54 protein-coding genes and 1 riboswitch (1 of these 55 cut by a window edge) are annotated in these 56,905 nt (G+C 74.9%); of the genes, 11 read left to right on the forward strand and 43 right to left on the reverse strand.

The window, feature by feature from the left end:
* Nucleotides 1-134: 134 nt before the first annotated feature.
* Nucleotides 135-734, forward strand: a complete 600-nt coding sequence (locus tag ACFVN3_RS09680) for a GNAT family N-acetyltransferase (protein WP_378232593.1) — start codon at nt 135-137, stop codon at nt 732-734.
* Between the two features lie 106 nt (nt 735-840).
* On the opposite strand, the gene ACFVN3_RS09685 is transcribed toward ACFVN3_RS09680, so the two are convergent.
* The 25 genes from ACFVN3_RS09685 to ACFVN3_RS09805 form a co-directional block, all read right to left on the reverse strand.
* Nucleotides 841-2,127 (reverse strand): type II toxin-antitoxin system HipA family toxin, encoded by a 1,287-nt coding sequence (locus ACFVN3_RS09685; protein WP_378232594.1) that lies wholly within the window; start codon nt 2,125-2,127, stop codon nt 841-843.
* Nucleotides 2,124-2,351, reverse strand: a complete 228-nt coding sequence (locus ACFVN3_RS09690) for a helix-turn-helix domain-containing protein (protein WP_237842640.1) — start codon at nt 2,349-2,351, stop codon at nt 2,124-2,126. The genes ACFVN3_RS09685 and ACFVN3_RS09690 overlap by 4 nt, the downstream gene beginning before the upstream one ends.
* 130 nt (nt 2,352-2,481) lie before the next feature.
* Nucleotides 2,482-4,167 carry an RsmB/NOP family class I SAM-dependent RNA methyltransferase gene (locus ACFVN3_RS09695; RefSeq protein WP_378232596.1) on the reverse strand — a complete coding sequence of 562 codons (1,686 nt, stop codon included), beginning with the start codon at nt 4,165-4,167 and terminating at the stop codon, nt 2,482-2,484.
* Nucleotides 4,164-5,117, reverse strand: a complete 954-nt coding sequence (gene fmt / locus ACFVN3_RS09700; protein WP_378232598.1) for a methionyl-tRNA formyltransferase — start codon at nt 5,115-5,117, stop codon at nt 4,164-4,166. The genes ACFVN3_RS09695 and fmt overlap by 4 nt, the downstream gene beginning before the upstream one ends.
* A gap of 64 nt (nt 5,118-5,181) precedes the next feature.
* Nucleotides 5,182-5,583, reverse strand: a complete 402-nt coding sequence (locus ACFVN3_RS09705; RefSeq protein ID WP_378232599.1) for a hypothetical protein — start codon at nt 5,581-5,583, stop codon at nt 5,182-5,184.
* Between the two features lie 86 nt (nt 5,584-5,669).
* A complete protein-coding gene (locus tag ACFVN3_RS09710; RefSeq protein ID WP_378232600.1) occupies nt 5,670-6,329 on the reverse strand; it encodes an HAD family hydrolase in 660 nt (219 codons plus the stop codon).
* Entirely contained in the window at nt 6,326-8,668 is a 2,343-nt protein-coding gene (locus ACFVN3_RS09715; RefSeq protein ID WP_378232601.1) for a primosomal protein N', read from the reverse strand. The genes ACFVN3_RS09710 and ACFVN3_RS09715 overlap by 4 nt, the downstream gene beginning before the upstream one ends.
* 112 nt (nt 8,669-8,780) lie before the next feature.
* Entirely contained in the window at nt 8,781-9,977 is a 1,197-nt protein-coding gene (gene metK, locus ACFVN3_RS09720) for a methionine adenosyltransferase (protein ID WP_378232602.1), read from the reverse strand.
* A gap of 63 nt (nt 9,978-10,040) precedes the next feature.
* Nucleotides 10,041-11,327 carry a bifunctional phosphopantothenoylcysteine decarboxylase/phosphopantothenate--cysteine ligase CoaBC gene (gene coaBC / locus ACFVN3_RS09725; RefSeq protein ID WP_378232603.1) on the reverse strand — a complete coding sequence of 429 codons (1,287 nt, stop codon included), beginning with the start codon at nt 11,325-11,327 and terminating at the stop codon, nt 10,041-10,043.
* A gap of 103 nt (nt 11,328-11,430) precedes the next feature.
* Nucleotides 11,431-11,709, reverse strand: a complete 279-nt coding sequence (rpoZ, locus tag ACFVN3_RS09730) for a DNA-directed RNA polymerase subunit omega (protein ID WP_047234226.1) — start codon at nt 11,707-11,709, stop codon at nt 11,431-11,433.
* A gap of 176 nt (nt 11,710-11,885) precedes the next feature.
* On the reverse strand, nt 11,886-12,560 hold the full coding sequence (gene gmk, locus ACFVN3_RS09735) for a guanylate kinase (protein WP_378232605.1): 675 nt from the start codon (nt 12,558-12,560) through the stop codon (nt 11,886-11,888).
* A 61-nt stretch (nt 12,561-12,621) separates the two neighbouring features.
* Entirely contained in the window at nt 12,622-12,933 is a 312-nt protein-coding gene (gene mihF, locus ACFVN3_RS09740; protein ID WP_021482878.1) for an integration host factor, actinobacterial type, read from the reverse strand.
* A gap of 222 nt (nt 12,934-13,155) precedes the next feature.
* On the reverse strand, nt 13,156-14,052 hold the full coding sequence (locus ACFVN3_RS09745; protein ID WP_378232607.1) for a tyrosine-protein phosphatase: 897 nt from the start codon (nt 14,050-14,052) through the stop codon (nt 13,156-13,158).
* A gap of 120 nt (nt 14,053-14,172) precedes the next feature.
* Entirely contained in the window at nt 14,173-15,042 is an 870-nt protein-coding gene (pyrF, locus tag ACFVN3_RS09750; protein ID WP_378232608.1) for an orotidine-5'-phosphate decarboxylase, read from the reverse strand.
* Complete coding sequence (carB, locus tag ACFVN3_RS09755; RefSeq protein WP_378232610.1) at nt 15,039-18,401, reverse strand: carbamoyl-phosphate synthase large subunit; 3,363 nt, start codon at nt 18,399-18,401, stop codon at nt 15,039-15,041. The genes pyrF and carB overlap by 4 nt, the downstream gene beginning before the upstream one ends.
* A gap of 2 nt (nt 18,402-18,403) precedes the next feature.
* Nucleotides 18,404-19,666, reverse strand: coding sequence for a glutamine-hydrolyzing carbamoyl-phosphate synthase small subunit (gene carA, locus ACFVN3_RS09760; protein ID WP_378232611.1), 1,263 nt, complete (start codon nt 19,664-19,666; stop codon nt 18,404-18,406).
* Complete coding sequence (locus tag ACFVN3_RS09765) at nt 19,663-20,364, reverse strand: hypothetical protein (RefSeq protein ID WP_378232612.1); 702 nt, start codon at nt 20,362-20,364, stop codon at nt 19,663-19,665. The genes carA and ACFVN3_RS09765 overlap by 4 nt, the downstream gene beginning before the upstream one ends.
* Complete coding sequence (locus tag ACFVN3_RS09770) at nt 20,361-21,725, reverse strand: dihydroorotase (protein ID WP_378232613.1); 1,365 nt, start codon at nt 21,723-21,725, stop codon at nt 20,361-20,363. Before ACFVN3_RS09770 ends, ACFVN3_RS09765 begins: the two co-directional genes overlap by 4 nt.
* Nucleotides 21,722-22,816 (reverse strand): aspartate carbamoyltransferase catalytic subunit, encoded by a 1,095-nt coding sequence (locus tag ACFVN3_RS09775; protein ID WP_378232614.1) that lies wholly within the window; start codon nt 22,814-22,816, stop codon nt 21,722-21,724. The genes ACFVN3_RS09770 and ACFVN3_RS09775 overlap by 4 nt, the downstream gene beginning before the upstream one ends.
* Entirely contained in the window at nt 22,813-23,475 is a 663-nt protein-coding gene (pyrR, locus tag ACFVN3_RS09780) for a bifunctional pyr operon transcriptional regulator/uracil phosphoribosyltransferase PyrR (RefSeq protein WP_378232616.1), read from the reverse strand. Before pyrR ends, ACFVN3_RS09775 begins: the two co-directional genes overlap by 4 nt.
* A 185-nt stretch (nt 23,476-23,660) precedes the next feature.
* The gene (gene nusB, locus ACFVN3_RS09785; protein WP_087472016.1) at nt 23,661-24,080 is read right to left on the reverse strand and encodes a transcription antitermination factor NusB; all 420 of its coding nucleotides are present in this window, start codon (nt 24,078-24,080) and stop codon (nt 23,661-23,663) included.
* A gap of 48 nt (nt 24,081-24,128) precedes the next feature.
* On the reverse strand, nt 24,129-24,692 hold the full coding sequence (gene efp / locus ACFVN3_RS09790; protein ID WP_047234234.1) for an elongation factor P: 564 nt from the start codon (nt 24,690-24,692) through the stop codon (nt 24,129-24,131).
* A gap of 112 nt (nt 24,693-24,804) precedes the next feature.
* Nucleotides 24,805-25,296, reverse strand: coding sequence for a hypothetical protein (locus ACFVN3_RS09795; RefSeq protein WP_378232618.1), 492 nt, complete (start codon nt 25,294-25,296; stop codon nt 24,805-24,807).
* The gene (locus ACFVN3_RS09800; RefSeq protein ID WP_378232619.1) at nt 25,293-25,943 is read right to left on the reverse strand and encodes a hypothetical protein; all 651 of its coding nucleotides are present in this window, start codon (nt 25,941-25,943) and stop codon (nt 25,293-25,295) included. Before ACFVN3_RS09800 ends, ACFVN3_RS09795 begins: the two co-directional genes overlap by 4 nt.
* Before the next feature lie 95 nt (nt 25,944-26,038).
* Entirely contained in the window at nt 26,039-26,485 is a 447-nt protein-coding gene (locus ACFVN3_RS09805; RefSeq protein ID WP_154798741.1) for a type II 3-dehydroquinate dehydratase, read from the reverse strand.
* A gap of 120 nt (nt 26,486-26,605) precedes the next feature.
* On the opposite strand from ACFVN3_RS09805, the gene ACFVN3_RS09810 reads away from it, so the two are divergent.
* Complete coding sequence (locus ACFVN3_RS09810; protein WP_378232620.1) at nt 26,606-26,752, forward strand: hypothetical protein; 147 nt, start codon at nt 26,606-26,608, stop codon at nt 26,750-26,752.
* On the forward strand, nt 26,749-27,534 hold the full coding sequence (locus tag ACFVN3_RS09815) for a glycerophosphodiester phosphodiesterase family protein (RefSeq protein ID WP_378232622.1): 786 nt from the start codon (nt 26,749-26,751) through the stop codon (nt 27,532-27,534). The genes ACFVN3_RS09810 and ACFVN3_RS09815 overlap by 4 nt, the downstream gene beginning before the upstream one ends.
* A 40-nt stretch (nt 27,535-27,574) precedes the next feature.
* Here the strand turns inward: ACFVN3_RS09815 and aroB are convergent, their stop codons facing one another.
* The 3 genes from aroB to aroC all read right to left on the reverse strand — a co-directional run bounded on the left by aroB (nt 27,575) and on the right by aroC (nt 30,584).
* The gene (gene aroB / locus ACFVN3_RS09820; RefSeq protein WP_378232787.1) at nt 27,575-28,693 is read right to left on the reverse strand and encodes a 3-dehydroquinate synthase; all 1,119 of its coding nucleotides are present in this window, start codon (nt 28,691-28,693) and stop codon (nt 27,575-27,577) included.
* A gap of 71 nt (nt 28,694-28,764) precedes the next feature.
* Nucleotides 28,765-29,367, reverse strand: a complete 603-nt coding sequence (locus ACFVN3_RS09825; RefSeq protein WP_378232623.1) for a shikimate kinase — start codon at nt 29,365-29,367, stop codon at nt 28,765-28,767.
* Nucleotides 29,367-30,584: a chorismate synthase gene (aroC, locus tag ACFVN3_RS09830; RefSeq protein WP_087472947.1), complete on the reverse strand. Its 1,218-nt coding sequence runs from the start codon at nt 30,582-30,584 to the stop codon at nt 29,367-29,369. The genes ACFVN3_RS09825 and aroC overlap by 1 nt, the downstream gene beginning before the upstream one ends.
* Nucleotides 30,585-30,696: 112 nt before the next feature.
* Here aroC and ACFVN3_RS09835 point away from each other — a divergent pair, with 112 nt between their 5' ends.
* The gene (locus tag ACFVN3_RS09835; protein WP_378232624.1) at nt 30,697-31,392 is read left to right on the forward strand and encodes a prepilin peptidase; all 696 of its coding nucleotides are present in this window, start codon (nt 30,697-30,699) and stop codon (nt 31,390-31,392) included.
* 47 nt (nt 31,393-31,439) lie between these two features.
* Here ACFVN3_RS09835 and ACFVN3_RS09840 read toward each other — a convergent pair whose 3' ends face one another.
* The 8 genes from ACFVN3_RS09840 to ACFVN3_RS09875 form a co-directional block, all read right to left on the reverse strand.
* Nucleotides 31,440-32,318 carry a shikimate dehydrogenase gene (locus ACFVN3_RS09840; protein WP_378232625.1) on the reverse strand — a complete coding sequence of 293 codons (879 nt, stop codon included), beginning with the start codon at nt 32,316-32,318 and terminating at the stop codon, nt 31,440-31,442.
* Entirely contained in the window at nt 32,315-33,469 is a 1,155-nt protein-coding gene (mltG, locus tag ACFVN3_RS09845; protein ID WP_378232626.1) for an endolytic transglycosylase MltG, read from the reverse strand. Before mltG ends, ACFVN3_RS09840 begins: the two co-directional genes overlap by 4 nt.
* A complete protein-coding gene (gene ruvX, locus ACFVN3_RS09850) occupies nt 33,466-34,002 on the reverse strand; it encodes a Holliday junction resolvase RuvX (RefSeq protein ID WP_378232627.1) in 537 nt (178 codons plus the stop codon). The genes mltG and ruvX overlap by 4 nt, the downstream gene beginning before the upstream one ends.
* Nucleotides 33,999-36,686 (reverse strand): alanine--tRNA ligase, encoded by a 2,688-nt coding sequence (gene alaS / locus ACFVN3_RS09855; RefSeq protein ID WP_378232628.1) that lies wholly within the window; start codon nt 36,684-36,686, stop codon nt 33,999-34,001. Before alaS ends, ruvX begins: the two co-directional genes overlap by 4 nt.
* 69 nt (nt 36,687-36,755) lie before the next feature.
* Nucleotides 36,756-37,115, reverse strand: coding sequence for a hypothetical protein (locus ACFVN3_RS09860; protein ID WP_253049333.1), 360 nt, complete (start codon nt 37,113-37,115; stop codon nt 36,756-36,758).
* Nucleotides 37,115-37,510, reverse strand: coding sequence for a DUF948 domain-containing protein (locus ACFVN3_RS09865; protein ID WP_378232630.1), 396 nt, complete (start codon nt 37,508-37,510; stop codon nt 37,115-37,117). Before ACFVN3_RS09865 ends, ACFVN3_RS09860 begins: the two co-directional genes overlap by 1 nt.
* Before the next feature lie 249 nt (nt 37,511-37,759).
* Nucleotides 37,760-38,386 (reverse strand): 30S ribosomal protein S4, encoded by a 627-nt coding sequence (gene rpsD / locus ACFVN3_RS09870; RefSeq protein ID WP_047234514.1) that lies wholly within the window; start codon nt 38,384-38,386, stop codon nt 37,760-37,762.
* 198 nt (nt 38,387-38,584) lie between these two features.
* Nucleotides 38,585-40,057: a replication-associated recombination protein A gene (locus tag ACFVN3_RS09875; protein ID WP_378232631.1), complete on the reverse strand. Its 1,473-nt coding sequence runs from the start codon at nt 40,055-40,057 to the stop codon at nt 38,585-38,587.
* Nucleotides 40,058-40,171: 114 nt separating this feature from the next.
* Between ACFVN3_RS09875 and ACFVN3_RS09880 the strand changes: the two genes are divergently transcribed.
* Together ACFVN3_RS09880 and ACFVN3_RS09885 are read left to right on the forward strand one after the other, a co-directional pair.
* Nucleotides 40,172-42,430 (forward strand): MMPL family transporter, encoded by a 2,259-nt coding sequence (locus ACFVN3_RS09880; RefSeq protein ID WP_378232788.1) that lies wholly within the window; start codon nt 40,172-40,174, stop codon nt 42,428-42,430.
* 78 nt (nt 42,431-42,508) lie between these two features.
* Nucleotides 42,509-43,264: a response regulator transcription factor gene (locus ACFVN3_RS09885; RefSeq protein ID WP_378232632.1), complete on the forward strand. Its 756-nt coding sequence runs from the start codon at nt 42,509-42,511 to the stop codon at nt 43,262-43,264.
* On the opposite strand, the gene ACFVN3_RS09890 is transcribed toward ACFVN3_RS09885, so the two are convergent.
* From ACFVN3_RS09890 to aspS, 5 genes are all read right to left on the reverse strand, one after another.
* On the reverse strand, nt 43,240-43,626 hold the full coding sequence (locus ACFVN3_RS09890; protein WP_378232634.1) for a hypothetical protein: 387 nt from the start codon (nt 43,624-43,626) through the stop codon (nt 43,240-43,242). The genes ACFVN3_RS09885 and ACFVN3_RS09890 overlap by 25 nt on opposite strands.
* Nucleotides 43,623-45,083 (reverse strand): glycosyltransferase family 2 protein, encoded by a 1,461-nt coding sequence (locus ACFVN3_RS09895; protein ID WP_378232635.1) that lies wholly within the window; start codon nt 45,081-45,083, stop codon nt 43,623-43,625. Before ACFVN3_RS09895 ends, ACFVN3_RS09890 begins: the two co-directional genes overlap by 4 nt.
* Nucleotides 45,084-45,184: 101 nt before the next feature.
* Complete coding sequence (locus ACFVN3_RS09900) at nt 45,185-46,342, reverse strand: hypothetical protein (protein ID WP_378232637.1); 1,158 nt, start codon at nt 46,340-46,342, stop codon at nt 45,185-45,187.
* Entirely contained in the window at nt 46,339-47,997 is a 1,659-nt protein-coding gene (locus ACFVN3_RS09905; protein ID WP_378232638.1) for a sensor histidine kinase, read from the reverse strand. Before ACFVN3_RS09905 ends, ACFVN3_RS09900 begins: the two co-directional genes overlap by 4 nt.
* Before the next feature lie 122 nt (nt 47,998-48,119).
* Nucleotides 48,120-49,910, reverse strand: a complete 1,791-nt coding sequence (aspS, locus tag ACFVN3_RS09910; RefSeq protein WP_378232639.1) for an aspartate--tRNA ligase — start codon at nt 49,908-49,910, stop codon at nt 48,120-48,122.
* Nucleotides 49,911-50,132: 222 nt separating this feature from the next.
* On the opposite strand from aspS, the gene ACFVN3_RS09915 reads away from it, so the two are divergent.
* The gene (locus ACFVN3_RS09915) at nt 50,133-50,600 is read left to right on the forward strand and encodes a PPOX class F420-dependent oxidoreductase (RefSeq protein WP_378232640.1); all 468 of its coding nucleotides are present in this window, start codon (nt 50,133-50,135) and stop codon (nt 50,598-50,600) included.
* A 35-nt stretch (nt 50,601-50,635) separates the two neighbouring features.
* On the forward strand, nt 50,636-50,950 hold the full coding sequence (locus tag ACFVN3_RS09920; protein ID WP_378232641.1) for a hypothetical protein: 315 nt from the start codon (nt 50,636-50,638) through the stop codon (nt 50,948-50,950).
* A 92-nt stretch (nt 50,951-51,042) separates the two neighbouring features.
* Here the strand turns inward: ACFVN3_RS09920 and ACFVN3_RS09925 are convergent, their stop codons facing one another.
* Together ACFVN3_RS09925 and ACFVN3_RS09930 are read right to left on the reverse strand one after the other, a co-directional pair.
* Nucleotides 51,043-52,776 (reverse strand): Rv2578c family radical SAM protein, encoded by a 1,734-nt coding sequence (locus ACFVN3_RS09925; RefSeq protein ID WP_378232642.1) that lies wholly within the window; start codon nt 52,774-52,776, stop codon nt 51,043-51,045.
* A 59-nt stretch (nt 52,777-52,835) separates the two neighbouring features.
* Nucleotides 52,836-53,276 carry a hypothetical protein gene (locus ACFVN3_RS09930; RefSeq protein ID WP_378232643.1) on the reverse strand — a complete coding sequence of 147 codons (441 nt, stop codon included), beginning with the start codon at nt 53,274-53,276 and terminating at the stop codon, nt 52,836-52,838.
* A gap of 88 nt (nt 53,277-53,364) precedes the next feature.
* Nucleotides 53,365-53,484: riboswitch (TPP riboswitch) on the forward strand.
* A 109-nt stretch (nt 53,485-53,593) separates the two neighbouring features.
* Here ACFVN3_RS09930 and ACFVN3_RS09935 point away from each other — a divergent pair.
* The 3 genes from ACFVN3_RS09935 to ACFVN3_RS09945 all read left to right on the forward strand — a co-directional run.
* Nucleotides 53,594-54,301 carry an ECF transporter S component gene (locus ACFVN3_RS09935; RefSeq protein WP_378232644.1) on the forward strand — a complete coding sequence of 236 codons (708 nt, stop codon included), beginning with the start codon at nt 53,594-53,596 and terminating at the stop codon, nt 54,299-54,301.
* 73 nt (nt 54,302-54,374) lie between these two features.
* Complete coding sequence (locus ACFVN3_RS09940) at nt 54,375-56,153, forward strand: ABC transporter ATP-binding protein (RefSeq protein ID WP_378232646.1); 1,779 nt, start codon at nt 54,375-54,377, stop codon at nt 56,151-56,153.
* Nucleotides 56,150-56,905 carry the 5' portion of an energy-coupling factor transporter transmembrane component T family protein gene (locus ACFVN3_RS09945; protein ID WP_378232648.1) on the forward strand. Its footprint extends 33 nt past the window's final position, so the window shows 756 of its 789 coding nt (coding positions 1-756); it begins with the start codon at nt 56,150-56,152; the stop codon falls past the right edge of the window. Before ACFVN3_RS09940 ends, ACFVN3_RS09945 begins: the two co-directional genes overlap by 4 nt.

Below are 56,905 nucleotides of genomic sequence, written 5' to 3' on the forward strand. Positions count from 1 at the left end.
GACCTCCGTTGGTGCGAGCCGGGTTCCTAGACAGCTCCCACTCGACCCGGAGGTCTCTCGCTACGTCAACAACCTGCTGGGTCAGTACACCTAGGGCGCGTCCCACCGGTCGCCCGCGCTCGTAGGCTCGTCCCGTGAGCCCCCTCCCCTCCCCCGGCCCGACCACCCCGCCGGATGCACCCGCCGCGTCGACCCGGGAGCACCAGGCCGTGACGGTGCGACCCGCCACCGCGGGCGACCTCGGGCGTGTCGCCGAGATCGCCGCCCCGTTCGTCCGCGACACGTGCGTGACGTTCGAGGAGGAGGTCTGGGACGTCCCGGCGTGGCAGCGCAAGCTCGACGACGTCACCGCGCGCGGCCTGCCGTTCCTCGTCGCGGAGGTCGACGTCCCGACGGAACCCGGAACCGCGGGAGGCCCGCTGGTCGCGGGCTACGCCTACGCGTCCGCGTGGCGGCCGAAGCCCGCCTACCGGCACACCGCCGAGGACACGATCTACCTCGACCCGGCCCACGCCGGTCGCGGGATCGGCTCCACCCTGCTGAGCGCGCTCCTGGACGCGTGCGCCGTCGCCGGGGTCCGCCAGGTCGTCTCGGTCGTCGCCGACGTGCCCGAGGCGGCAGGCTCGCTCCCCCTGCACCGCCGGTTCGGCTTCGTCGAGACGGGCCGCCTCACCGCCGTCGGCTTCAAGCACGGCCGCTGGGTCGACACGATCCTCCTCCAGCGCTCCCTCTGAGCCGGGCGGGGCGAGAACGAGCCTGGCACCGCGGGCGGCCACCTGGGGTGCGCGACGACCAGGGCGAGGCGGAGCACTGACCAGGGTTCTGTCCCTGCGGCGAGGCTCAGGCGACGAGGCCGCGGCGGAGGTCGGTCGTACGCTGCTCGACCGTGCGCCAGGCGTGGCGGCTGACGCCGGGGTGGGCGTCGCGGTCGACGTCCGCGAGCGCCGCGAGGAGTCCGTCGAGGGTCTGGGCGACGGCGCGCTGGGCGCGGCGTCGGGGCAGGCCCCAGGTGGTGCCTTCGGTGACGAGGTGCTCGGCGGTGAGGCGGTCCATGTCGCGTTCTCCGGAGACGTCCATGGCGAAGACGCGGGAGGCGTGGTCGTGGTGCAGGTGCATGGAGACGTCGTAGGCGGGGGCGAGCCGTACGGTGCCGTCGGCGTGGCGCAGGACGGAGATGTTCTTGGCGTGGGCGTCGGTGTTGCCGATGGCGAGGTTGAAGGTGGTGAGGGCGAGGAGGGGGTCGGGGCGGGTGCCGTCGTCGCGGAGGGTGCGGGCGATGGCGGCGAGGGAGGGGAAGCGGCGTCCGTGCTGGAACTTGCGTTCGGGGTCGCGGGTGTTGATGCCGAGGGCCTGTGCGGTGTCCTCCTGGTGGAGGCGTGCGGTGCCGCTTGGCTCGGTGGGGTCGGGGACGCGGTCGTAGCGGGTGACGACGATGGCGCGTTCGCCGTCGAATTCGGTGACGTGGGCGTCGATCGTGGTGAGGCCGGTGCGGCGGGCGAGGTCGAGGGCGGCGGCCTCGGTGTTGACGAGGTCGGCGGTGGGTGAGTCGGAGGGGCGGGCGACCTTGAGGATGTGGGTGGTGGGTGCGGTGCCGTGGGGGCGGGCCCAGCCGTGCTCGTCGTGCAGGAGGGTGATCTTGGGTTCCATGCCCGGCAGGGAGCTGGTGAGGTGGTCGGTGCGTCCTTCGCCCCCGCTGCGTGCGACGGCGGCGCGCAGGAGGAGCGCGACGGCGGCGTCGTCGAGTCGTTCGGGTGTGCCGGGGGTGCGCAGGGGGTGCCCTTCGGGCGTGAGGAGGACGGCGCCTGCGGTGTCGTGGCCGTAGTGGACGAGGAAGGCGAGGGCGTCGTCGGGGTCGATGCCGGCGTCGATGGCCATGGCGTCGCGGGTGCGGCCTTCGGGGAGGAGTCCGTCGAGCCAGGCGGCGACGCGCGCGGGGTGGGGCGAGGACTCGTCGGGCGGGGTGATGGGGAGCAGGTGGGACAGGACACGGGCGTCGTGTCCCCAGCGGTCGAGGGCGTCGGTGGTCCAGGTGAGGGTGACGCGGGGGGTGCCGTCGGTGGTGCGCGTGCTGGCGGGTGCGAGGGTCGCGACGGGGGTGCCGTAGAGCCAGGCGGTGACGGTGGTCATGGGCGTTCCTGGAGTCGCAGGTCGACGTCGAGGGTGTCGAGGAGCTCGAAGAGTCGTTGGACCCAGAGGTTCTCGACGCCGTTCTCGAGCTCGGAGAGGTACTGGCGGGTGATGCCGAGCTCGTCGGCGACCTGGGCCTGCGTGAGCCCGCGGGTCCGGCGGACGCGGCTGAGGTAGGCGCCGAGGTCGCGGGGGCTTCGGGGGGTGGTCCAGGTGTCGGCCATGCTCGCTCTCCTGCCGTCGGTGCGCGGGCTCGTGCTGCGGCGTCAGGATTATCCGACACGCGTCGACGTCAGGTTACTCCGACACGCTCGGGATGTCGAGATATGCCGACGCCCCACGAGGGCCGCCCCCTCACACCGTCCGGCACAGGAGCGTCAGGTGCATCGCGTCGGTGCCGTGGACGTGCGGCCAGAGCTGGACGTCCTGGCGGTCGCCGAGCTCGATCGTGTCGCGCGCCTCGGAGCGCACGACGTCGCGCACGACCGCCGGGGCGTCGAGGAGCTCGACGTCGTCGCGGCGGCGCAGCACGTCGGCGACGACGACCTGGGTCTCGGCGAGGTGGGGCGAGCACGTGACGTAGCCGACCACTCCCCCGGGCCGGACGGCGTCGAGCGCGGAGTCGAGGAGCTCGCGCTGGAGCCCGGTGAGGGTCGCGAGGTCGGCGGGCGTGCGCCGCCAGCGGGACTCGGGACGGCGGCGCAGCGCACCCAGGCCCGTGCAGGGGGCGTCGAGGAGCACGCGGTCGTAGGCGCCCGGCTCGTCCTGCCCGACGGCGCGCCCGTCGCCCGTGCGCACGGCCTCCACCGCGTCGGCCGGGACGGCGGCGAGGGCCTTCTCCACGAGCCGCGCGCGGTGCGGCTGGACCTCGTTGGCGACGAGACGCGCACCCCGCCCGGCCGCGAGCGCCGCGAGGAGCGCGGCCTTGCCCCCGGGTCCGGCGCACAGGTCGAGCCAGCGCGTGTCGGGGCCGGTCAGCGGTGCTGCGGCGAGGGCGAGGGCGACGAGCTGGCTGCCCTCGTCCTGGACACCGGCGCGACCGTCGCGGACGGCGCCGAACGCGGCGGGGTCGCCGCCCTCGAGGCGCAGCGCGGTGGGTGCCCACCGGGAGGGGGTCACGCGGTCGTCGCCGTCGGAGAGCTCGTCCGGGTCGGCGAGGCCGGGGCGGGCGACGAGCGTGACGCGCGGGGCGTCGTTGTCGGCGGCGAGGAGCGCGTCGAGCTCGGCGACGGGGCGGCCGTTGCCCGCGAGGGCGTCGCGCAGGGCGCGGGCGATCCACACGGGGTGGCTCTGGGTGGCCGCGAGCGCCGCGAGGTCGTCGGGGGCGTCGTCGGCGATCGTGGTGAGCCAGTCGTCGAGGGGGGTGCGGGCGACGCGGCGCAGGACGGCGTTGACGAGCTGAGCGCTGCCGGCGCCGGTGCGCTCGCGCGCGAGCCCGACCGTCTCGGACACGGCAGCGTGCTGGGGCACGCGCATGCCGAGGAGCTGGTGGGCGCCGAGGCGCAGGACGTCGAGCACGGGCGGGTCGAGGCGGTCGAGGGGCCGGTCGAGGCACAGCGCGAGGACGGCGTCGTAGCGGCCGCGCAGGCGCAGGGTGCCGTAGGCGAGCTCGGTGGCGAACCCGGCGTCGCGGCCGCGGATGCCGCGCTCGCGCAGGAGGGGCGGCAGGACGAGGTTGGCGTAGGCGTCGGAGCCGTCGACCTGGCGCAGGACGTCGTAGGCGACGGCGCGGGCCGGGTCGGTGCCCTTGCGACGCTGGGAGGGCGCGTGCGCGCTGCGGGACGTCTCGCCGCGGGAGCGAGCGGCGCCGCGCTGGCGGCCGCGTGCGTCGCGGCGCTCCTGCCCGCCGTCCGAGCCGTTCGAACGGACGTTCGAGCCGGTGTTACCCCCCGTTCTGCGCGCACTCGAACGCGCGTTCGAGTCGCGCCCGCTCCGCTCGGATCCGCCCGACCGATCGTTCGAACGTGCGTTCGATCCGCTGGTCGGGGCCCGGCGGCCCGTGTCGTCGCGGTCCCGGTCCGCGGGCGTGCCGCCGCTCATCGGACGACCTCCGCGCCGAGCACGAGATCCTCGGGAAGGCGGGCGCCTCGCGCCCAGTCGGCGGCAGGCATCTGCTTCTTGCCCACGGGCGAGACGTCCCCGAGCTGGACGGCGTGCGTCGCGGTGCCGACGAGGACCTCCTTCTTCGCGGCCCGCACCTGCCCGGGGGCGAGGTCGGTGACGTCGGGGCGCGGCGTCACCGGGCCGAGCCCGAGGCGAGCGGGCGCGCCGTCGGGACCGGGGACGGTGGTCCAGGAGCCCGGCGCCGGGGTGCAGCCGCGCACGAGGCGGTCGACCGCGAGCGCCGGGTGGTCCCACCGGACCTCCGCGTCGGCGGGCGTGAGCTTCGCGGCGTGGGAGACGCCGTCGGCGGGCTGGGGCTGCGGGCGCAAGGTCCCGTCCTCGAGCGCGTCGAGCGTCGCGACGAGCAGGCCCGCGCCGGAGACGGCGAGGCGGCCCAGGAGGTCCCCGGCGGTGTCCCGGGGACGGATGGTCTCGGTCGTCGTGCCGAGCGTGGGGCCGGAGTCCAGGCCCTGCTCGATGAGGAACGTCGTGGCGCCGGTGACCTCGTCCCCGGCGATGATCGCGCGCTGCACGGGGGCGGCGCCGCGCCAGGCCGGCAGGACGGAGAAGTGCAGGTTCACCCACCCGTGGCGCGGCACGGCGAGCACGTCGGGGCGCAGGATCTCCCCGTACGCGACGACGGGGGCGGCGTCGACGTCGAGCTCGGCCAGGCGCGCGAGGAAGTCCTCGCCGCGGGGGCGGTCGGTGATCACGGGGATCCCGGCCTCCTCGGCGCGCACGCGCACGGGGCTCGGGGTCAGGCGCCGTCCCCGGCCCGACGGCGCGTCGGCGCGCGTGAGGACGGCGACGACGTCGTGGCGGGAGTCGAGGAGGGCGTCGAGGGACGGGACCGCGGTATCCGGGGTCCCGGCGAACAGCAGGCGCATGGGCCCGATTCTAGGTGCCACCCCGCTCTCGCCCCACAGACCGTCGCGGGAGACGGTCGCCGCGCTACCCGAGGTCGGGGGTCTGCTCGAGCCCCGGTCCGTCCACCCTTCGCGCACCCAGCGGCGCGTCCAGAGAGACCTCCACGCGGCGCGAGATCGCTGCCTCGGGGCACACCGACCCCTCCTGCGGCTCCTGCACGACCACCCGCACCGTGATCTCGACCGTGTCGTCGCTCTCGACGACGTCGACACCCGCGTGCTCCTCGCAGGAGGCGCCGTGCTCGACCACGATCGGCAGCACGTCCTCCGTGCGGTCCGCGTCCGGAACGACGCGCCACCGGGTGGTCACGGTCGACGCGCGGTCGGAGCAGGCCGCGAGCGCCGCGACCAGGACCAGTGCCGGGACCGTGAGGGCCGGCCGCCCTCCCCGGACCGTGGCGCCCCTCTCACCAGACCTCGGGGACACGCCGAAGGGTCCGTTCCCGTCGGCCCTGGACCCCGATCGAGACCGAACCGTTCGGTGCGCGACGTGCCACCGGACCGCGGTCACCGTCACCCGGAGAGAGGAACCCCGAGGGCGCGCAGCGCGGCACGCAGGCCGGGCGTGCCGTCGAAGAGATGGGTGCGCAGACCGAGCCGGGCCGCCGCGTCGATGTTCGCGGCGCTGTCGTCGGTGAAGAGCGTGCGCGCCGGGTCGAGACCGAACCGCTCGACCGCGAGCGCGAAGATCGCGGGGTCCGGCTTGGCCAGGCCCTCACGGCCCGAGACGAGCACGTCGTCCATGAGCGTCGTCGCGGGAGCGGCCGGTCCCGCGTGCGGGTACAGCTCGGCGGACCAGTTCGTCAGCCCGTACAGGCGCAGGCCGAGGTCGCGCAGCTCGCGCACGAGCTCCTCGGAGCCCTCCACGGGGCCGGTGAGCGTCGCGGGGAACTCCGCGACGTACCGGTCCAGGAGCGCGACGTGATGCGGGTGGGAGGCCTCGACGGCGGCGCGCGCGTCGGCCCACGTGGCCCCGGCGTCGCGCTCGTGGTTGAGGACGCGGAAGTCGACGTCGGCGAAGAACGCGTCGACGACCTCGCGGTCCAGCCCGGCGTAGGCGCCGTACGGGTCCCAGCCGACCAGGACGTTGCCGAAGTCGTACAGGACGGCGTCGATCGCGCGCGCGGGGGCACCTCCAGGGGTGCCGTCGGCCGTCGCGGGGTGGTGCGTCACAAGATCTCCTTCGGGTCGAGCTCCACCCGCACGCTACCCGGCTCGCGCCGCGCCGAGCGCACCGCGAGCGACGCGGCGAGCTCGCGCGCGAGCCGCCGGCCGTCGCGCACGGGCACGCGCACGACGGCGCGCACCGGTGGGGCGTCCAGCAGCCCCGGCCCTGCGCCGTCGCCGGCCCCAGCGACCTTCGCCGTGCCCGGCGACGACCCGGGCCCCGTGCCGGGCGCACGCCCGCGCGGCGGAGGTGCGGGCACCTCCACGGGTCCGAGGACGGCGTCGGGCCGCGCCAGCTCGACCCGCCCCAGCAGCGCCGCGACCGCCGGGCGGTCCCCCGTCACCGCCGCCACCCGCACGGCGGGCGGCAACGACAGCTCGGCCCGCTCGTCGAGCTCGCGGTCCGCGAGGAGCGCCGGGTCCCAGCGCACGAGCGCGTTCGTCGGGGCCGGGGCGGCGTCGCCGACGAGCAGCACCTGCCCTCCGGCCGTCGCCGGACGCACGAGCGCCGCCGCGGTGAGCCAGCGCGCGAGCGCGTCCTGCGCGACGTCCAGCCCGACGTGCGCGGTGCTCACCGCGGCGTCGAGCAGCAGCGCGGCCGCGTACCCGCCCTCGGCGACTGGCTCCGCGCCCGGCGTCGCGACGACAAGCGCCGGGCGCGACGAGACCGCCCCGAGCACCCCGCCGGCCGCGGCCGCGCCCGAGACCTGGACGGGCACGCCCGCGAACGCGCGTCCGAGCTCCTCCGCCGTGCGCTGCGACCCCACGCGGACCGACCGCAGCCCCGTCCAGCGGCACTCCGCGCACGACCAGCCGCCCGCGAGCGCCCCGCACCACGCGCACTGCGGCGTGGCGCCCGCGCCTGACAGCGCGAGCGGGCCGTGGCACACGGTGCAGCGCGCGGGCGTGCGGCAGCGCCCGCACGCGACGACGGGCACGTACCCGGAGCGGGGCACCTGCACCAGCACGGGCCCGTGCTCGAGCGCGGAGCGTGCCGCGCGCCACGCCGCGGTCGGGATGCGCGCCGCGGCGCCCGGCCCCTCGGCCGCGAGCTCCACCGACGTCAGGGCCCGCACGCGCGGTGCGCGCGCCCGCACGACGTCGCGCGGCGCGGCCAGGTCGTGCGCCCAGCCCCGCGCCACGAGCGCGTGCGCCGCGACCGTGCGGCCGTGCGACCCGAGGAGGAACGCGGCCCCCTCCTGGTCGCTGCGCAGCGCCAGCACCTCGCGCGCGTGCGGGTACGGGGCACGCGGCTCGGCGAGCGTGTCCTCGCCGTCGTTCCAGCACACCACCAGTCCGAGGTCCGCGACCGGGGCGAACGCCGCCGCCCGGGTCCCCACGACGACGCGCGCCCGCCCGTGCAGCACCGCGAGGAACCCGCGGTAGCGGGGCGCCGGCCCCTCGTCCGCGGTGAGACGCACCACCTCGCCTCCCGTGGCCGCGTCCCAGGCGGGCAGTCCCGCGGCGTCCAGGGCGGCGCAGACCTGGTCGACGTCCCGCGCGTCCGGCACGACGACGAGCGCCCCTCTGCCGCCCGAGCGCGCGGCGCGCACCGCCTCCGCGACCGCGGCGGCCCAGTGCGTCACGGGCAGCGGGTCCGCGCCCCGGCGGGCCCGCCCGGCGCCCCGCCCGTGCTCGACGGATGCGGGGGCGGGCTCCGAGCCCGACGCCGGGGCCGCCGGGGCGAGCCCGGGTAGCGCGGTCCACACGGCCCGCGGGGCGCCCCCGGCCGCGACGTGCGCGAGGAACGCCGCGCCGGCGCGGTAGGGGGCCCACACGGAGCCGACGGACGCTGCCCCGGACCCTCCGGCCTGGGGCGCGAGGTGCGCCTCGCCGGTCCCGACCCCGCCCACCGGCGCCGTGGCCCCCGTGGCGTCGCCCTCGGCGGCCGCGAGCGCCTGCTCGGCGCGCGCGTGCCGCGGCGGGACGGCGAGGCGGAGCACGTCCGACAGGGTGCCGGCGTAGTGGTCGGCGACGGAGCGCGCGAGCCGCGCCACGGCGGGCGAGAGCACCGGCTCGGGCGAGACGACGCGGCGCAGCGGCAGCAGTCGGCCGTCGTGGTCGGACCGCTCGGCGCGCTCCAGGACGTACCCGTCCACGTCGCGGCCGGCGAACCGCACCTTGACCCGCACACCGGGCCGCGCGTCGTCGGACATGGTGGCGGGCACGAGGTAGTCGAACGCGCGGTCCAGGTGCGGGGGCGCCAGGTCGAGCGCGAGGCGCGCGACGGGCAGGTGCGGGGCGACCTCCTGGGACGCCGCCGCGGGGCGCCGCGGCGCGGGGGCCGCGGAGACACCAGGCAGCGTGTCCTGCACCGCCTGCGACGTGTCCTCGGGCTCGCTCACGACGTCATCGAACCACGCGCCGCCGTCACGACCGGGCGGGCGGGCGGCACCTCGACGAGCACGCGGACCAGCAGGCGGACCAGCACAGCCGCGCGAGGCCCCACCGGGCTCGTCACACCTGGGACTGCAGGTCCGCGACGCGGTCCGTGCGCTCCCACGTGAACTGCTCGAGCTCGCGCCCGAAGTGCCCGTACGCGGCCGTCGCGGCGTAGATGGGGCGCAGCAGGTCCAGGTCACGGATGATCGCCGCGGGACGCAGGTCGAACACCTCGCGGATCGCGGCCGTGATGCGCTCGACCGGCACCTTCTCCGTGCCGAACGTCTCGACGTACAGGCCCACGGGGTGCGCCTTGCCGATCGCGTACGCGACCTGCACCTCGCAGCGACGCGCGAGGCCCGCCGCCACCACGTTCTTCGCGACCCAGCGCGTCGCGTAGGCGGCGGAACGGTCCACCTTCGACGGGTCCTTGCCGGAGAAGGCGCCGCCGCCGTGCCGGGCCATGCCGCCGTAGGTGTCGACGATGATCTTGCGGCCCGTCAGGCCGGCGTCGCCCTGCGGCCCGCCGACGACGAACGTCCCGGTGGGGTTGACGAACAGGCGGGTCTCGCGCGTGTCCAGGTCCACGCCCGCGGCCTCCAGGACCGGCGCGACGACGTCGTCCGCGACGAGCCGGTGCAGCGCGTCCTGGCGCACGTCCGGGTCGTGCTGCGTGGACAGGACCACCGTGTCGAGCGTGACCGCGCGGTCGCCGTCGTACCCGATGGTGACCTGCGTCTTGCCGTCCGGGCGCAGCCCCGGCACCGTCCCGTCGCGGCGCACGAGCGCGAGGCGCTCCGCGAGACGGTGCGCGAGCCAGACCGGCAGCGGCATGAGGCTCGGGGTGTCGTCGCTCGCGTACCCGAACATCAGGCCCTGGTCGCCCGCGCCCTGCGCGTCGAGCGGATCGTGGTCGCGCTGGTCGTCGCGCTCCTCGAGGCTCTTGTCGACGCCCTGCGCGATGTCGGGCGACTGCTGCCCGATCGACACCGAGATGCCGCACGAGTCCGCGTCGAACCCGATCGCGGACGACGTGTACCCGATGCGGCGCACGACGTCGCGCACGATCTGCGGGATCTCGACGTACGCGTCGGTCGTCACCTCGCCCGCGACGTGCACGAGGCCCGTGGTGACCATGCTCTCGACCGCCACGCGGGACGTCGGGTCCTGCGTCAGCAGCGCGTCGAGGATGGAGTCGGAGATCTGGTCGCAGACCTTGTCCGGGTGTCCCTCGGTGACGGACTCGGACGTGAACAGACGCAGCTCAGCCATGGCGCACAGCCTACTGTCCCGAGGCGTGGGCGTCGGCATCCGCCACGCGAGACGAGACGCGGGTCACTCGGACGGGACGGCTCCCGCGTCCGCGCGGTCCGCCGCGGCGCGCCCGGCGACGTCCCACACCGCGTCCGCCACCTCTCGCTTCGTGCCGCTCGCCGTCGCGACCACCTCGCCGGACCCGTCGACGACGGTCACGTCGTTCGCGTCGACGCCGAACCCACGCCCCTCACCCACGGCGTTGACGACGAGCAGGTCGGCGCCCTTGCGGCGCGCCTTGGCGCGGCCGTGGTCGAGCACCGAGCCGTCCGCGTCCCCCGTCTCGGCCGCGAAACCCACCACGACCTGGCCGACGCGCAGCCGGTCGTGCGCGAGCTCGGCGAGCACGTCCGGGTTCTCGACGAGAGCGATCGGCTCGGGACCGCGGCCCGGCACCTTCTTGATCTTCGCCCCGGGCGCGTGCGCCGGTCGGAAGTCCGCGACCGCCGCGGCCATCACGACGACGTCCGCCGACGCCGCCGCGGCGCGCACCGCGTCACGCAGCTGGGCCGTCGTCTCGACCGCGACGACGTCGTCGAGGCCGGCGCCCTGCACCAGTGCAGCGACGTCCGGCGCGAGGTTCGCCGCGACGAGCGTCACGTGGGCGCCCCGCGCCCTAGCCGCCCGCGCGAGCTCGACCCCTTGCCGCCCGCTGGAACGGTTGCCGATGAAGCGGACCGGGTCGATCGGCTCCCGCGTGCCGCCGGCCGACACCACGACCCGGCGGCCGACGAGGTCGCGGGCCTGCCCCGCCACGGCGGTCGGGGACGCCGCCCCGTCGGAGCCGCGCACGACGGCCAGCGCGACACGCGCGATCTCGTCGGGCTCGGGCAGGCGGCCCGGACCCGTGTCGGCGCCCGTCAGGCGGCCCGATGCCGGCTCGATCACGTGCACGCCGCGCTCGCGCAGCGTCGCCACGTTCGCCTGCGTGGCCGCGTGCTCCCACATCTCGGTGTGCATCGCGGGCGCCATCACGACCGGGCAGCGCGCGGTCAGCAGCGTGGAGGTCAGCAGGTCGTCCGCCCGGCCCGACGCCGCCCGCGCGAGCAGGTCCGCGGTCGCGGGCGCCACGACGACGAGGTCCGCGCCCTGGCCCAGCGCGACGTGCGGCACGTGCTCGACGTCCTCGAACACCTGGTCCGTCGCCGGCTCGCCCGACAACGCCTCCCACGTGGGCGCGCCCACGAACCGCAGGGCCGACGCCGTGGGCACCACGCGCACCCGATGACCCTGCTCGCGCAGCAGCCGCAGCAGCAGCACGGCCTTGTACGCCGCGACCCCGCCGCTCACCCCGAGCACGATCCGCATGTCGCTCCTCCCGCCGGTCCCGCTCTTCTCCGCGCCCACCGGGGTGGACGGCCGTGGACGCACGAACGCCGCGCCCTCCTGCGGAGGTGCGCGGCGTACGGGCTCAGGCCTCGTCGGCCTCGTCGGGCTCGGCCTCGATCGTCAGCAGGCCCGCGTTGATCTCCCGCATCGCGATCGACAGCGGCTTCTCCTGGTTGCGCGTCTCGAGCAGCGGCCCGACGTTCTCCAGCAGACCCTCGCTGAGCTGCGAGTAGTACGCGTTGATCTGGCGCGCACGCTTGGCCGAGTAGATGACGAGCGCGTACTTCGAGTCGACGTGCTCCAGCAGGTCGTCGATCGGCGGGTCGGTGATGCCCTCGGGGGCGGCGACGGTTCCGGACACAGTTCGCTCCGTGGGTTCAAGGGTCTGTGGCCGGGGCCACAGCTGGTCGATGGCGGCGGCGCGCCGACCGCTCCGTCCGGGGCCGGGCGGGCGCGGCCCCGAGCAGTCGCCGGGTCCGCGGACCGGGTCTGCGGCCCTCCGGGGAGCGGGCCCGCGCGCGGGCACCGCAGGACAGTCTACTCGCTGTGCTGCTCGGTGTGCTGCTCCGTGTGCTGCTCCGTGTGCCCGGACGGCGCGGGATCCGCCGCTCGCGCGGGGTCGCCGGTCGCGCCCTCGACGGGCCGGGGCTCGAGCCCCATGACGCGCACGAGCTCGTCCGTCGCGCGGTGCACCTCGTCGTTGACGATCACGTGGTCGAACTCCGACTCCGCCGCGAGCTCGACCCGCGCCGTCGTGAGCCGACGCTCGCGCTCCTCCGCGTCCTCCGTGCCGCGGCCCACGAGCCGGCGCACCAGCTCGTCCCAGCTCGGCGGGGCGAGGAACACGAACCGCGCCTCGGGCATCGACGCGCGGACCTGGCGCGCCCCCTGGAGGTCGATCTCGAGGAGGGCCGGCACGCCCGCGGCGAGCTTCTCCTCGACCGCGCGCCGGGGCGTGCCGTAGCTGTTGCGACCGTGCACCACTGCCCACTCGAGCAGCTCGCGCTCCGCGACCATGCGGGCGAACTCGTCCGTCCCGACGAACAGGTAGTGCACCCCGTCCACCTCGCCCGGCCGCGGGTCGCGCGTCGTCGCCGACACGGACAGCCACACCTCGGGGTACCGGGCGCGGATGTCGGCCGACACCGTCCCCTTCCCGACGGCGGTCGGTCCGGCCAGGACGGTCAGACGGGCGGGGCTGGGTGAGACCACCGGCGCCGTCGCCCCCGCGGCGGGGACGGACGGCGTCGGCTCGGACGGGTGCGCGGAAATGTCAGCCAAACCTCTCGATGAGGGCCGCGGACTGGTGAGGACCGAGGCCGCGGACACGACGTGTCTCGGCGATCCCGATCTCCTCCATGATCGCCCGAGCCTTCACCTTACCCACGCCGGGCAGGGACTCCAGCAACGAGACCACCTTGAGCTTGCCGATCATGTCGTCCGTCTGCCCGCGCTCGATGACCTCCTTCAGGGAGCCCTGGGAGTACTTGAGCCTGTTCTTCACCTCGGCGCGCACGCGTCGGGCCTCTGCGGCCTTCTCGAGCGCCGCCGCGCGCTGTTCTGGGGTCAGGGGTGGAAGTGCCACGCAAGTCACCTACTCGTCGTCAGGCGGATGGGCCCACACAGTCGTCCCGGCGTGCCCCGACGAGGAGCCCTAATCGGGTGAATCACCCGGGCGACCTGCGCCGACGCACGGAGCCGACCCCTCGAAAGTAGCGAGCCTCGACCGATCGGGCAACGACTGGGCAGGGCGCGTCGCGCGCCGTCGGCGCGGCGAGGGGCGCCCTGAGGTGACCGAAGTGGACCCTCAGGACGCCACGAGGCGCGCGACGAGCCCGTCGCGCACGGCCGTCGTCACCCCGCACGCGACGAGGTAGCCGTCCACGCTCCCGTGCTCGCGGGCGGCGAGCTCCCACGCGCCCTCGAGGTACTCCGGCTCCACCGTGAGGACCGGTGCCAGGGCGTCCGGGGACAGACCCGGGATGGGCGGCACGAGCGCGGCGAGGCCCCCCACGGCCGAGCGGCTCGCGAGGTACTCCGCCAGGCGGTCCTCCTCCCCGACGCCCGCGACGTACTGGGCCAGGGCGACCACCCATCCCGTGCGGTCCTTGCCCGCCGAGCAGTGCACGACCGCGGCGCCCTCCGACGACGCGACCTCGCCGAGCACGCGCCCGACCGTCGCGCGGATGCCCGGGTCCTGGACGAACGTCGCGTACACGCCGTGCATCATCCGGCGCGCGACCGCCGTCGGGTCGTCCGCCGCCAGCAGGCCCGCGATCAGCGCCGCGGGGTCGGCCGACGCTCCCCCGCCGTCGCCGCCCCCGGCCTGCAGGCCCCGCGCGGGATCCATGCCGCGGCGCAGCACCCGGACGCCGCCCGGCACCGCGTCCGCGCCGTCGCGCTCGAGCTCGTCGTCACCGCGCAGGTCCAGCACGGTCGTCACCCCCAGCTCGGAGAGCGCCGCCTGGCCCGCCGGGGTCAGGCGCGACAGGCTCGCCGTCCGCAGCAGCACGCCGGTGCGCAGGGGCTCGTCGTGACCGGCCGGGACCGCCCGGCCTCCGACGTCGCGCGCGTTCCACGTGCCCGGGACGTCCAGCCCGCCCGGCACCGCACCGCCGTCAAGTGCGGGGGCGGCGGCCGCCGCCTCCGTGGGCGTGCCGGAGGCGTTCGGGTCCGCGTCGCGGGAGGTGTCGTGGGAGGTCATGGGCGCAGTCTCGCACGGCACGACGGCGCCCAGCGCGCCCGGACCCTGGCCGATCACGCACCCCGAACGACGACGGGGCCGGCACCCGCAGGTGCCGGCCCCGTCGCCCGGGCGGGTGCCTCAGCCGCGCAGGGCCTGCGCGGCCTCGTCCGTGGCCGCGCGCGCCGCGGCGCGCAGGGCGTCGACGTCCGGCCCCGTGCGCAGGACGCCGCGCGAGGAGGACGCGAGCACCTGGCGGCGCGCGTCCCCGAACACGGCGGCGAGCTCGGCCGCTCCCGCGCCCTGCGCCCCCACGCCGGGGGCCAGGAGCGGGCCCTGCACCGCCGCGAGGTCCGTGCCGGTGCGGGCCGCGGCATCGGCGATGGTCGCGCCGACGACGAGGCCGACCGGGCCCAGCGCGTCGCCCGACTCCACGACGGGCGCGTTGACGCGCGCGGCCTCGCGCGCCACGTGCGCCGCCACCGACTCCACGTCGGCCCCGGCGCCGCGGCGCGCGTGCTGCACCTCGGCCCCCTCGGGGTTCGAGGTGAGGCAGAGCACGAACAGCCCGCGCCCGGTCTCCAGCGCGGCGTCCACCGCGGGCTGGAGCGAGCCGAAGCCGAGGTACGGCGAGACGGTCAGAGCATCCGCGGCGAGCGGGGAGCCGTCGCGCAGGTACGCGTCGGCGTACGCCGCCATCGTCGAGCCGATGTCGCCGCGCTTCGCGTCCATGACCGCGAGCGTGCCCGCCGCGCGGGCCGCCGCGAGGACCTCCTCGAGGGCCGCGACGCCGCGCGACCCGTGCCGCTCGAAGAACGCCGACTGCGGCTTCACCGCCGCCACGCGCCCCCCGACCGCCTCGACGACCCGCAGCCCGAACTCGCGCAGCCCGGAGGCGTCGTCGGCCAGGCCCCAGTCCGCGAGCAGTCCGGGGTGCGGGTCGATGCCCACGCACAGGGGACCGTGGTCGTCCAGGGCGGCCGCGAGACGCGCGCCGAATCCCGCGCTCACGCGCCGACCCGCTCGGCCGGGAGGACGACCCCCGCCGTCAGGCCCTCGCCCGCCATGTGCTCCTGGAGGCTCGCGACCGCGAACGGTCCCGCCAGGACCGCCTCGATGCCCTGCACCGCCGCGGCGAGCTGGTCGACCGTCGTCGCGATCGGCTTGTCGGCCGCCGTCGTCGCCGCGCGGATCTCGTAGCCGTCAGCCCGCGCGCCCTGCCCGGACGGGGTGTTGATGACCATGTCCACCTCGCCGGCGGTGATGAGGTCGACGATCGTGGGCTCGCCGTCGGCGCCGCGGCCCGCGGAGAACTTGCGCACGACCCGCGACGCGATGCCGTTGCGGCGCAGCACGCTCGACGTGCCGTCCGTCGCGAGGATCTCGAACCCGAGCTCCGCGAGGCGCTTGACCGGGAAGACGATCGAGCGCTTGTCACGGTCCGCGACGGAGACGAACACGCGGCCCGACGTCGGCAGCCCGCCGAACGCGGCGGCCTGCGACTTGGCGAACGCGTGCGGGAAGTCGCGGTCGAAGCCCATGACCTCGCCCGTGGAGCGCATCTCCGGGCCGAGCACCGTGTCCACGACCACCCCGTCCGCGGTGCGGAAGCGCTTGAACGGCAGGACCGCCTCCTTGACCGCGATCGGCGCGTCGAGCGGGAGGGTCCCGCCGTCGCCCTCGGCGGGCAGGACGCCCGCCGCACGCAGCTCGGCGATCGACTCGCCCGCCATGACGCGCGCCGCCGCCTTCGCGAGCGACGTTCCCGTCGCCTTGGAGACGAACGGCACCGTGCGCGACGCGCGCGGGTTGGCCTCCAGGACGTAGAGCACGTCGGAGACGAGCGCGTACTGCACGTTGAGCAGGCCGCGCACCCCGACGCCCTTCGCGATGGCCTCGGTCGAGCGGCGGATGCGCTCGATCTCCTGCTCCGAGAGCGACACGGGCGGCAGGACGCACGCCGAGTCGCCGGAGTGGATGCCGGCCTCCTCGATGTGCTCCATCACGCCGCCGAGGAACAGCTCGGTGCCGTCGTAGAGCGCGTCGACGTCGATCTCCATCGCGTCGTCGAGGAACCGGTCGATGAGCAGCGGCGCGGGCAGCGTGCCGACCGTGCGGTCCTCGGCGGCGGCCGCCGCGAGCGCGCGCTCGACGTAGCCCGTGAGCTGCTCGGCCGAGTACACGATCTCCATCCCGCGACCACCGAGCACGTAGGACGGGCGGACGAGCACCGGGTAGCCGATGCCGGCCGCGACGTCCGTGGCCTCCTCGAGCGAGCGCGCGGTGCCGAACGCCGGGGCGGGCAGGCCCGCCTCGACGAGCACGCGGCCGAACTCGCCGCGGTCCTCCGCGGCGTCGATGGCCTCGGGGCTCGTGCCGAGGATCGGCAGGCCCGCGTCCGCGAGGCGCTGCGCGAGCGCGAGCGGCGTCTGGCCGCCGAGCTGGACGATGATGCCCTTCACCGGTCCCGCGGCGAGCTCGGCCTGGTAGACCTCGAGCACGTCCTCGAACGTCAGCGGCTCGAAGTACAGCCGGTCGGACGTGTCGTAGTCGGTCGAGACCGTCTCCGGGTTGCAGTTGACCATGATCGTCTCGTAGCGCTCGCGCAGCGTGAGCGCCGCGTGCACGCACGAGTAGTCGAACTCGATGCCCTGGCCGATGCGGTTGGGGCCCGAGCCGAGGATGATCACGGCCTCGCGCTCGCGCGGGGCGACCTCGGTCTCGAGGTCGTAGGACGAGTAGTGGTACGGCGTGCGGGCCGCGAACTCGGCCGCGCACGTGTCGACCGTCTTGTAGACGGGGCGCACGCCGAGCGCGTAGCGGACCTCGCGCACGGTCGCCTCGCCCGCCGGGCCCATGCCGCGCAGGCGTGCGACCTGCGCGTCGGACAGGCCGTGCTTCTTCGCCTCGCGCAGCACGTCCTCGGTGAGCGCGGGCGCGTCGGCGACGGCCGCCGCGACCTCGTTGACCAGCTGGATCTGGTCGAGGTACCACGGGTCGATCTTCGTGGCCTCGAAGACCTGCTCGACGCTCGCGCCGGCGCGCAGCGCCTGCTGGACGCCGATGATGCGGTTCTCCGTGGGGCGCGCGATGCGCACGAGCAGCTCGTCGAGGTCCGCGCCGGAGACCGGCTCGCCGTCCCAGTGGAACACCGAGCCGCCCTTGTCGATCGAGCGCAGCGCCTTGCCGAGCGCCTCGGTGAAGTTGCGCCCGAGCGCCATCGCCTCGCCGACCGACTTCATGGTCGTCGTGAGCGTCGGGTCCGCGGCCGGGAACTTCTCGAACGCGAAGCGCGGCACCTTGACGACGACGTAGTCGAGCGTGGGCTCGAACGAGGCCGGGGTGACCTGCGTGATGTCGTTGGGGATCTCGTCGAGCGTGTAGCCGACGGCGAGCTTCGCGGCGATCTTGGCGATGGGGAACCCGGTCGCCTTGGACGCGAGCGCGGACGAGCGCGAGACGCGGGGGTTCATCTCGATGACGATGACGCGGCCCGTGTCCGGGTCGACGGCGAACTGGATGTTGCAGCCGCCCGTGTCGACGCCGACCTCGCGGATCACGGCGATGCCGATGTCGCGCAGCTTCTGGTACTCGCGGTCCGTGAGCGTCAGCGACGGCGCGACCGTGATCGAGTCGCCCGTGTGCACGCCGACGGGGTCGACGTTCTCGATCGAGCACACGACCACGACGTTGTCGTGCTTGTCGCGCATGAGCTCGAGCTCGTACTCCTTCCAGCCGAGGATCGACTCCTCGAGGAGCACCTCCGTCACCGGGGAATAGTGCAGGCCCTGCCCGACGATGCGGCGCAGCTCCTCCTCGTCGTACGCGAAGCCCGAGCCGAGGCCGCCCATCGTGAACGACGGGCGCACGACCATCGGGTAGCCGAGGTCGCCCGCGGCCGCGATCGCCTCGTCGACCGTGTGCACGATGACCGAGCGCGCCGACTCGCCGCCGCACTTCTCGACGACGTCCTTGAACTGCTGGCGGTCCTCGCCCTTCTGGATCGCCTCGATGTTCGCGCCGATGAGCTCGACCCCGTACTCGGCGAGGACGCCCGCCTCGTCGAGCGCGATCGCCGCGTTGAGCGCGGTCTGCCCGCCCAGGGTGGGCAGGAGCGCGTCGGGGCGCTCCTTGGCGATGATCGAGGTGAGCACCTCGGTCGTGATGGGCTCGACGTAGGTCGCGTCGGCGAACTCGGGGTCGGTCATGATCGTGGCCGGGTTCGAGTTCACGAGGACGACCCGCAGGCCCTCCTCCTTGAGCACGCGGCACGCCTGGGTGCCGGAGTAGTCGAACTCGCACGCCTGGCCGATGACGATCGGGCCGGACCCGATGACCAGGACGCTGGAGATGTCGGTTCTGCGAGGCACGGTCAGCTCTCCTTGGTGTTCTGGTCGGCGGCCTCGGAGCCCTGGGCGGCGCGACGGGACGCCATGAGCTCGACGAAGCGGTCGAAGAGGTACGCGGCGTCGTGGGGGCCGGCCGCGGCCTCGGGGTGGTACTGGACGGAGAAGGCGGGCAGGTCGAGGCACTCGAGCCCCTCGACCACCTGGTCGTTGAGCCCGACGTGGGACACGACGACGCGCCCGTAGCGGCCGCCGTCGTGCGGGGCGACGGACTCGCCGTCGAGCGGCGCGTCCACGGCGAACCCGTGGTTGTGCGCGGTGACCTCGACCTTGCCGGTGCGGCGGTCCATGACGGGCTGGTTGATGCCGCGGTGGCCGTACGCGAGCTTGTACGTGCCGTACCCGAGGGCGCGCCCGAGGATCTGGTTGCCGAAGCAGATCCCGAAGAACGGGGTGCCGCGGTCCAGGACGGCGCGCAGCAGCTCGACCTCGTGCGTCGCGGCGCCCGGGTCGCCGGGGCCGTTGGAGAAGAACACGCCGTCGGGCGCGTACGCCTCGAGGTCCTCGATTGTCGAGGCGGCGGGAACCACGTGCACGCGCACGCCGCGCTGGGCGAGGCGCTGCGGCGTCATGGACTTGATGCCGAGGTCGACGGCGACGACCGTCGCGACGGGCGCGCCGTCCGGCGTCGTGCCCTCGAAGGGCTCGACGACGTACGCCTCGTCGGTGCTCACCTCGCGCGCGAGGTCGGCGCCGGCCATCGCGGGCGCGGCCTGCACCTCGGCGACGAGGTCCTCGACGGTGCGCGGGTAGCCGTCGCGCACGAGCGCGTCGCCCGAGAAGATGCCGGCGCGCATCACGCCGAGCTCGCGCAGGTGGCGCGTCAGGGCGCGCGTGTCGACGTCGCTGATGCCGACGATCCCCTGCGCGGCGAGCTCCTCGTCCAGGGTGCGCTGCGCGCGCCAGCTCGAGGCCCGGCGAGCGGCGTCGCGCACGACGTACCCGGCGACCCAGATCTTGCCGGACTCCGGGTCCTCGTCGTTGACGCCCGTGTTCCCGATGTGGGGGGCCGTCATGACGACGATCTGGCGGTGGTAGGAGGGGTCGGTGAGCGTCTCCTGGTAGCCGGTCATGCCGGTGTTGAAGACGATCTCGCCGACCGTCGTGCCACGCGCGCCGTAGGCACGCCCGGTCTGCACGGTGCCGTCCTCGAGGACGATCAGGGCCCGGTCGGCGGGCGGTGCGGTGGCGGAGACCTGGGTGGTCGCTGTGTTCACTGAGGCGGTCACGGTGCTTCCTCGTCGTTCTCGTCGGTGCCGGGTGTCGCGCTCTCGCGCGTCGGCGCCGGGTCTGCGGGGTCTGCGGGGGCGGCGCTCGGCGCCCCGGGTCGTCGCTCGTGCATGTCGTCGGCGGCGTCTCGGTCGCGGTCGTCGTCGGCTCGACCCGCGAGACCCTGGACGGCCTCCAGGAGCCGTGCGACGTCGTGGTCGTGACGGGGCAGGAGGCCGGTGTCGAGCCGGACCTCAGGGTTCGTCGGAGCCTCGGGCGCGTCGGCAGGGACGGGCTCCGCAGGCACGGTCCACGTCACGACGACGATGGCCTCCTTGCCGACGAACTTGCCGGCCATGCCGGGCGTGAGGGCGGCGCCCCCGACCGCCGCGGCGGGCACCCAGACGTCCGGGGCGCCGTTGCGCGCGACGTGCAGGCCGCCGTCGTGCACGGTGACCTGGGCCTGGGACCGGTCGCCGAGCCCGTGGGCACCGACGCGGGCGAGCCAGTCGCCCGCGAGCGTGCTGGACACGTAGAGCGCGTCGAGCGGCCCGAGCACCACGGCTCCCCGCGCTGCCTCGGCGGGCGGCGCCGGCGGCGTCGGGACGACGCCGGCCGAACGCCGCACGAGGCGGCGGCGGCCGACGAGGACGAGCGTCAGGAGGACGACGCCGAGGACGACCCAGATGCCGACCGCGACGGGCTGGGGCAGGTTCACGCCCGCACCCCCTGCGTGCCGGCGCCCACCGGGACGGGCGTGCCGTCGAGCACCGTGGCGCGCCCGCGCAGGAACGTCGCGACGACCGCGCCGGGCAGCTCGCGGCCCTGGAACGGCGTGTTGGTGCTCGCCGTGAACTGGCCCGCGCCGTCGACGACGCGCCGCGCGGCCGGGTCGACGAGCGTGACGTTCGCGGGCTCGCCGACCTCGAGCGGGCGCCCCTGGGCGCGCTCGCCGGTGTTGATGCGGCCGATGCGCGCGGGCGCGCTCGACAGCACGCGCGCGACGTCGACCCACGTCAGGCGACCCGTGTCGACCATGGTCTGCTGCACGACGCTCAGCGCCGTCTCCAGGCCGGTCATGCCGAACGCGGCCGCGGCCCACTCGCAGTCCTTGTCCTCGCGGGCATGGGGCGCGTGGTCGGTCGCGACGATGTCGATCGTGCCGTCCGCGAGGCCCTCGCGCACCGCCTCGACGTCCGCGGCGGTGCGCAGCGGCGGGTTGACCTTGAAGGTCGGGTCGTAGCCGCGCGCGAGGTCGTCGGTGAGGACGAGGTGGTGGGGCGTGACCTCGGCGGTCACGTCGATGCCGCGGCCCTTGGCCCAGCGCACGATCTCGACCGAGCCCGCGGTCGAGAGGTGGCACACGTGCAGGCGCGACCCGACGTGCTCGGCCAGGAGCACGTCGCGCGCGATGATCGCCTCCTCGGCGACCGCGGGCCAGCCCGCGAGGCCGAGCTCGGCCGAGACGACGCCCTCGTTCATCTGGGCGCCCTCGGTGAGGCGCGGCTCCTGCGCGTGCTGGGCGACGACGCCGTCGAACGCCTTGACGTACTCGAGGGCCCGGCGCATGAGGATCGGGTCGTCGACGCACTTGCCGTCGTCGGAGAACACGCGCACGCGCGCCGCCGAGTCGGCCATGGCCCCGAGCTCGGCGAGCTGCTGGCCCGCGAGACCGACGGAGACCGCCCCGACCGGGTGCACGTCGACCCAGCCGGCGTCGCGCCCGAGGCGCCACACCTGCTCGACGACACCGGCCGTGTCCGCGACGGGCGTCGTGTTGGCCATGGCGTGGACGGCCGTGAAACCGCCCGCCGCGGCGGCGCGCGTGCCGGACTCGATCGTCTCGGCGTCCTCGCGGCCGGGCTCGCGCAGGTGGGTGTGCAGGTCGACCAGGCCGGGGAGCGCCACGAGGCCGGTCGCGTCGACGACGACGGTCTCGCCGTCCCCGGACCCGGTACGCGCGGCGCCGACCGGCGCGATCTCGGCGATGACGCCGCCGGAGAGGACGAGGTCGACGGGTTCGCCGCCCAGCGGGCGCGCGCCGCGCAGGACGTACGTGGTGGTTGCGGCGCTGCTCACGAGGCGGGGACCCTTTCGACGGCGGGGACGGGCTGGGCGGGCGACAGCGGCGCGGCAGCCGCCGGGGCGGCGTCGGTCTCGTCGCTGCCCGCGAGGAGGAGGTAGAGCACGGCCATGCGCACGGCGACGCCGTTCGCGACCTGCTCGACGATGACGGCGCGCGGCGAGTCCGCCGCCTGCGCGGAGATCTCGAGCCCGCGGTTCATCGGGCCGGGGTGCATGACGATCGCGTGCTCGGCGAGGAGGCCGAGCCGCCGCGCGTCGAGCCCGTACTTGCGGCTGTACTCGAGCGGGTTGGGGAAGAACGCTCCCCCGCCCGCACCCGAGCCGCTCATGCGCTCGCGCTGCACGCGCAGCATCATCACGGCGTCGGGGCCGCCGTGCGCGGTGTCGCCCGCGAGGGCCGCGTCGAGGTCGTAGGAGACCTCGCACGGCCACGTCTGGACGCCGACCGGCAGGAGCGTGGGCGGCGCGACGAGCGTCACGCGCGCGCCGAGCGTGTGCAGCAGGTGCACGTTCGAGCGCGCGACGCGCGAGTGCAGCACGTCGCCGACGATCGCCACGTGCCGCCCGTCGAGGCCTGCGCCGCGCGCGGCCGCGTCGTCCGGCCCGCTCGCGCCGGGGGCGGTGAGCCCCGTCCCGGAGAGGTGGCGGCGCAGCGTGTACGCGTCGAGCAGCGCCTGGGTGGGGTGCTGGTGGGTGCCGTCGCCGGCGTTGAGGACCGCGGCGTCGAGCCAGCCCGCGTGGGCGAGCAGGTGCGGGGCCCCGGACGCCTGGTGCCGCACGACGACCGCGTCCGCGCCCATGGCCTGGAGCGTGAGGGCGGTGTCCTTGAGCGACTCGCCCTTGGACACGCTCGAGCCCTTGGCGGAGAAGTTGATGACGTCCGCCGACAAGCGCTTGGCGGCCGTCTCGAAGGAGATGCGGGTACGCGTCGAGTCCTCGTAGAAGAGGTTGACGACCGTGCGGCCGCGCAGCGTGGGGAGCTTCTTGATCTCGCGTGCCTGCGTCGCGGCCATCTGCGCGGCCGTGTCGAGGATGCGCACGGCGTCGGTGCGCGCAAGATCCTGGGTGGACAGCAGGTGCCTCATGCGCGGGCCTCCGTCCCGCCGGCGGCGGAGCGGATGACGACCGCGTCCGCCGGGGCGTCCGCGTCCGCGGGCACGCCGTCGACCTCGGCGAGGCGCACGCTGACGCGCTCGGACGTCGAGGTCGGCAGGTTCTTGCCCACGAAGTCGGGGCGGATCGGCAGCTCGCGGTGGCCGCGGTCGACGAGCGCGGCGAGCTGCACGGCGCGCGGGCGGCCGAGGTCGCTGATCGCGTCGAGCGCGGCGCGGATGGTGCGCCCGGAGTACAGGACGTCGTCGACGAGGACTACGACCTTGCCGTCGATGCCCGACGCGGGCAGGCGCGTCGCACCGATGGTGCGCGTCGGGTGCCGGTGGAGGTCGTCGCGGTACATCGTCACGTCGAGCTCGCCGACGATCGCGTGGGGGTCAGGTGCGCCGTCGGCGGGCGACCCCTCGATCGCAGCGAGGCGCTCGGCGAGCCGCGTCGCGAGCGGGACGCCGCGCGTCGGGATCCCGAGGAGGACGAGGTCGTGGGCCCCCTTGTTGCGCTCCACGATCTCGTGGGCGATGCGCGTCAGCGCGCGGGAGATGTCGGCGGCCGTCAGGACGACGGTCCCGGCCTCGGGCGTCGTCTCAGGGGTCGATGGGGATGGTGTGGGCACAGCAGCGCCAGAGCTCATGTCCGGCGACCTCCTTCCCCGCCTCACGGGACGGGCCTTAAAGGATGTCTGACGGTCACCCACCCTACCGCCGCGCATCACGGCGGCGGGTACGCGTCCCGCCGGATAAGACGCGGCGTCGGTCACACCCGTGACCGACGCCGCGTCGAGGGGTCGTGCCGGCCCGCTGCGGGGCCGTGGAGCGCTCAGGCCGTGATCGTCGGCTTCATCTCGACGATGCGTGCGAGCAGCCCGTTGACGAACGACGGCGAGTCGTCGGTCGACAGGGAGCGCGCGAGGTCGACGGCCTCGTCGATCGCGACGACGTCCGGGACGTCGTCGTTGAAGAGGATCTCCCACCCGCCGATGCGCAGCAGGGCCCGGTCGACCGCCGGCATCCGCTCGAGCGTCCACCCGTGGGAGTACGTCTCGATCAGCTCGTCGATGCGGTCGCGGTGCGCGAGCACGCCCTCGACGATGTCGACCGCGTACTGCGGCAGGGCGGTCTGCGCGGTGCCGGGGTCGGCGACGCGCTCCGCGAGGAGGGTCGTCGGGTCCACCTGACGCTGCTCCGCCTCGAAGAGGACGTCGAGCGCGCGCTTGCGCGCCTTGGTGCGTGCGGCCATGGTGATCGGCTGTCTCTCGTTGCTCTCGGCGGCTCTGCGGGTACCTGGTCAGTCGTTCACGCGGCCGAGGTACGAGCCGTCGCGCGTGTCGACCTTGACCTTGGTGCCCTGCTCGAGGAAGAGCGGGACCTGGATCTGCGCGCCCGTCTCGAGCGTCGCCGGCTTGGTGCCGCCCGTGGAGCGGTCACCCTGGAGGCCCGGCTCGGTGTACGTGATCTCGAGGACGACCGAGGCCGGGAGCTCGATGTAGAGCGGCTGACCGTCGTTGGACGCGATGAGCACGTTCTGGTTCTCGAGCATGTAGTCCTTGGCGTCGCCCACGATCTCGGGCGAGACCGTGATCTGGTCGTACGTCGAGGTGTCCATGAACACGTAGTCCGCGCCGTCCTGGTACAGGTACTGGAAGTCGCGGCGGTCGACGTTGGCCGTCTCGATCTTGAGGCCGGCGTTGAACGTCTTGTCGATCGTCTTGCCCGTCATGACGTTCTTGATCTTGGTGCGGACGAACGCGCCACCCTTGCCGGGCTTGACGTGCTGGAACTCGATCACGGTCCACAGCTGGCCGTCGAGTCGCAGCACGGTGCCGTTCTTGATGTCGTTGGTGGTCGCCACGTTCGTCTTCCTGTCGGAGGGTCTACGGGCTCCGCGGCACCGGGCGACGCGAGTCGACCGGGCGCACGAGGGCGGAGCGGGAAATGGGCCTTGACGATCTTACCGGAGCGTCCTACCCCAGCGCGACGAGGACGGCGTTCGCCGCGACGCCGACCGTAGCCGCCCAGCACATCGAGGCGAGGGTCCCGATGACGAAGCGCTCGGACGCGACGGGGTGCTCGCGCAGCTCCGGGTAGCGTCCCAGGCCCTTGATCGCGACGACGAAGGCGATCCCGCCGGGCTCGCCGGCGAGCAGGCAGCCGGTGATCGCGAACCGCTCGAGGATCCCGATCCACGTGCCGCCGCGCAGCGCCTTCACGGCCTCGGTGCCGATGGGCCCGGTCGCGGGGGGCGGTGGCGGGGGGACGGGGACCGCGGCCGGGTCCGTCGCAGCAGCCCGAGCCCTCGTGCGCCCCGCACGACCGGAGCCCGCACGGGCCGGGTCGCCAGAACGAGCCGCGGCACGCAGCACCCACTGCGTCACGGGCCCTCCGCCGAGCACGCTCGCGGCGAGCGCGACGACCCACACCAGCACGACCAGCACGACCGACACCGGGTCCGTCATCTTCCGCCCTCCCGCAGATCCTCCGCCGGCTCACGCCGACGGCTCGCCCCGAGCTCGTCCAGCAGCCTCGCCACCACGGGCCGCACCGCCGCCTCCTCGGGCCACAGCGCGACGCGCAGCCGCTGGCTGACCGCCTGCTCGGACACCCCGAGCGCTCGGGCCACATCCTTCTGGGTACCGCCCACACGCGCGAGCGTGTCGACCGCCTCCCACCCCGGCGCGGTCCGCCGGTCCACGACCGCGGCGAGCAGGCGCAGGAGCGCCTCGACCTCGGCGGCGCGCGACGGCGGCTCGCCGCGGACGGCGACGGGCGCCGTGGCCGCGCGCGACTTGGCCTGCTCGACCGCCTCGCGCGCCCGCACGAACGCCTCCCCCGACGCCTCGCGCGAGACCGCGGGCAGCGGCTCGTCGACGGCTCCCGCGCCGACCCCGACGCTCCAGCCGCCGTCGCGCAGCAGGTCCAGCACGACCTCGACCACGGTGCCGGCGTCGTCGAGCACGCCCTGCACCTCGTCGCCCACCGTCCGGTCGAACGGGACCACGAGCCCGGGCCGGTCGGCCAGGAGCACCTCGAGGCGCGCGAGCACCTCGGGCACGCGGTCGCGGTGACCGGTGCTCCCCCGCTGGTCGACGGTGAGGACGAACATGCGATCCAGGCTAATCCCTTGAGAGGGGCATATCAAGCATGAGGACTTGATGAAAGGCGATCAAGGGTGCGGCGGCGGCGTGCGCAGACGACCGGTCAGCCGCGCAGTCGAGCCGCGAGCGCCTCGAGCGCGAGCCGGTACGAGTCGAACCCGAACCCCGCGATCGTGCCGGTCGCGACCGCCCCGACCACGGAGTGGCTGCGGAACGCCTCGCGCGCCGCGGGGTTGCTCAGGTGCACCTCGACGAGGAGGAGGCCGGAGGTCGTGACCTGCGCCGCGGCGTCGCGCACCGCGTAGGAGTAGTGGGTGAACGCGGCCGGGTTGAGCACCACGTGGGCGCGGGCGTCGACGGCCTCGTGGAGCCAGCCCACGAGCTCGGACTCGTCGTCGGTCTGCCGCACGTCGACCGTGAGGTCGAGCGCGCCGCCCCACGCGAGGGCGGACTCCTGGAGGTCGGCCATCGAGGCGGAGCCGTAGATCTCCGGCTCGCGCACACCGAGCCGGCCGAGGTTGGGTCCGTTGAGGACCAGCACGCGTTCCATGGCGCCCGAGCCTAGCGGCGCCGCCTCCGTCCGTGCCGCGCGGGCTCTCCCCGTGACCGGAACCACGGGGTGGGTACGGCTCGACGCGCGTCGGGCGTCGCCGTCGTGCACGCTGGCCGGGTGAGCCTCTCCGCCGTCCTCCGCGCCCGCCGGGTCTGGCATGTGCCCACCGAGGGGCGGCAGCCGCTCGGGCTCCCGGTGCGGCGCCCGGGCGGCATCGCCGGCGTCAGCGGGCTCGTCGACCGCGCCGCCCGGGGGCCGGCGTGAGCGCCCCGACGAGCCACGCCGGCAGCGGCTACCTGGAGGCGCCGTTCGTCGCGCTCGCGCACCGCGGGTTCTCGCGCGAGGGCCTGGAGAACTCGATGGCGGCGTTCGCCGCCGCTCGCGACCTCGGGCTGCGGTACGTCGAGACGGACGCCCACGCGACGTCGGACGGCGTGGCCGTCGCGCTCCACGACGCGTCGCTGGACCGCACGACGGACGCGCACGGGCTCGTGGCCGACCTCCCGTGGCGCACCGTGCGCGCGGCGCGGATCGGCGGGACGGAGCGGGTGCCGTCGCTCGAGGACGTGCTGGGCACGTGGCCGGACCTGCGGGTGAACGTCGACGTGAAGTCGGCGGCGGCCGCCGAACCGGTCGCGCGGGCGATCGAGCGCACGCGCGCGCACGACCGCGTGTGCGTCGCGTCGTTCGCGGCGTCGCGCCGGGAGGCGACGGTGGCACGGCTGTCGCGCCCTGTGACGGTCTCGGGCGCGCGCGGGGCGGTGGTCGGCATGCTCCTCGCCGGCCGTGCGCGGGCCGACGCGCTGGCCCGCCGCGCGGCCCGGTCGGTGGACTGCCTGCAGGTCCCCGTGCGCGGGGGCTGGGTGCGCGTCGTCGACTCGGGGTTCGTCCGGGCCGCGCACCGGGCGGGTGTCGCGGTGCACGCGTGGACGGTGAACGACCGCGCGACGATGCACGGGCTGCTCGACCTCGGGGTCGACGGGATCGTCACCGACCGCGCCGACCTGCTGCGCGACGTGCTCCGCGCGCGGGGGCTGTGGACGTGACCGGACCGGCCCGCGCCGACCGGGGCGCGGACGCAGCGCGTCAGAGCGCGACGGGGCCGCGTCCCACCGGGGCGTCGGCCGCGATCTCGGCGTAGGCCGCCGCGAGGAGCGTCGGGTCCGGGCCCTCGAGGCGGGTGGGCCGCGCGACGTCGTCGAGCACGACGAACCGCAGGAGGTCGCCGCGCGACTTCTTGTCGCGCCGCATGGCGGACAGGAGCTGCTCCCAGCGGTCGCCGCGGTACGTGAGCGGCAGGCCGAGCGAGCCGAGGATCGCGCGGTGCCGCTCGACGACGGCGTCGTCGAGCTTCCCGGCGAGGCGCGACAGCTCGGCCGCGAACACCATGCCGACGGACACGGCCGCGCCGTGGCGCCACTGGTAGCGCTCCGTGAGCTCGACCGCGTGGCCCAGCGTGTGCCCGTAGTTGAGGATCTCGCGCAGGCCCGCCTCTTTGAGGTCCTCCCCCACGACGCGTGCCTTGACCGCGATCGAGCGCTCCACGAGCTCGGCGACGACGGCCCAGGTCTCGTCCGTCGTCGGGCGGGTGCCCCACGCGGCGAGCGCGTCCGCGTGCTCCTCGACGAGCTCGAGGATGCGCTCGTCGGCGATGAAGCCCGTCTTCACGACCTCCGCCATGCCGGCGACGAAGTCCCAGCGCCCGAGAGACTCGAGCGCTGCGAGGTCGCACAGCACGCCCGCGGGCGGGTGGAAGGACCCGACGAGGTTCTTGCCCTCGGCGGTGTTGATGCCCGTCTTGCCGCCGACAGCCGCGTCGACCATCGCGAGCAGCGTCGTCGGCACGTGAACCACGCGGATGCCGCGCAGCCAGGTGGCCGCGACGAACCCGCCCAGGTCGGTCGTCGCGCCGCCGCCGACCGTGACGACCGCGTCCGTGCGCGTGAAGTCCAGCTGGCCGAGCACGCCCCACAGGAACGCCGCGACCTGCGCGGTCTTGGCCTCCTCGGCGTCGGGGACCTCCGCGACGTACGCCTCGTAGCCCGACGCCTTGAGGTCCTCGTGGACGACCTCGGCCGTCGCGGCGAGGGCCGCGGGGTGGACCACGAGCACGCGGCGCACCCGGTCGCCGAGCATGGTGGGGAGCTCGCCGAGCAGGTGCCGGCCCACGACGACGTCGTAGGGCTGGTCCCCGGCGACCCGCACGCGCGTCGGCGCGGGGCGCTCGTCGGTCGGCCCGGCGACGGGCTCGGTGTCCGGGGCGGGGGTCGTGTCGCTCACGCGTTCTCCTGTTCGGCCGGGGTGTCGGCGGGGGCGGGCGCCGCGGCACGGTCCGCCGCGCTGTCCGCGAGGTGTGCCCGGATCTCCTGGGCGACCTGTGCGGGCGTGCGCGCGTCGGTGACGACGTGCAGCGTCGCGACCCGCTCGTAGACGGGACGCCGCGCCTCCATGAGCGCGGCCCACCGTGCCCGCGGGTTGCCCAGCAGGAGCGGGCGCGACTGGTTGAGCCCGACCCGCGGCGCCGCGTGCGCGAGGCTCACGTCGAGGAACACGACGGCGCCGCCCGCCGCGACGTAGGCCGCGAGGGCGGTCTGGGTGTGCTCGTCGAGGACGGCGCCGCCGCCTAGGGCGAGCACGCCGTCGTGGGTGGCGAGCGCCGTCGTCACGGCCTCGCGCTCGAGCTCGCGGAAGTGCGGCTCGCCGTGGTCGACGAAGATGTCGGCGACCGGCTTGCCCGCCGCGGTCTCGACGTCGGAGTCGGTGTCGCGCTGCGCGAGACCCAGCAGGTCGGCGAGGTGCCGCGAGACCGTCGACTTGCCGCTGCCGGGCGGGCCGACGAGGACGACGACCGGGCGCGTGCCCGGGGGGACGGGCGTCATCAGCGCTGGAGCTCCGGGATCGCGGCGAGGTAGGCCTCGGCGTTGCGGCGGACCTCCGCGACGGAGTCGCCGCCGAACTTCTCGAGTGCCTGCTCCGCGAGCACGAGCGCGACCATCGCCTCGGCGACGACCGCCGCCGGCGGGACGGCGCACACGTCGGAGCGCTGGTGCTGGGCCTTGGCGACCTCGCCCGTCACGACGTCGACCGTCGCGAGCGCGCGCGGCACCGTCGAGATCGGCTTCATCGCGGCGCGCACACGCACGACCTCGCCGTTCGACATCCCGCCCTCGACGCCGCCGGCCCGGTTGCTCAGGCGGTGGATGCGCCCGTCGGTCCCGCGCTCGATCTCGTCGTGCGCGGCGGACCCGCGGCGGCGCGCGGTACGGAAGCCATCGCCGACCTCGACACCCTTGATGGCCTGGATGCCCATGAGCACGGCGGCGAGCCGCGCGTCCAGGCGCCGGTCGCTCTGCGCGTAGGTGCCGAGGCCCGAGGGGACGCCGTAGGCGAGCACCTCGACCACGCCGCCGAGCGTGTCGCCCGCCTTCTGGCACTCGTCGATCTCGGCGACCATCGCCGCGGACGTCGCGGCGTCGAAGCAGCGCACCGGGTCGGCGTCGAGCGCGGCGACGTCGTCGGGCCCGGGCACCGCGGCGTCCTCGGGCACCTCGACGGGGCCGATGCCCACGACGTGCGACACGAGCCGGACGCCGAGCGCCTGCTCGAGGAACTTCGCCGCAGCGGCGCCGAGGGCGACGCGTGTCGCCGTCTCGCGCGCCGACGCCCGCTCCAGCACGGGCCGGGCGTCGTCGAACCCGTACTTGCGCATGCCCACGAGGTCGGCGTGGCCGGGGCGCGGGCGCGTGAGGGGCCGGTTGCGCGCGATCTCGCGCACGTCGCCCGTGCCGGCGTCGACCTGGAGAGCCTCGGGCGGCACCGGGTCCGCGGACATGACGTCGACCCACTTGGGCCACTCGGAGTTCGCGATCTCGAGCGCGAGCGGACCGCCCTGGGTCACGCCGTGGCGTAGCCCGCCCAGGACGCGCAGCACGTCCTGCTCGAACTTCTGGCGCGAGCCGCGCCCGTACCCGAGGCGACGGCGCGCGAGCGCGGCCTTCACGTCGTCCGTCGTGAGCTCGACGCCCGCGGGCAGCCCGTCGAGGATCCCGACCAGCGCCTCACCGTGCGACTCACCCGATGTCAACCAACGCAGCATGATCGCCATCCTCCCATGTCGGCGAACACGTCCCGGCGGGCGCCCGCAGTGCGGACCGGCGGGTTGTGGACGACGGCGGCGCGCGCGGGGCGGGAGCGCTACGGTGCCGCACATGGTCCAGCAGGGGGACGGGACGAGGACGAAAGGCACGCCGGCTCGGGGCGCCACACCGGTGGCGGTCGAGCGGGGAGAAGCCGACGACGAGCGCCGCTGGGGGCGACGCCGGGGCGACGACCTGGTCCGCGAGCTCCGGCTCTCCGGGACGCTCGGAGCCGCCCTCGCGGTGGTCGCCGCGGCCGGCACGGCCTGGTGGTCGGGTGCGTCGTGGGCCACGCCGGCCCTCGTGCTCGTGGCCGCGGCGGGAGCGCTCGTCGCCGTGGTCGACTCGCGCACGCACCGGCTGCCCGACGTGATCGTCCTGCCGACGTGGTTTGGAGCCGTGCTCCTGCTCGGCGTCGCCGCGGTCGGCACCGGTGACGGCGCCGCCCTCGGCCGCGCCCTCGCCGGCGGCTTCCTGGGCTTCGGTGCGTACGCCGCGCTGCGGATCGCGTACCCGCCAGGCCTCGGCTTCGGCGACGTGAAGCTCGCCGGGATGCTCGGCACGCCGCTCGCCTGGCTCGGGTGGGGCGAGCTCGTCGCCGGTCTCGTCCTGCCGTTCGTGCTCGGCGGCGTGTGGGCGCTCGCGCTCGTCGTCACGCGGCGCGCGCGCCGTGACACCGCGGTCCCCTTCGGCCCGTTCATGGTCGCCGCGGCGGGGATCGCCGCCGTGCTCGGCGACGCGGCGCTCCGGGCGTACGCGATCGCCTGACAGCGGCGTCCGGCCCGCGGTCCTGACCGACGGTCTCCGACCGGCCGTCAGGCCGCGACGCCGAGGGCAGCCTCGAGCGCCTGGTCCATCGCGGCGAGCGGGGCGACCTTGCCCGTCATGAGGCGCACCTGCTCGGCCGCCTGGTGCAGGAGCATGCGCTCGCCGCCCACGACGGTGCCGCCCGCGGTGGCCCACGCCGCAGAGAGCGCCGTGGGCCGGGGGTCGTAGACGACGTCGAGCAGCACGCCCGTCGCGCGCGCGGCCGCCTGCGCCAGCGCGTCGCCCACCGGATCGGCCGCGCGCGACGGAAGGGTCGCGACGACCGCGTCGGCCTGGCCGAGGCGGGCCACGAGCGCGGGCGTCGACGGGTCGAGGATCTCGAAACGCGGCTCGACGCCCATGCGGTGCGCCGCACGCTGGAGCGTGCCGGTGCGCCCGAGCGAGCGCACCAGGACCGTCGGCGCGGTGCAGCCGAGCTCGGCGAGGGCGGCCAGCGTGGACGCGGCGGTCGCCCCCGCTCCGAGCACGACGGCCGTCCGCGCGTCCCGCTCCCCCAGGCCTTCCCGGAGCGCGGCGACGAGCCCGTGCACGTCGGTGTTCGTCCCGACGAACGTCGGCCGCCGGCCGCCCGTGGGCTGCACGACGAGCGTGTTCACGGCGCCGACGACGTTCGCGAGCGGGTCGACGTGGTCGAGCAGCGGGATCACCGCGTGCTTGAGCGGCATGGTCAGGCTGAGGCCCGCCCACGACGCGTCGAGACCGTTGACCAGCGCCGGGAGCTGCTCCTCGGTCGTGTCGATCGCCTCGTACGTCCAGCCGTCGAGACCGAGCGCCTCGTACGCGGCGCGGTGGAGCACCGGGGACAGCGAGTGGGCGACGGGGTGACCGAGGACGGCCGCCCGTCGCGGCGCACGCCTCGCGCTCACCCGCCGTTCTCCGCGATCCACTGCCGGTACTCCTGCTTGAACTGCTCGAACTCCGCGTACTTGTCCGTGAACTTCGTCTCGCCGGTCTCCAGGTTGACCGTGACGTACCAGAGCCACGGGCCGGCGGGGGCGTTCATGACCGCCTCCACGCTCTCGCGGCTGGGGCTCCCGATCGGGGTCGGGGGCAGGCCCTGGTGGACGCGCGACGCGTAGGGCAGGTCGGGGTTCTGGAACTCTTCGGTCGTGATCTCGTTCGCCGGCTTGCCGAGCCCGTAGACGTCGATCGCGTCCATGCCGAGCGGCATGCCGTCCGCGACACGGTTGTAGATCACGCGCGCGACCATCCCACGCTGCTCCGCGTTCTTGCCCTCCCACTCGACGATCGACGCCATCGTGAGCACCTCCTGGAAGCGCTCCGGAGGGACACCGAGGTCGGCGAGCTCGCTCGTGGTCTGGCTGACCATGCCCTGGATGATGCCCGTGGCGTTGACGTCTCCCGGCTCGAGGACGTACGTCGTGGGGTACAGCCAGCCCTCGTAGTTGCCGTTCGCCTCCGCGGGCAGGCCAGTGGCCGCGGTGTCGGCCATCGCGGCCTCGAAGTCGGCGACGGGGATGTCCGTCACTGAGGACGCCTTCTCGAGGATCTGCTTGACCGTGTAGCCCTCGGGGATCGTGATCTTCGTCTCGACGCGCGAGTCGTTCGCCACGAGGCGCGCGACGGCGTCCTTGGCCGGCATGCCGAGGAGCAGGGTGTGGGTGCCCGGCTGGATCTTCCCCGCGTTCGGGTTCTCCTCGAACGCCTTGGCGAACGCCGCCGAGCTGGCGACGACGCCCGCCTCGGTGAGCACCGCGCCCATGTCGCGGCCGGTCGAGCCCGGCTCGATCGTGACGTCGACGGGGTCGGTTCCCGGGCCCTCGTAGTCCTTGGCCTCGAGCGGGTTGTCGAACCCGAAGAGGTCGGAGGCGTTGTTGAGCAGCAGGTACCCCGCGCCACCCACCACGAGGAGAGAGACGAGCAGCACCACGAGGGCGCGACGACGCCGGCGCTGGCGTCGCTTCTTCGCCGCCCGGCGGGCGCGCTGCTCCGAGCGCGACGAGCGCGCGGGCTGCTGCTCGCCCTGGACGGCGGGCCGTTCGAACAGGTCGGTCACGGTCGGTGGTCTCCTGTCGGGTCTACAGGTTCTCCGGCGCGCACCCCCGCGCCCCGCTCGGCGTCGAGAGCGGATTGCAGAATGATAACGGCGGCGGCCTGGTCGACGACGCTGCGGTGCTTCTTGCCGGCGCGCCCCGACGCGTGCAGCGCCTGGTGGGCGCTGACGGTCGACATCCGCTCGTCGACGAGGTGCACCGGCACCGGTGCGACGACGCGTGCCACCAGCCCAGCGTACGCCCGCGCACCCTGGGCGGCGGCACCCTCGCTCCCGGAGAGGTGACGAGGGAGACCCACGTAGACCACGCGGGCCCCGCGCTCCTCGGCCTCGGCCGCGATCCGCGCGATGTCCGAAGGGACGGCAGCGCCGGTGCGCGTGTCGCGCGCGAGCGTCTCGACCGGGGTCGCCACGAGCCCGTCGGGGTCGCTCGCCGCGAGCCCGACACGCACGCTGCCGACGTCGACGGCGAGGCGCGCCCCCCGAGCGAGGGGGGCACGCTCGTCGTCACCGGGCAGCGGAGGGACGCCCGTCACGCGGCGACCGCGGCGCCGTCACGCACGCCCTGGAGGGCGGCCGGCAGCGCGGACGCGTCCGTGCCGCCGCCCTGGGCCATGTCGTCCTTGCCGCCGCCACCGCCGCCCAGCGTCTGGGCGGCGGCCTTGGCGAGCACGCCGGCACGCAGGCCCGCGGCACGGGCCGACGCGTTGGTCACGACGACCACCTGCGGGCGGCCCTTCGCGACGCCGCCGACGGCGACGACAGCGGGCTCGGACTCGCCGAGGCGGCCGCGCACGTCGAGCGCGAGAGCGCGGAGGTCGTCCGCGGAGGCGACCTCGCCGGCATCGTGCACGACGACGCGCGTGCCGCCCGCGAGCTCCGCGCCCGCGGCGAGCGTGCCGGCCACCGCGAGGAGCTGCGACTGCCGGAGCTGCGCGAGCTCCTTCTCCGCGTCGCGCAGGCGCGACACGAGCGCGCCCACGCGGTCCGGCAGCTCCTCGGTCCGCACGTTGAGCAGGCCGGTGAGCTGGCCCACGAGCGCGTGCTCCTTGGCCTGGAACCCGTACGCGCCGTCGCCGACGAGCGCGTCGACGCGGCGCACGCCCGAGCCGATCGACGACTCGCCGAGCAGCGTCACGAGGCCGAGCTGGCCCGTCTGCTGCACGTGCGTCCCGGCGCACAGCTCGCGCGACCAGTCGCCACCGATCGACACCACGCGCACGACGTCGCCGTACTTCTCGCCGAACAGCGCCATGGCGCCGAGCGCCCGCGCCTCGGTGATCGGCATGAGCTGGTCCGTGACCTCGAGGTTCTCCTGGAGCTGGGTGTTGACCCGCTCCTCGATCTCCGACAGCGCGCCCGCGGGCACGGCCGACGAGCGACGGAAGTCGAACCGGATCCGGCTCGGCGCGTTCTCCGAACCGGCCTGGGTCGACTCCTTGCCGAGCGACTCCTGGAGCGCCTTGTGGATCATGTGGGTCGCCGAGTGAGCACGGCTGATCGCCTTGCGGCGGTCGCGGTCGATCGTCGCGGTGCCCGGGTCGCCGAGCGCCGCGGTCCCCTCGACGAGACGGCCGCGGTGCACGGACAGGCCCTTGATCGGGCGCTGGACGTCGTCGACCTCGATGGTCGCGCCGCCGTCGAGCACGATCGTGCCGTGGTCGGCGAGCTGGCCGCCGGCCTCCGCGTAGAACGGCGTGCGGTCGAGCACGACCTCGACGTCGGCGGGCGCGGTCGCGGCGGGCGCGGGCACGCCGTCGACGAGCAGCCCGGCCACGCGCACGGCGGCCGAGGACTCCGTGTACCCGAGGAACTCCACCGGCGCCGAGAGCTCGCCCGCGAGCGACTCGTAGGCGGCGGTGTCCACGCCGCCCGAGCGCTTGGCGAGCGCGTCGGCGCGGGCGCGCTGGCGCTGCTCGGTCATGAGCGCGCGGAACGCCTTCTCGTCGACCTGGACGCCCTGCTCGGCGGCCATCTCGAGCGTGAGGTCGATCGGGAAGCCGTAGGTGTCGTGCAGCGCGAACGCCTGGTCGCCCCCGAGCACCGGCACCCCGCCGGTCCCCGCAGCCGTCTTGGCCCTCGACACGGCCGTGTCGAGGATCGTCGTCCCCGAGGTGAGGGTGCGGCGGAACGCGTCCTCCTCGGTGTAGGCGACGGTCGAGATGCGCTCGAAGTCGGTCGCGACCTCCGGGTACGACGGCGCCATGGCGTCGCGGCTCACCGGGAGCAGCGCCGGCATCGCGCGGTCCTCCACGCCCAGCAGGCGCATCGCGCGCACGGAGCGGCGCAGCAGGCGGCGCAGCACGTAGCCGCGGCCCTCGTTCGACGGGCGCACGCCGTCGCTCATGATCATGAGCGCCGAGCGGACGTGGTCGGCCACCACGCGCATGCGCACGTCGTCCTCCCGGTTCGCGCCGTAGCGCCGGCCCGAGAGCGCCTCGGCGGCCGCGATGACGGGGAAGACCTCGTCGATCTCGTAGAGGTTGTCCTTGCCCTGGAGCAGGTACGCGACCCGCTCCAGGCCCATGCCCGTGTCGATGTTCTTGCGCGCGAGCTCCGAGACGATCCGGAACTCCTCCTTCGACCTCACGTCGTCGATCGCGTACTGCATGAACACGAGGTTCCAGATCTCGAGGTAGCGGTCCTCGTCGACGACGGGGCCACCCTCCTGACCGAACTCCGGGCCGCGGTCGATGTAGATCTCGGAGCACGGGCCGGCGGGGCCGGGCTGGCCCGTGGACCAATAGTTGTCCTTCTTGCCGCGCGCCTGGATGCGCTCGTCGGGCAGGCCGGCGATGCGCTTCCAGAGCTGCCGCGCCTCGTCGTCGTCGTGGTAGACGGTCACCCAGACCGTCTCCGGGTCGAACCCGTACTTGCCCTCCTCGCGCGAGCCCGTGACGAGGTCCCAGGCGTAGGTGATCGCGCCTTCCTTGAAGTAGTCCCCGAAGGAGAAGTTGCCGTTCATCTGGAAGAACGTGCCGTGACGGGTCGTCTTGCCGACCTCGTCGATGTCGAGCGTGCGCACGCACTTCTGGACGCTGGTCGCACGGTCCCACGGCGGGGTCTGCTCGCCCGTCATGTACGGGATGAACGGGACCATGCCCGCGATGGTGAAGAGCGTGGACGGGTCCGGGGAGACGAGCGACGCCGAGGGCACGACGGTGTGGTCGCGGTCGGCGAAGTAGTCGAGCCAGCGCTTGCGGATCTCGGCGGTGCGCATGATGTCCTTCGGGGCAGTCGGTGGGTCGTGCGGGGTGCGTGCTGTGGGTCGGGGCGGCCTGGCCGCGTCCTAGAAGGAGTAACCGAGGAGGTCCTCGACGTCGTCCGTGTCGTCGAACGGGCTGGGGTCTCCCGCGGCCGGGCGCGTGTGGCGGCCGGCCGCGCGGCGCGCTCGGACGACGTCCGGGTCCTCCTGGCCCTCGGCGAGGAGCGCCGCCATGAGCTCCTGCTCGCGCGCGTCGCGCGCGAGCGTGAACTCGGTGCGGAAGTCGCGGGCGATCTCCACGACCTTCTCGCCCAGGCCGTTGACCTGCTCCGTCGCCTGGTCCACGAGCGACGCGGGCGCGTACCGAGCGAGGATCTTCTTGCCGCGGACGACGACCACGACCGTGATCGCGACCCCGACGCCGATCCAGAAGACGCGGCGCATCAGCGCGACCCCCCGGCAGGTCCGGCGCCGTCCGACGAGCGGCGACCGCCGAACGAGCGGGCGGCGGCCTGGCGCACGCCGTAGGTGAACGCGGCGACCTTGACCAGCGGGGCGCCGAACGTCGCGGCGTACAGCCCCGTGAGCGCCGAGACGTTCTCGCTCACCTGGGCCGCCGACGTCGTGATCGTGTCGACCTTGACGAGCTGGCTGTTGGTCGTGGCGACGGTCGTCGCGGCCTCGTCGAGGATCGGGACCGAGTGGTCCGTGACCTCCTTGATGCTCGCGCGCGCCTCGTCCAGCACGCGGCCGAGCTTGAGGAGCGGCACCGCGAGCAGCCCGACGAGCAGCACGAACGCGATGGCTGCGATGAGGCCGGCCACGTCTCCCAGGGACATTCTTCCTCCAGTGCCAGTCACGGTGCCTTGTGCACGGACGTCGCGCGTGGTGCGCGGGACGGTCCACCTCGTCGCGGGGTCCTCGCGGACGTCCCCACGACTCCGCGAAACACTACCCGCACCAGGGCGGGGACCGCCGTCGGGCACGACACGACGACGGCGTCGCTGCGGTGCGGCGTGCGCACACGTCCGGACGCACGAACGCCTCGCTCGCCGACGAAGCGGTGAGCGAGGCGTCCGGAGCGAAGGTCAGCGAGCGTAGTACTCGACGACGAGCTGGACCTCGCACTGCACGGGGACCTCGGCGCGCTTCGGGCGACGCGTGAGGATCGCGCTCAGCTTCTCGAGCTGGACGTCCAGGTAGCCCGGGACGGCCGGGAGGACGTCGCGGTGCGCGCCCGCGGCGGCGACCTGGAACGGCGTCGTCGCCTGGCTCTTCGGCTTGACCTGGAGGGTCTGGCCGGGCTTCACGCGGAACGACGGGCGGTCCACGATCTTGCCGTCGACGAGGATGTGGCGGTGCGTGACCGCCTGGCGCGCCTGCAGGATGGTGCGGGCGAAGCCGGCGCGCAGCACGAGCGCATCGAGGCGGGTCTCGAGGTTCTCGACGAGCGCCTCACCGGTCAGACCCTTGTCCTTGCGGGCCTCCTCGTACGCACGCGCGAGCTGCTTCTCGCGGAGCATGTACTGGGCGCGCAGACGCTGCTTCTCGCGGAGACGGACTGCGTAGTCCGACTCGGTGCGGCGGCGGGCGCGGCCGTGCTCACCCGGGGGGTAGGGGCGCTTCTCGAAGTGCTTGACGGCCTTCGGGGTGAGGGCGATGCCCAGGGCGCGGCTCAGGCGGACCTGGCGGCGCGAGCGCTTGACAGACGTCACAGCGGTATCTCATTCCTGTCGTGTATGAACTGACGTCACACCTGGTCCCGAGGAGTCGGGTCCGGGTGCGGGACCAGCCGATGGACCACGTGCCTCTCCGAGGGAGAGACGGTGGGTCGGGGCCGAGGTCCCAGGTGGTCGCCGTGAAGGCAACCTGAGAAGTCTACCGCACCACCGAGGGCGGCGATCCCCGGCAGGTCAGCGCGCCGGCTCGTCCTGCGCCAGGATGTCCCGGATCCGCCCGAGGCGGTCGGAGACCTGGCGCTCGTAGCCGCGGTCGGTCGGCGTGTAGTACCGCGACCCGACGAGCGTGTCGGGCAGGTACTGCTGCGCCGCGACGCCGTGGGGCGCGTCGTGCGCGTACCGGTACCCGGTGCCGTGCCCGAGCTGCTTCGCGCCCGGGTAGTGCGCGTCGCGCAGGTGCGTCGGGACGGACCCGGCCTTCCCGGCGCGCACGTCCGCGAGCGCCGCGTCGATCCCGAGGTAGGCGGCGTTGGACTTGGGCGCAGTCGCGAGGTGCACGACGGCCTCCGCGAGGACGATCCGTCCCTCGGGCATGCCGATGAGCTGGACGGCCTGGGCGGCGGCGACGGCGGTCTGGAGCGCGGACGGGTCGGCCATGCCGACGTCCTCCGCGGCGGCGATGACGATGCGCCGGGCGATGAAGCGCGGGTCCTCCCCCGCCGCGATCATGCGCGCGAGGTAGTGCAGGGAGGCGTCGACGTCGGAGCCGCGCATCGACTTGATGAACGCGGACACGACGTCGTAGTGCTGGTCGCCGTCGCGGTCGTAGCGCACGGCGGCGACGTCGACGGCGCGCTCGACGGCGTCGAGGTCCACGCTCACGGGACCGACCGAGGCACGGTCCGTCCCGGGCTCGCCGTCCCCGTCGGCCGCCACGTCCTCCGAGGCCGCTGCGGGCACCGGGACCGGGGCGCCCGAGAGCGCGGCGCCGGCCGCGGCCTCGAGCACGGTGAGCGCCTTGCGCGCGTCACCGCCCGCGAGGCGCACCAGGTGGCCCTCCGCCTCGTCGGTGAGCGCGACGAGGCCGCCGAGCCCCCGGTCGTCGGCGACGGCGCGGCGCACGAGGGCGCGGACGTCGTCGTCCCCCAGCGGCTGGAGCGTGAGCAGCAGCGAGCGGGAGAGCAGGGGCGAGTTCACGGAGAAGCTCGGGTTCTCGGTGGTCGCCGCGACGAGCGTGACCCAGCGGTTCTCGACGCTCGGCAGGAGCGCGTCCTGCTGGGACTTGGAGAAGCGGTGCACCTCGTCGATGAACAGGACGGTCTCCTCGCCGCCGGTCGCGAGGCGGCGGCGCGCGTCCTCGACGACGGCGCGCACGTCCTTGACCCCGGCGGTGACGGCGGACAGCTCGACGAAGCGCCGGCCGGACGCGGTCGCGATGAGGTACGCGAGGGTCGTCTTGCCCGTTCCGGGCGGGCCCCAGAGGATGACCGAGCCGGGCGCGGCCCGGCCGCCGGACGCGTCCGACTCGATGAGCCGCCGCAGGGGCGAGCCGGGCACGAGCAGGTGCGCCTGGCCCGCGACCTCGTCGAGGGCGGCGGGACGCATGCGCACGGCGAGCGGGGCCCCCGGTCCGGGTCGCGGCGTGCCCTGCGCGCCGGAGGTGGCGGCACCGAAGAGGTCGCCGCCGAACAGATCACCGGTGGACATGCCCCGAGCCTACGCACCGCCGCCCACGCTCCCGGACGCCGCCGGTGTGGGGAGGTCGGGTGAACGTCGTCCACAGCGTCGCGAGGGATCTGACACGCGGCGCGGGTGGATGGGATGCTGGCGCTCGTGTTCTCGAGCCTCGGTCGTCGTGTCGCCCGTCATCCCCGCCTCACGGTCGTCGTGTGGGTCGTCCTCACCGGGCTCGGGTTCGCGCTCGCGCTGTTCGGCGTGCACGGCGAGAGCGTGTTCGACCGGGTGACCACGGGGGCGCCCTCCATCCCCGGCTCGGACAGCGAGCGCGCGACCGAGGTCCTCGCCGAGAACGACGAGGGCGGTCCGGAGATCACGCTGCTGGTGAGCGAGGTCGACCCCGCGGACGCGCAGGTCGTGGAGGCCATGACCGCGGTGAACGCGGACCTCGTGGCGATCGAGGGCGTGGACACGGTCATCAACCCGTACGTGATCCCCGGTGGGGTCGAGGACCCGGCCGCGCAGTCGCTCGTCGCGAGCGACGGGGACGGGTTCCTCACCGTGGTGACGCTGCGCACCGACCTCGACGCCGAGCGCACGGACGCCGTGGCCGACCGCGTCGTCGAGCAGCTCGAGGCGGTGCCCGGCGTCCTCGCGGAGGCCGCGCCGGACGCGGCCGGGGACGCGACCGGCCTCGTGGGCTCGAACGCGCTCATCGTCGACGCCATCACGGGGCAGGTCGAGGAGGACCTGACGACGGGCGAGAAGGTCGCGCTGCCGGTCGCGCTGCTCATCATGGTGCTCGTCTTCGGCGGATTCCTCGCCGCCGCGATGCCGATGGCCGGGGCCGTCGCGTCCATCGGGACGGGGCTCGGGGTGCTGCTGGGCCTCACGTACGTGCTCGACGTCGACGCGTCCGTGGTCAACGTCGTCACCCTGCTCGGGCTGGGGCTCTCGATCGACTACGGGCTGCTCGTCGTGTCGCGGTTCCGGGAGGAGCTGCACCGCCTCATCGAGGCCGGCGACGACCCGGCGCTGCGGCGACGGCGCGGCGACGGCGTGGTCCACGCGGCGCTGATCCGGACGATGGAGACGGCGGGCCGCACCGTCGCGTTCTCGGCCCTCGTCGTCGCGATCTCGATCGCCGGGCTCATGGTGTTCCGCCCGGACATCCTGCGGTCCGTCGGCGCGGGCGGTCTCGGGGTCGTCCTCGTCGCCGTGGCGACGGCGCTCACGCTCGTGCCCGCGCTGCTCGCGTTCTCTGGCCGCCGCCTCGCGAAGCCCGGCCTCCTCGGCCGGATCCCCGGCCTGCGCCGCGTGCTCGCCCGGACGGCGGACGTGCAGTCCGACGAGGGCGCGTTCTCCCGGCTCACGGCGCGCGTGCAGCGCCACCCCGTGTGGGTGCTGCTCACGACGGTCGTCGTGCTCGTCGTCCTCGCTCTGCCCGTCCTCGGCCTGCACATGCGCAACTCCGGCATCGAGCTGCTCCCCCAGGGCTCCCCGCAGCGCGAGTTCGTCGACGAGCTCGCCGCGCAGTACCCGTCGAGCGAGAGCGCCCAGGTCGTGGCCGTGGTGGACGCGAGCGTCGAGGAGGCGCAGGCGTGGGCCGACGAGGTCGCCGGGCTGGACGGCGTCGCGAGCGTCGACCCCGCGGCACCGCTCGGCGACTACGCCGTCGTCGGCGTGCACGTCGACGCGGACGACGCCGGCGGGCCGGAGGCGGTGTCGGTCGTGCGCGAGGTGCGGGCGACCGACAGCGCCTTCGACGTGTGGGTCACCGGGCAGGCGGCCGGGCAGGTCGACTTCCTCGACGCGCTGGGCGAGCACGTGTGGTGGGCCGTCGGGATCGTCGTCGGCGCGACGCTCGTCCTGCTGTTCCTCATGACGGGCTCGGTCGTGGTGCCGGTCAAGGCGCTCCTCACGAACGCGCTCTCGCTCGCGGCCTCGCTCGGCGTGCTCGTCTGGGTCTTCCAGGACGGGCACCTGGAGGGCCTGCTCGACTTCTCCTCGGTCGGGGGGATCGAGACGTACGTGGTCGCGCTCGTCGTCGCGTTCGCGTTCGGCCTCGCCATGGACTACGAGGTGTTCCTGCTCGCGCGCGTCAAGGAGCTCTACGACGCCGGGCACCCCAACGACGAGGCGGTGCGCCTGGGGCTCCAGCGCTCCGGCCGGATCATCACGTCCGCGGCGGCGATCATCATCGTCGTCTTCGCGGGCTTCGTCTTCGGCGACCTCCTCGTCATCAAGGAGGTCGGGTTCGCGCTCGCGGTCGCCGTGCTCATCGACGCGACGATCGTCCGCCTGCTCCTGGTGCCCGCGACGATGACGCTGCTCGGCCGCTTCAACTGGTGGGCGCCCCGCCCGCTGCGCTGGGTGCACCGCAAGCTCGCGATCACGCACTGACGGGCACGCGTCCCTGCGAGCAGGCCGGCCGCCCGTTACCGTGGCAGCGGCAAGGACCGGTCGTCGCGAGGGGGACGCATGACGGACGAGGCCCGCACCGCGGTGATCGTGGAGGACGACGCGGACATCCGCGACCTGCTGCAGACGGTCCTCGGCCAGGCCGGTTTCACCACGTCGGCGGCCGCGACCGGGGTCGAGGGCGTCGAGCTCGTGCGGCGGACCGACCCTGTCGTCACGACGCTGGACCTCAGCCTGCCGGACATCGACGGGTTCGAGGTCTGCCGGCGGATCCGGCAGTTCTCCGACACGTACGTCGTCATGCTGACCGCCCGCGCGGACGAGATCGACACCCTGATGGGGCTCGAGGCCGGCGCGGACGACTACCAGACGAAGCCGTTCCGTCCGCGCGAGCTGCGGGCCCGGGTCGAGGCGCTGCTGCGCCGCCCGCGACGCGAGCCCCCCGGCACAGTCGCTCCTCCCCCGAGCAACAGCCCGGGCACGCGGCCCGGCGCCCTCGGCGCGAGCGGGCTCTTCCTGGACGTGCCGCGCCGCACCCTCACCGTGGACGGCGCCGAGGTCCATCTCACGCGGAGCGAGTACGACCTGGTCGTCGCGCTCGTCGAGGCGGCGGGCCGCGTCGTGAGCAAGAACGACCTCGTGCGGGTCTTGTGGGGCGACGAGTACGACGCGGGGACGTTCGTCACCGACGCCGACCGCCGCAGCGTGGAGGTCCACGTCGCGAACCTCCGCAAGAAGCTCGGGGACGACCCGGCCGCACCCCGGTGGTTCCGCACGGTGCGGGGCGTGGGCTACCGGTTCGACCCGCCGGCCTGAGCGGCGCGGGTCGCCGGGGGCGACGCCAGGAGCCCCGAGACACGGGTCCGTGTCCCGCTCGCCGCGTCGCCCAGCGCGCGGAGCGCTCGCGAGGCGACCTGCGGCGGTGCGGCGACCGGCAGCGCCAGCATCCGGTCGGCCGCCGCAGCGAGGTCCTCTGCACCCGCCATGACGGACGTGCAGCGCAGCGCGAGCAGGGCGGTGCGGGCCCCGCGGTCGTCACCACGGTCCACGGCACGGGCCACGGCCTCCACGCGCGGCCCGACGAGCGAGAGGTACGTCGCGTAGAAGCGCCGGACGGCCTCGGTGTCGCCGTCGAGCTCCGCAGCCATCGACGTCCACGCCGTGCGCAGCGCGCTCACGCGCGCAGGCCGTGGTGACGCCGCACGAGGCGCCGGAGCATGAACAGCGTCTGCACGACGGTGACGACCCCGAGGACGGGCCAGCCGACGGCGAGGACCACGGACCGCGCGTCCAGCGGGAGCGTCGTCCACATCCAGGCGACCGCCGCGAGGCCCACCACGGCGACGACCAGCGGGCTCAGGTAGGCCCAGCCGCTGCCACGCTCGGCCTTCGCCTGCGCCGCCCAGTTGTCCGTGCGGGACCGGGAGAGGAACTTCGACCACGCCCGCACGAAGTGCCCGACGCGGATCCACATGTAGAGCTCGGCGGGGACGAGGGTCGCCGCGAACAGCACGTCCCGCCAGGTGCGGTCCCGCATCGACGCCGCGATGCGCACGTTGAGCGCCATCGCGACCACCGGCGGCACGAGCCAGATCGGCGAGAACTCGAACGCGTGGATGCTCAGGGCGCCGGCGAGGAGAAGGCCGAAGAGGATCCGCGTCGTCGCGTTGACGAGCATGCCGATGTTCTCCATCCACCGCAGACGCAGGTTCGGGTGGAAGGGCTGACCGCGCGTGTCGCCGCGCTGCCCGGGCCACATGAGGTCGATCGCCCCGTAGTTCCACTTCACCTGCTGGCCGTCGAGGGCCCGGAGCGTCGTCATGCCGCCGACCGTGGCGCGGGCCGTGGCGGAGATCTTGGTCGAGTATCCGAGCGACTTGATCTGGAGGCTGAGCAGCGAGTCCTCGACCTCGGAGTCCGAGACCCACGGGTCGCGCTGGTGGTGCGCGAGCATCACGGCCTCCAGGGCCGACATCCGGAACAGCGACGCCTGGCCGCCCAGCACGGCCATGTTCCGCCCGCGCAGGAGGTTCTGCATGTTGAACGCCGCGAACTGGGCGCGCTGGCCCGTGAGCAGGAACCGGCGGAGCGGGCCGCGCGGCGTCACGTTGTCGACGGTGTAGATCGCGGAGATCCCGCCGATGCGCGGGTCGGACGACATCTCCGCCTCGAGCCGCTCGACGGCGTCCTTGGCGAGCACCGTGTCGCCGTCGACGCCCAGGAAGTAGTCCGCGCCGCGCACCAGGCGGAAGCCATAGTTGAGCGCGCCGACCTTCTTCTCCGCGAGCGCCCCCAGGTCGTGCACGTAGACGCGCGTCGTCTGCTCGACGCCGCGACGGACGACGCGGTGCTCGCCGGCGAGCTTGGACGCCTTCGCGAACGTCCTGTCGCTCGTGTTGTTCACGACGACGTGGACGACGTCGGGCAGGCGCGTCTGGCGCAGCAGCCCCTTGAGCACCGCCTTGATGGTCCCGGCCTCGTTGTACGCCGGGATGACGGCCCCGATCGTCGAGCGCCGCACGGGCTCGTGGACGACGATCTCGTCCGCCGTGAACTCGTAGCGGTCGAGCTCCGTGCCGAAGGGCACGGCCGAGGGGACGGTGGTCGGTGCGGTGTCGATGAGCAGTGCGGTCATGAGGGCCCCCGTCGAGATAGTTACGGATTCAACGAGATCGATCCTGCGGGGCGACCCGCGTCGGGGGCTCGGGCTCCCCGCAGGGGAACCTCAAGGTCTGCTCAAGATCCCCGGGCGACGTCGTCGCCGTGCTGCGCGGCCTCGTCCGTGCTCCCCCGTGCGGTCGCCCGGGCACGCTCCACGGTCGCCCAGAGCTCCGCCGGCGCACCCGACGCCACGCCCTCGCCCACGTCGAGCCCGAGCACCTCGCCGCCCAGCGCGAACGGCCGGTCCACGAGCCGCCCGCGCAGCGTGCGGAGCCACAGTCCACGGACGACCTCGTCGTCCTCCGCGAGCACGACGACGACGCCGGGCTCGCGGCCGTCGGTCGCGACGAGCGCGCCGACGGGCGCGGTCTCGAGCGCGACGTCAGCGAGGTGCCGACGCGCCCGCTCCGGGCCCGGCGGACCGTAGGCGTCGCGGAGCGCCCGGACGTCACGGAGCTCCAGGGCGACGACGACCAGCTCCCACCGACCCGCTCCACCGTGCTCCGTCGCACGCACCGCCACCGCGCGCTCCAGACCAGCACGGGTCCGGGCGCCGCTGCTCGGGTCGAACTGGGCATCCCCCAGCTCCGCCGTCTCACGGGTGCGCAGCGCGATCATCGCGAACGCGCCGACGACGATGAGCACGAGGTTGACGAGGGTCGTCGTCGCCGTCCCGAACCACCGGACGAACGGCTCCGACGTCGGGCCGCCCACCGCGTACACCACGGCGCGCACCGCGTAGTACGAGCCGGCCACGGCGCACGCGGCCCCGAGCGCCCTGGCCTCACGCGCGCCGGCGCTCCCCGGGCCGAGCAGGGCGACCGCCGCGAGCACGGACCAGGCCGCGACCCCCACGAGGTAGGCGAGCGCGCCGGCCCACGGTCCGGCGTCGGGACCGGCGACGATCGCGGCCAGCGCCACGAGGCCCGCGGAGGCCCCGACGACGCCGAGCGCCGGGTCGTGCCCCGATCGCGCGCGGGCGCCGGACCAGATCGATCCGAGGGAGACCACGAACGCGGCGTTCCCGAGCGGTACGGCCCACCACAGGGCGGGGCTGCTCGCCGCGAGGTAGGCGAACGTCGTGACGACGGCGGCGACGAAGGTCAGCGTCCAGCACCGGTCGACGACGTCGGTCCGGTCCCGTCGCCACATCTCGAGGACGAAGAGGCTGCCCACGACCACGATGACGACCGGCGACACGACGAGCACCGTCGTCGGGTCCAGCCCTGTCACGGTGCGGTCCCCACGACAGGGAGCCGGACGCGCGCGACGGTGCCCTGCCCCGGCGAGCTGAGCAGCTCGATCGACCCGCCGTGGGACTGCACGATCTGCTGCGAGATGTGCAGGCCGAGCCCCGTCCCGTGGCGCGGCCCGTTCCGCACGGCGCCCGCACGGTAGAACCGGGTGAAGACGTGGCCGAGGTCGGCCTCGTCGATCCCGAGGCCGTCGTCCGCGACGGTGAGCACGAGCTCGCGGCCGACGGGCTCGACGGCGACCCGGACGCGCCCGCCCGCGTCCGAGTACTTCACGGCGTTCGAGAGAAGGTTGTCGACCACCTGGCGCAGCCGCGCCCGGTCGCCGACGACGGCGGGTGCGGGGTGCTCGCCGGTCAGGCCCGGGTCGGCGTCCACGGACACCTTCGCACCGCTCGCGATCGGACCGATCGCACGCACCGCGTCCAGCACCACGGCGCCGAGGTCGACCGGGGCGCGCTCGAGCACGAGCTCCCCGGCTCGGGTGGAGGCCGCGGTGAGCAGGTCGTCGACGAGCACCAGGAGGCGGTCCGCGTTGCGCTCGGCCACGACGAGGCGTTCGCGCACGACGTCGGGGAGCGCAGGGTCGTCGACCGCGAGCTCGAGATGGCCGACGATCGAGGTCAGCGGGGTGCGCAGCTCGTGCGAGGCCGCCGCCACGAAGTCCTCCTTGAGGTCGAGCGCGGAGACCTGTTCCGTGAGGTCCTCGAACGTGACGACCGCCAGCCGCCCCGAGCCGCCCGTCTGGTGTCCCTGGAGCTGGACGACCGACACGCGCAGCGCCCGGCGGCCGGTGGGCAGCGGCCACCAGCCGACCTGGCCGCGGACCTCCTCACCGGCGATCGCGCGGTCGAGCGCACCGGGGACGATCGGCTCGCCGTCGAGCGTCGTCGGCCGGACGTCAGGCAGGGCCGCCCGGGTGGCGCCGGCATGGAGGGCGCCGTCCGTGGCCTCGACGACCAGCCGGTTCGCGAGCACCACCGTCCCGTGCTCGTCGAGCAGGACGATGCCCACCCCGACCGTGCCCACGACCGCCTCGAGGAGCCTCCGCTCGGCGCTGAGGTCGTCCGCGGCGCTGCGCAGGAGCCGCCCCTGACGCTGCAGGAGGAGGCTGCGCGCGTCCGAGCGTCGCTGGATGGCGCCGACGGACAGCGCGACCGCCGTGAGGACCACCGGGACGAGGACGACCCGCGCCGCCTGGCTGCTCGTCATCGTCGGCAGGGTGAGCGCGGACGGTATCCAGGCGACCGCGAACCCGCCGACGACGCCGAGCACGACACCGGTGCGCCCGTGGCGCTGCGCGAGCCAGAGCACGGGGAACACGGCGAGGAGCGTGAGCGGGGCCCCCGCTCCGACGAACAGGCCGGTGACCAGGAGGTCCAGCACCGCGACGGCCAGCTCGCACCGCGGGGGAAGCCGTTGCCACGGCACGAGGAGCGTGAGGGCGACCGTCCCGGCGAGCACCACCACCGCCAGGACGAAGGGGGTCGAGAGCACGACGGTGCGGTCGTACACCGTCAGCGCCACCGTCGCGAGACCGGACGTCGCGACGAACGGCAGGTTCACGACGAAGAGCGCGCCGACGGGGCGACCATCCGAGCGCGAAGAGCCCCCCGCCATCCCCCCTGCGTGCATGCGCCGAGACTAACGACGCCGCCGGAAGGTCGCCCGTCCTCACGCCCGTCCTCGCGTGTCGACGGCGCAGGGCGCCTCGCCCGGAACGGGTGAGGCGCCCTGCGTGACGTGCTGGGAGCGGGCTACGCCTCGCCCTCGGCGTCGTCCTGCGGCGCGGCGGGCGTCGCGTCGACGCCCGCCTCCTTGCGCTGCTCGGGCGTGATCGGCGCGGGGGCCTGCGTGAGCGGGTCGAACCCGCCGCCCGACTTCGGGAAGGCGATGACGTCGCGGATCGAGTCCGACTTCGTCAGCAGCGCGACGATGCGGTCCCAGCCGAACGCGATCCCGCCGTGCGGCGGCGCGCCGAACTTGAACGCGTCGAGGAGGAAGCCGAACTTCTCCTGCGCCTCCTCGGGCCCGATGCCCATGACCTCGAACACGCGCTCCTGCACGTCACGGCGGTGGATACGGATCGAGCCGCCACCGATCTCGTTGCCGTTGCACACGATGTCGTACGCGTAGGCGAGCGCCTCGCCCGGGTTCTGCTCGAACGTGTCGACCCAGTCGGGGGTGGGCGACGTGAACGCGTGGTGCACGGCGGTCCAGGCGGAGTGGCCCAGGTCGACGTCGTCGTCCTCGCCCGTGGGCTTGAACAGCGGCGCGTCGACGATCCAGACGAACGCCCACGCGTCCTCGTCGATGGCCCCCGTGCGCTTGGCGATCTCCTGGCGCGCGGCGCCGAGCAGCGCGCGCGAGTCCGAGGTCTTGCCCGCGGCGAAGAACACCGCGTCGCCCGGCTGCGCGCCGGTCGCGTCGCGCAGACCCTCGCGCTCGGCGTCGGACAGGTTCTTGGCGACCGGACCGGCGAGCGTCCCGTCCTCCTGGAACGTGACGTACGCGAGCCCGCGGGCGCCGCGCTGCTTGGCCCACTCCTGCCACGCGTCGAACTGGCGGCGCGGCTGCGAGGCCCCGCCCGCCATGACGACGGCGCCCACGTACTCCGCCTGGAACACGCGGAACGGCGTGTCCTTGAAGTAGTCCGTGAGCTCGACGAGGGGGTTGCCGAAGCGCAGGTCGGGCTTGTCCGAGCCGTAGAGGCGCATGGCGTCGTGGAACGTCATGCGCGGGATCGGCGTCGGGATCGTGTAGCCGATCAGCTCCCACAGCGCGGCGAGGATCTTCTCCGCGAGGGCGATGACGTCGTCCTGCTCGACGAAGCTCATCTCGACGTCGAGCTGCGTGAACTCGGGCTGGCGGTCGGCGCGGAAGTCCTCGTCGCGGTAGCAGCGCGCGATCTGGTAGTAGCGCTCCATGCCTGCGACCATGAGCAGCTGCTTGAAGAGCTGCGGCGACTGCGGCAGCGCGTACCAGGAGCCGGGCGCGAGGCGCGCGGGTACGAGGAAGTCGCGCGCGCCCTCGGGCGTCGAGCGCGTGAGCGTCGGCGTCTCGATCTCGACGAACTCCTCGGCGTCGAGCACGCGGCGCGCGGCCTGGTTGACCTTGGCGCGCAGGCGCAGCGCGTGCGCGGGCGCGGGCCGCCGCAGGTCGAGGTAGCGGTGCTTGAGGCGCGCCTCCTCGCCGATCGTCTCGGTGTCCGCAAGCGCCGTGGAGACCTGGAACGGCAGCGCCTCGGACGTGTTGAGCACGACGACGTCGCTCGCCACGACCTCGATCTCGCCCGTCGGCAGGGACGGGTTCTCGTTGCCGTCGGGGCGGCGCGAGACCTCGCCGGTCACCTGGAGGACGAACTCGTTGCGCAGCGGGTGCGCGACGGCCTCGTCGCGGATGACGACCTGGGCGATCCCGGAGGCGTCCCGCAGATCGATGAAGGCGACGCCGCCGTGATCGCGCCGACGGTCGACCCAGCCCGTGAGGGTGACGGTCTGACCGGTGTGCTCGGCCCGCAGTGAGCCGGCCGTTCGGGTGCGCAGCACGGAGGGTTCCTTCCAGGTGGGCGGTGGGGGTCGCGCTCCCGGGGGCGGTCGCGCGTCCGGACGAGTCTAGTGCGGGCGGGCGGGCGGCTCGACCGGATACCGTGGCGGTGCCGCCGCGCCCCCAGGGCGCCGCCCGCGTCGCGCGTCCGGAGCTCGCGTCCGGGCCGGCGGCACCGGCGTGCGCCGACCGGCCCGCTGTCCGCACGAGTGAGGGGTGACCCCGTGGCACGCACCATCGCGACGAACCGGCGCGTCGAGCGCGACGAGCTCGAGCAGTTCCTGCGCTCCCGCCACGACGGCGTGCTGGTCACCACCCGCGCCGACGGCCGGCCCCAGCTCAGCCCGGTGACGTACGGGGTCGACGACGCGGGCCGGATCGTGGTGTCGACCTACCCGGAGCGTGCGAAGGCGGTCAACGTGCGCCGCGACCCGCGCGCGTCGCTGCTCTCGCTGGGCGAGCGCTTCTCCGACCCGTGGGTGCAGGTCGACGGTGAGGCCGAGGTGATCGACCTGCCGGACTCGGTCGAGCCGCTCGTCGACTACTACCGCTCCATCAGCGGCGAGCACCCGGACTGGGACGAGTACCGCGAGGCCATGGTCGCGCAGGGCAAGTCGCTCGTCCGCCTGACGATCACGCGCTGGGGTCCGGTCGCGACGGGCGGCTTCCCGGCGCGCCTCGCGGACGGCTGACGGTCCCGGCTGCGCGGCGGCGTAGCGTGCCGACCATGCCGATCACGCTGTGCGTCCTGCTGTGGCCCACCGAGGGCAGTGCCGACCTGCTGAGCCGGTACGAGGACGACGTCCTCGCGCTGGTGCCGGTCCACGGCGGCCGGCTGCTGTCGCGCGTGCGGGCGCTGCCCGGCCAGGACGCGGCGCTGCCGACCGAGGTCCAGGTCATCGAGATGCCCGACGACGACGCGCTCGCCGCGTACATGGCCGACCCCGCCCGCGTGGCGCTGGCCGACGTCCGGGACCGCGCCGTGGCGCGCACGGACATCGTCCGGGTCGTAGCCGTGCCGGATCGCGACACGTCCACCTGACTCGCCCGCCGGACGCGACGCGGACCGCTGGCGCGGCTTCGCCGGGCCCGCGTCGACCAGGTCGGCGTCGCCCCGACCCCGTGTCACCCCGGTCAGAACAGGACCTGCTCCGCTCCCCCGCCCACGACGTCCAGACCCCCGCCGTCGACCGGCATGCCCGCGAGGGCGCCGGCGTGACCGCGCCCGTCGGGCTCCGGAGGCAACCCGGCGAGGCTCCCGGTCGGGTAGGCGCCGTCCGTCGGCGGTCCCGCGTCGTGGTGACGGTCACCGAGACCGCCGAGCTCGCCCCGGCGGTACCGGCCCTCGACGCCCGTGGGCCCGCGGTGCCCGGAGACGGCGAAGCCGCGCGCCTCGAGCATCGGGCGCACGCGGTCCCACAGCCACGACCGGTAGGCCTTCGAGGCGTACGTGCCGCGCGCGTAGACGCGCTCGTACCCGGGCACGAGCTGCGGGTGCTCGCGCGCGAGCCAGCCCATGTACCACTCGCGCGTGCCGGGCTTGAGGTGCAGGGGCAGGACGGTGACACCCGTCGCGCCCGCGTCCTTCACCGCGTCGAGCAGGTCGGTGAGCGCGCGGGTCGAGTCGGTCAGCCAGGGCAGGACGGGAGCGACCATGACGCCGCACGGCAGCCCGGCCTCGCGGACCGCCCGGATCAGGTCGAGCCGGGCGCGGGGCGACGGCGTGCCGGGCTCGACGCTCGCCTGGAGCGCCGGGTCCAGCAGCGCGAGCGAGACGCCGATCCCGACCTCGACGCGCGAGGCGGCGTCGGCGAGCAGCGGCAGGTCGCGGCGCAGGAGCGTCCCCTTGGTGAGGACGGACAGCGGCGTGCCGGACCCGGCGAGGGCGTCGATGATGCCGGGCATGAGCCGGTAGCGGCCCTCGGCCCGCTGGTAGGGGTCGGTGTTGGTCCCGAGCGCGACCGCCTCGCGGCCCCACGACCGCCGAGCGAGCTCGGCGCGCAGCACGTCGTCGACGTTGACCTTGACCACGACCTCACGGTCGAAGTCCTCGCCCGCGTCCAGGTCCAGGTACTCGTGCGTGGGCCGCGCGAAGCAGTTGTGGCTCACGACCCCCGCCGCGACGAAGTCGCGCGTGCCGGTCGTGATGTCGACGAGGTCGGTCTCCTCTCCCGGACCGTCGAGGGCCTCGAGGGAGTCCACGCGCAGCGCGTCGCCGCCGGTCACGTCGCGCCCCTCGAGCGCGACCGCGCCGTCCGCGAGCGCCGCGGCGCCCGGGCCGACGAGCACGTCGCCGAGGGCGAGGTGGGCGCGGCGGCCCCCGCCGCCGACGACGTGGCGCCAGCCGCGTTCCGTGAGGAACCGGTGGTCGCCGCTCGCGACGAGCCGTGTGCCGTCGGCGAGCGTCACGCGGTAGGCGCGCTTGCGGGTGGTCCAGCGGTCGAGCACACGCGTACGCACGTACCGCCGGTAGGCGCCGTGCGGCGCGGTCCCCATGATCTCGTCGCCGACGCGCAGCTCGCCGATCGGGCGCTGGGTGCCGTCAGCCAGGAGCACCGGCGTGGTGGGAGCCAGGCAGTAGGAGCACGCGTGGCTGCACCCCCGGTACGGGTTGACCGTCCAGCGGAACGGCATGCGCGACATGGCCGGCACCTTGGACAACGCGCTCTTGGCGGTCACCTCGTGGAAGGTGATGCCGGCGAACTCCGGCGTGCGCACGCTGCGCACGAGGCCGACGCGCTCCAACCCCGGGAGCGCTCCGTCGTCCGCGCCGATCGCCTGTCCGTCCCACCGCACGAGAGCATTCGAACAGGTGTTCGATTGCGTGTCAAGGTCGCTCGGACGTGGCGCGTTCCCCGCGAGGTCCACCGCCTCACACGGGGCCGCACCGGCCTGTCCGCTACCCGCTCCGTGCTGTCACGGCGCCGTCACGGCGCGTCCTCCGCAGCCCACGCCATGAGCAGGCCCAGGTTCGCGAGCGGGACGTGGTGGCCGATCCGCGGGTGGTCGAGCGTCACGCCCACGACGCCGGCCGCGCCGAACGACGCGACGTAGTCGATCGCGTCCGGCACCGGCACCGCGAGCAGCGGTACCGCTGCGCCCTCGCCGACGACGCCCAGCGCGACCGCGGCCTCCCGCGCCCGGTCGGCGCTGCTGTAGAGGCAGACCATCGGCCCCTGTGCCGCGCCCACGGCGTACGGACGGGGCCGGTCCTCGGGTCCCCGCGCGATGAAGAACCAGGTGTCGAGCCGCGTCGTCTGCCGCCACAGCGCGATCTGCGCCGTCGTGTCTCCGGCGGGCGCGGACCGGACCGCCTCGTCGAGACGGTCCAGCTCCGCGACCGCGGCGGGGTCGTTGTCCCTCGTCATGCCGCCACGCTCTCACGCCCTGCCACGCCGTCCCGCGGGCTGAGACGCCGGGATTGTCGAGAGCGCACGAAGGCCCTAGGGTCGGGCCCGAACGCCCCCGGGGAGCGCACGAGCGCTGAGAGTGCAGGCCGGACACCCGTCCCCCCTGCAGACCCGTGGAACCTGATCTGGTTCGTACCAGCGAAGGGAGCAGGGCCGACGTCACCGTCCCCTGCGCGCTCGTGCCCGCGCGCCCCGCGCCCGGCCGTGCGCGCGGGCCGAGGCGGTGACGCGCCGTCGTGCACCCCTCGCCCCGGGGGCCCGACGGAGGGAACCGCATGGCCGAGCCCCGCACCACCCCGCAGCAGACGACCCCGGGCGCCGCCCCTGGCGCTGTCGTCGGGACGACCGACGACCCGACCACCGGGACCGCAGGCCACGTGCTCCCCGCGACGCCCCCGCCTGCCGCGCGCCGGCGGGGCCTGACCCTGCACGAGACGGTGCTGATCGCCGTGCTCGGCGTCGTCTTCGGGTTCGTGTACTGGGCGTTCGTGCAGCTCTGGGCCCCCTTGCAGCTCGCGATGGGCCCGCTCGCGGACCTCGCCGCGAACGTCCTCGCGGGCGCGTGGATCGTCGTCGGCCCGCTGGCCACGTACGTCGTGCGCAAGCCGGGGGTCGGCATCCTGGCCGAGACCCTCGCCGCGCTCGTCGAGGTCGTCTTCCTCGCCTCCCCCGCAGGGCCGCTCCTGCTCGTCGTGGGCCTGGTCCAGGGCCTCGGCGCCGAGCTGCCGTTCGCGCTCACGCGCTACCGCCGGTTCGGCTGGTGGGTGTTCGTCGCGTCCGGCGTGAGCGCCGCGCTCGTCACGTTCGCGTTCAACGCCGTGCGCTTCGGCTGGCTCGGGCAGGACTACGCGATGCTCCGGCTGGGTGTCCAGGTCGTGTCGTGCGTCGTCCTGTGCGGCCTCGCAGCCCGCCTCCTGGGCGACGCGCTCGCGCGCACCGGCGCCCTCGACGCCTTCGCGATCGGCGCGGCCCGCCGTGGCTGAGCGCGCCGCCCCCGACACACCCGAGGCCGCCCCTCGGGACCCCGCCACGGCCGACGCCGTCACAGCCGACGCCGTGACCGTGCGCCTCGGGCACCACGGCGCCCGGGTGCTCGACGCCGTCGACGTCACGGTCCCGGCCGGGACGAGCCTCCTCGTCCTCGGCCCGTCCGGCTGCGGGAAGTCGACCCTCCTGCGTGCGCTCGTCGGCGTCGTCCCGCACACGCTCCCGGGCACCGTCGCGGGCGGGCTGCGCGTCGCCGGGCTCGACCCGCGCGAGGTGCCGCCGCCCGCGCTCGCCGCCCGCGTGGGCCTGGTCCAGCAGCGGCCCGGCGACCAGCTCTGCCTGGCGCACGTGGACGAGGAGCTGCGGTTCGCGCTCGAGAACCGCGGCGCCGACCCCCGCACCATGGACGACCGTGCGACCGCCGCGCTCGCCGCCGTCGGCGCCGCGCACCTGCGCGACCGCCCGACCCACGCCCTGTCGGGCGGTGAGGCGCAGCGCGTCGCGGTCGCCGCCGCGCTCGTCGCCGACCCGGAGCTCGTCGTCCTCGACGAGCCCACCGCGCTCCTGGACCCCGCTGCCGCGCACGACGTCGGGGCGCTCGTCGCCGGCCTCGCCCGGACACCCGGGCCCGACGGCGAGGCGTCGCCCGCCAGGCTCCCCCACCGCTCCGTCGTGCTCGTCGAGCATCGCCTGGACGACCTGGGCGCGCTGCCCGGCGCCACCCTGGTGCTGGGCCGCGAGGGCCGGGTCGTCGCGCACGGCCCCACGCACCGCGTCCTGCGCGAGCACGCACGCGACCTCGCCGACCTGGGGTGCTGGCTGCCGCTCGCCGTCCGCCTGGAGCAGGCGGGTGCCCCGGGGCCGCTCGGCTCCCCGGCGACCGACGGGTGGCTGGTCGATCTCGCACGGACGTCGTCCGCACCCCCGACGAGCTCGGGCCGGGACCCGGCCGGGCTTGCGCCGGGCTCGGAGCGTCCGGTCGCGCTCCGGGCGCGCGGGCTCGCCGTCCACCGGGGCGGCCTCACCGCGGGGCGCGCCCGCCGGACCGGGCACCCCGTCGTGCGCGACGTCGACCTCGACGTCCGCGTGGGCGAGGTGCTCGCCGTCGTGGGGCCCAACGGGGGCGGCAAGTCGACGCTCCTGCGCGGCCTGGCCGGGCTCGAGCGCACCACGGGCGTCGTCGTGACCGCGACGGACGATCCCGTCGCGATGGTGTTCCAGGACCTCGAGCACCAGCTCGTCGCCCGCACCGTGCGCGAGGAGGTCGCGTGGTCGGCACGGCTGGCCCGCCTCGCCGACCTGGAGGCTCGCGTCGAGCGGACGCTCGACGCGTTCGGGCTCGCTCACCTCGCCGACGCGAACCCGTACCGGCTCTCGGGCGGCGAGCAGCGCCGCCTGTCGCTCGCGACGGCGACCGTGCTCGACCCGCCGGTCCTGCTCGCCGACGAACCGACGTTCGGCCTGGACCGGGCCCAGGCCGCCGCGGCCGCGCGCGTCCTCCGCGACCGGGCGGACGCGGGCGGCGCCGTGGTCGTCGTCTCGCACGACCTCTCGCTCGTCGCGGCGATCGCCGACCGGGTCGCCGTGGTCGTGGACGGCGCGCTCACCACGGTCGCGGAGCCGTCCGCGGTCCTCGCCGACGACGCGCTGTGCGCGCTCGCGGGCCTGCGCCTCCCCCCGCTGCTCGACTGGTGGGCACGGACCGGCCGTGCGCGCGGCGTCGACCCGGGCACGCTCGTGCGCGCCCTCGACGCCTGGTGCGACGCAGCGCACAGCGCCGTCCCGACGGCCGGAGGGGCGTCCGCCCTGGAGCCCGGGGTTCGCGTCCCCGCGGAGGTGGCCCCGTGACCGCACGCTCTCCGTCCGTCCTCGAACGCTGGAACCCGACGGTGAAGGTCGCCACCGTGCTCCTCCTGTCCACCGGCGCGCTGCTCGTCACCGACCCGGTCACCCCCACGACGGCCTGGCTGCTGACGGTCGCGGCCCTGCTCGCGCTCGGCCGTGTGCCGGTGCGCACGCTCGCGCTGGCGCACGTCCCGTTCGTGGTCTTCGCGACGAGCCTCCTCGTCGTCAACGTCGTCACCCGGCCGGGCGGCGACGCCGTCGAGCTCGGGCCGCTCACCGTCGGCGCGGACGGCCTCACGATCGGTGCCGCGCTCGCGCTGCGCACGCTGTTCGTCGGGGCGCTGTCGCTCGTGCTCGTCCTCACGACCGACCCCGTGCGTCTCATGACGAGCCTGCACCAGCACGCCCGCCTCCCGGCGACCTGGACGTTCGCGGTGCTCGCCGCGCACCGGCTCCTCGCCGAGCTCCCCGACGCCTGGCACACGATCCGCTGCGCCCAGGCGGTGCGCGACCCACGGCGACGTCGCGGCAGGCTCCCCCGCTCCCCGCGGTCGCTGGGCGCGGCGGCCTTCGCCCTCCTCGTCGGGGCGGTGCGCCGGTCCGAGCGGCTGACGGTCGCGCTCGAGTCGCGCGGCCTGGGCTCCGGCCCCCGGACGATGTCGCGCCCCGTGCCCCTGGGCGTGCCCGACGTCGTCGCGGCGGGCGCGGTGCTCGCCCTCGCCGGGGCGCTCGTCGCGATCGGGGTGCTGGCGGGG

The sequence above is a fragment of the Cellulosimicrobium sp. NPDC057862 genome (assembly GCF_042797035.1).
In the GTDB taxonomy this organism is placed as follows: domain Bacteria; phylum Actinomycetota; class Actinomycetes; order Actinomycetales; family Cellulomonadaceae; genus Cellulosimicrobium.

Coding starts and splice junctions, on each gene's coding strand:
- ACFVN3_RS09685 (WP_378232594.1), bottom strand. CDS start 2,127: ATGACCACCGTCACCGCCTGGCTCTACGGCACCCCCGTCGCGACCCTC.
- ACFVN3_RS09690 (WP_237842640.1), bottom strand. CDS start 2,351: ATGGCCGACACCTGGACCACCCCCCGAAGCCCCCGCGACCTCGGCGCC.
- ACFVN3_RS09695 (WP_378232596.1), bottom strand. CDS start 4,167: ATGAGCGGCGGCACGCCCGCGGACCGGGACCGCGACGACACGGGCCGC.
- fmt (WP_378232598.1), bottom strand. CDS start 5,117: ATGCGCCTGCTGTTCGCCGGGACCCCGGATACCGCGGTCCCGTCCCTC.
- metK (WP_378232602.1), bottom strand. CDS start 9,977: ATGGCTGAGCTGCGTCTGTTCACGTCCGAGTCCGTCACCGAGGGACAC.
- coaBC (WP_378232603.1), bottom strand. CDS start 11,327: ATGCGGATCGTGCTCGGGGTGAGCGGCGGGGTCGCGGCGTACAAGGCC.
- ACFVN3_RS09745 (WP_378232607.1), bottom strand. CDS start 14,052: ATGACCTCCCACGACACCTCCCGCGACGCGGACCCGAACGCCTCCGGC.
- ACFVN3_RS09775 (WP_378232614.1), bottom strand. CDS start 22,816: ATGAGGCACCTGCTGTCCACCCAGGATCTTGCGCGCACCGACGCCGTG.
- pyrR (WP_378232616.1), bottom strand. CDS start 23,475: ATGAGCTCTGGCGCTGCTGTGCCCACACCATCCCCATCGACCCCTGAG.
- nusB (WP_087472016.1), bottom strand. CDS start 24,080: ATGGCCGCACGCACCAAGGCGCGCAAGCGCGCGCTCGACGTCCTCTTC.
- ACFVN3_RS09795 (WP_378232618.1), bottom strand. CDS start 25,296: ATGACGGACCCGGTGTCGGTCGTGCTGGTCGTGCTGGTGTGGGTCGTC.
- ACFVN3_RS09800 (WP_378232619.1), bottom strand. CDS start 25,943: ATGTTCGTCCTCACCGTCGACCAGCGGGGGAGCACCGGTCACCGCGAC.
- ACFVN3_RS09805 (WP_154798741.1), bottom strand. CDS start 26,485: ATGGAACGCGTGCTGGTCCTCAACGGACCCAACCTCGGCCGGCTCGGT.
- ACFVN3_RS09825 (WP_378232623.1), bottom strand. CDS start 29,367: ATGACGCCCGTCCCCCCGGGCACGCGCCCGGTCGTCGTCCTCGTCGGC.
- aroC (WP_087472947.1), bottom strand. CDS start 30,584: ATGCTGCGTTGGTTGACATCGGGTGAGTCGCACGGTGAGGCGCTGGTC.
- ACFVN3_RS09835 (WP_378232624.1), top strand. CDS start 30,697: ATGGTCCAGCAGGGGGACGGGACGAGGACGAAAGGCACGCCGGCTCGG.
- alaS (WP_378232628.1), bottom strand. CDS start 36,686: ATGCGCACCGCCGAGATCCGCAAGCGCTGGCTCGACTACTTCGCCGAC.
- ACFVN3_RS09860 (WP_253049333.1), bottom strand. CDS start 37,115: ATGCGCCGCGTCTTCTGGATCGGCGTCGGGGTCGCGATCACGGTCGTG.
- ACFVN3_RS09865 (WP_378232630.1), bottom strand. CDS start 37,510: ATGTCCCTGGGAGACGTGGCCGGCCTCATCGCAGCCATCGCGTTCGTG.
- ACFVN3_RS09875 (WP_378232631.1), bottom strand. CDS start 40,057: ATGTCCACCGGTGATCTGTTCGGCGGCGACCTCTTCGGTGCCGCCACC.
- ACFVN3_RS09880 (WP_378232788.1), top strand. CDS start 40,172: ATGCTGGCGCTCGTGTTCTCGAGCCTCGGTCGTCGTGTCGCCCGTCAT.
- ACFVN3_RS09885 (WP_378232632.1), top strand. CDS start 42,509: ATGACGGACGAGGCCCGCACCGCGGTGATCGTGGAGGACGACGCGGAC.
- ACFVN3_RS09895 (WP_378232635.1), bottom strand. CDS start 45,083: ATGACCGCACTGCTCATCGACACCGCACCGACCACCGTCCCCTCGGCC.
- ACFVN3_RS09905 (WP_378232638.1), bottom strand. CDS start 47,997: ATGCACGCAGGGGGGATGGCGGGGGGCTCTTCGCGCTCGGATGGTCGC.
- ACFVN3_RS09920 (WP_378232641.1), top strand. CDS start 50,636: ATGCCGATCACGCTGTGCGTCCTGCTGTGGCCCACCGAGGGCAGTGCC.
- ACFVN3_RS09930 (WP_378232643.1), bottom strand. CDS start 53,276: ATGACGAGGGACAACGACCCCGCCGCGGTCGCGGAGCTGGACCGTCTC.
- ACFVN3_RS09935 (WP_378232644.1), top strand. CDS start 53,594: ATGGCCGAGCCCCGCACCACCCCGCAGCAGACGACCCCGGGCGCCGCC.